Here is a 57,671-nt window from a genome sequence, read left to right on the forward strand (position 1 = left end):
CCTTGAGCGCCTCATCCAGCCGCATCGTCGCCTCGCTCACCGTCGAGGCCGAGAAAGAGTGGCCGCACAGTTCCTCCGTCACCGCCTTCACCTTGCGGGTCGAGACGCCCTGCACGTACATCTCGACCAGCGCCGACACCAATGCCTTCTCCGAACGCCGGTAGCGCTCAAACAACTCCGTCGAGAACCGGCCAGCCCGATCCTGCGGAACGCGAAGCTCCAGCACCCCGACCCGCGTCACCAGCTTGCGCTCGTAATAGCCGGACCGGTAACTCGTCCGCTCCGCCGTCCGCTCGCCTTTCTCGGCCCCGATCGCCTCCGTCATCTCGGCTTCAAGAACCTCCTGCACGACACTCTGCAATGCCTGGCGAAAGCCGTCCTCATCCGACAACAGCAACGCTTTCAACTCGCCTCTGCTCAGTCTAACGTCTCGATTGGTCATGGCACTTCCCCTTCCACGGGAATCGGTGATCGCAACGTCACCACCGTGCCATGGCCGCTCGCCCCTCAGAGCAAGAGCCGTTCTCTCTCCAAAACTTTTTGCAGAACCTTCAGCACACTATCTGTTTAGCCTCCAAGGTGAGATGTTTTGGCAGCCTCACTTGCGACCGCGTCGGTCGCTATCCTCCTCCTCACAGGATCTGAACAGCTCGCCAGTTCCGAGGCCGCCGCCCACCCATCGGCTCCGAACCGCTTCGGAGCGAATGAATCACGCTCAGCGCTCGCCGATGGAACTCGATGAGGTTTTGCCGAGAGTTCTTAACGGCAGCTGGCGATCAAGCGAAAGCCAACAATCACACAGCCGATCGCCAGAGCGAGCTGAGCGGTCGAGATTGTCATCGCGCCATCAGTGATCGGCCGCCAGACGCCCCGGCCATGGCGCCGGCCGGTTTGGTGGTTTCGAGCTCGAGCGTCAAATGCAAGTGCTCATGACGGCCGTTCAGTTGCGGGTTGCCCGGGTTGATGCGCTCGATCTCGATACCGAGCCTCAGCCACCAGACCGACAACCTGGATGGGTTGAAGGGGGCATCGGGGCTGGCGAAAGGCACACCGTTGTCGGTCGTTGGGCAGGTCGAACTCCTTGAAAACTCTCTCGAACGGCCTCCTTGGTGGTGTGGAGCGCCTCACAGGCCAATAGATAGCGGCTGGCGAAATCGCTGATTGTCAGCGGGTAGCAGTAACGCCGATCGCCGAGCATGAACTCGGCCTTATAATCGGCGCACCACAGGTCGTTGGGCTGGCAGCCATGCGAGAGCGCGGTTCCCTCCGCCTGTTGCGACGGCGCTGTGGCGTTTGACCAGGCCGTGGCGGTCGAGCACCGCATGCACCGTTGAGATTGCCGGGGTGTGGACGTCTGGATAGAGCCGAGCCAGCCGCTCCCTGATCTTCGGCGCGCCCCAGCTCGGCTTGTCCATTCGGCCTTCAGGAATACTTTCACATGGCGCGTCTCGATGCATGACCGGCAACACGGGGCTCGCCAGCCCCTCGAAAAGGCCATTGCGACAAGGGCCCGGCCTCGAGGCCGACCCGTTCAATGTTCAAGGCAGGATCCTTCAGGACGGCGAGGAGATCGTCGGGGTGGCTGACGACCTTCACCTCGCGGGCAGATCCTGCCGGATTTATCAACGATGCAAACGGCGGTTTCTTTCACCGCGACATCGAGACCGATAAAGTGCTTCATGCAGCGCTTCCTTTCCTGATGCTTGTGGCTGTTTGGACAGACCACGTTTTATCGTCAGATCGAAGCGCAGCACCTTCCTGGATCACCGTGGAAGAAGGGGGCCCAAGCCGAATACCCCATCTAATAGGGACAGTTCTCCAGGTTTTGGATTGCGGCCAGAGGACCCTGGCGCAATCGCGTGAGGCCGGCTTCGTATTCATCCGGCAAGAGATAGTCGAGCGCGGAATGCAGGCGCTGCCTGTTGTAGGCCCGCTCGATGAATTCGCCGATGCTCTTCTTGGCATCGATGATGTCGCGATAGTCCCGGCCATCAACCTCTTCGTCCTTTAGCGTTCGCATGAAGCGCTCAGCCTTGGCATTGTCATAAGGATTGCCAATCCGGCTCATGCTCGGCTGGATGCGATGTGCTGCAAGTCGTGCAGCATATTCAGCGCAGGCATACTGGGCGCATTCAAAGGGTGGTCGCAACACCCTGGATTTGGAGGTTGCGATGAGCATTCGAAAGGGCGGTCGTTTCGCCTCACGCCAGGTTTTCCCCACGATACGGTCGTGCGTCTCGATTCAATCCGCAACGCAGACGGCAAGGATCGCCCACCGACGATCCGAGCTGATGTCACGCAGACCGTCGGTGAAGTAGCGTTCACCTTGCCGACGTAGGCGGGAAATGCGGTGCGCCGGAATACTGCCGAGGACCTGCGGATTGATTCTGAGACCGCGTAGAAACTCCAACTGGTCGAGCAGTTTGCTGACGCGGAATTGGGGCCGACCTCGAACTGGCGAAGCCAGGTGAAGCGACTGATACTTTGTCCAATCGTCCGCACGCATCAGCATCAAGCTTTTCCGCAATACATATCTCAATCCGCCGCTCGGCGACGACGAGGGCGTCAGCGCAAAATCGCTCGATTGTCGAGGCCGCTGGCAGGATAGTCAGCGTCTCCTGCATTGTGCAACAAAACGCTGGGCAAGATCCTCGTTCGACCGGGCATCTTCAGCCCGTTCGAAAAGCCAGTCCCGCAGATCACGCGCGCCGCGGCCCGTGAACGTCTTATACCGTAGATCTTGCGCAGCGCCTCCCATATGATGCTGACGGGCGACGGGCGGCATAAGTGAGAAGCGCATCGGCAGGAATGCCGAGCTGAGCCCAGTTAAAAGACAGGACTCCTTTCGGGATCATCTCGCCCGGTGCGAGCGGGCGCCCTGGATAACGCTGTGCACACAGCTGCAGAGCAACCCCAGCCGGTTCTCTGGCCGGGCGCTTTCTGATGTTTCCAGATCATCGTCGGCCAAAGTGTAGTGCCTGAGTAGCGACAGCTCATCGGTGGCAGGTCAGCTCGCACTTCGCGTGGCTTAATCCCTCATTCGACGCCCTTTTTTGACGCATTTCGGCCAAATTCTCAGATTTTTTGTGTCTCCGCCACGTTTGCGCAATGTTACACCACTTATGCCTGCATTCGGACATCCCCAAGCTGCTGTCTTGAATGAAGGAATTATGATGTTGATGGCATTATCGAGGGCTCCGTGGATGAGATTTTCGGGCTTCCGCGTTCTTACTGAAGCGCTCAAAGGTCATTCCGGATGGAAGCCTTTATGGCGCAATCCCGATCCACAGCCGTTCTATGACTACGTCATTGTTGGCGGCGGCGGGCACGGCCTCGCGACGGCTTATTACTTAGCCAAGACCTTCGGGCAATCCCGTATCGCCGTTCTGGAGAAGGGTTGGCTGGGATCCGGCAATGTTGGCCGAAACACGGCAGTCATCCGTTCGAACTACCTGCTTCCCGGCAACGGGCCCTTCTACGAGTTTTCACTGAAACTCTGGGAGGGATTGGAGCAGGAACTGAATTTTAACTCGATGGTCTCCCAGCGGGGCATCATCTACCTCCTTCACTCGGATTGGCAGCGAGATGCATATCGGCGCCGCGCCAATTCGATGATGTTGGCCGGCGCGGACGCCCGCCTGTTGAGCAGGGAGGATCTGAGGGCGATGGTTCCTTTCTTAAACTACGACAACGCGCGCTTTCCGATCCGTGGTGCTTTGATGCAGCCACGCGCGGGGACGGCACGTCATGACGCTGTCGCATGGGGCTACGCGCGTGGCGCCGATCTGCACGGTGTGGACCTTATCCAGAATTGCGAGGTGACCGGTTTCCGCATCGTAGATGGCAAGATCCGTGGTGTGGAGACTTCGCGCGGCTACATCGGTGCCAATAAAGTCGGCGTGGCAGTGGCGGGTTCCTCGAGCCGCGTCATGGCGATGGCGGGGATGCGCCTTCCAATCGAGAGCCATGTTCTGCAGGCATTCGTCACGGAAGGTTTGAAGCCCGTTCTCCCCGGTATAATCATGTTCGGCGCGGGGCACTTCTATATAAGCCAATCTGATAAAGGCGGCCTTGTATTTTGTGGCGAAATCGACGGCTACAACTCCTATGCGCAGCGGGGGAACTTGCCGATGGTGGAGGATGTCTGCGAAGGCGCCATGGCCGTGATGCCGATGATCGGGCGGGTGCGACTCCTGCGGCAATGGGGCGGCGTTATGGACATGTCGATGGACGGCTCACCGATCATCGACCGCACGAGCATCGAAGGCCTTTATTTCAACGGGGGCTGGTGCGTTGGGGGCTTCAAGGCGACGCCCGCCAGCGGCCACGCCTTCGCCCATCTTCTTGCGACCGATACTCCTCATGCGACCGCGCGCGCTTACCGACTCGATCGATTCGCAAGAGGATACTTAATAGATGAAAGCGGCGCTGGTGCGCAGCCAAATCTACAGTGAGGTCAACATGCTCATTCCCCATCCACTTCTGGGTTTACGCGATGCAAGAGAATTTACCTATCTCGGTGACGCCCGGCTTATCGACCGTCCAGACCCATCTGCACCCGACGCCGAGCCTGCATTTTGCGACTATGTATATTTGCGCGACAATCCGGCGGGCGCGCACCGCGAATTGTGGTTCCACGAGCACGGCGACCGCTCCTGGTTGGTAGTCACGCGCAATACGGTCACCCACGAGGTTCTCAGCGCGGAGTTGGCGCGCGACCTCGCTCTTGCGCGGAAGAGGAGCGGAAGATGACGCGGCTCTCGGGCGGACTGATTGACCGTTCACAAGCGCTGAACTTCAAGTTTGACGATAAACGCTACCAGGGCCATCCCGGCGACACGCTCGCCTCGGCGCTACTGGCCAACGGCGTTCGCCTGGTGGGGCGCAGCTTCAAATATCATCGTCCCCGCGGGGTGCTGTCCGCCGGTTCGGAAGAGCCAAATGCGTTGGTCGAGCTACGCACCGGCGCGCGGCAGGAGCCGAACACGCGCGCGACAACGGTCGAGCTGTTCGAGGGACTGGAGGCCCGAAGCCAGAATCGCTGGCCCTCGCTTGACTTCGACGCAATGGCTATCAATGACCTGTTGTCGCCGCTTTTCACAGCCGGGTTCTACTACAAGACCTTTATGTGGCCGAAAAGCTTCTGGGAAAGAGTCTACGAGCCCGCCATCCGTAGGGCCGCGGGACTCGGCAGCATCTCAATGCAGGCCGATCCCGATGCCTATGACAGGGGCTTCCTGCATTGCGACTTGCTGGTCATCGGCGGGGGTCCGGCCGGACTTGCGGCGGCGCTGACGGCCGCACGCTCGGGCGCCCGTGTGATCCTGGCGGAGGAGGATTTCCGCCTGGGCGGACGGCTCTTGTGCGAGACGGAAACACTGGGCGAAGTCCCGGTCGCCGACTGGATCTCAGCGCTGGAGTCAGAATTCAAGAGCCTGCCGCGTCTTCGGGTGATGAGCCGCACTACGGTTTTCGGCGTCTATGACCACGGCATGTATGGTGCGGTGGAAAGGGTTTCGGATCATCTCGCGGAGCCTGGTGGCCGAGTCCGCCAGACACTTTGGCGCATCACGGCGAAACGCGCTGTATTGGCTGCAGGCGCGATAGAGCGACCCATCGCCTTTGCGGACAATGATCGTCCTGGCATCATGTTGGCCGGCGCAATGCGGGCATACGCGAATCGCTGGGCAGCGTGCCCCTCCGAAAAGGTCGCTGTCTTCACGAACACCGAGGACGGTCACCGTACCGCCCGCGATCTCTCGGCCAAGGGTGTCCAGATCGCCGCGGTAATCGACGTGCGCCCCGAGGCGAAGGCTCGTGGTGACTACCGTTTGATCGCGGGGGCCATGGTGACTGGATCGCGCGGCCGACTTGGCTTGACGTCGATTGAGGTTCAGGCAAACGGCAGGTCCGAATGGATCCATTGCGGCGCCCTTGGGGTCGCTGGCGGCTGGAACCCGAACGTGCATCTGGCTTCGCACCATCGGGGTAAGCCGACCTGGAATGAGCAGCTGCTGGCGTTCCTGCCTGGCGAGAACGGGCCTTCTGGCTTGCTTGTGGCGGGCGCTGCTGCGGGGCGCTTTTCGACCGCGGCAGCGCTGCGTTCGGGTGCGGAAACGGCGAAATGTGCATTGGAGGACATCGGGATAACAGCAAGATCGCCTAGTTTGCCGTGCCCGGAGGAGGAGGCATATACCATTGCGCCCGTGTTTCACGTGCCGGGCACGAAACGCTCATGGGTCGATTTCCAGAACGACGTGACGGTAAAGGACATCAAGCTCGCGCATGTTGAGAACATGCGGCCGGTAGAGCATCTGAAACGCTACACTACCTTGGGCATGGCGACGGATCAGGGCAAGACCGCCAATATGATCGGGCTCGCCGTGATGGCGGAGCTCACTGGGAAAACAATCCCGGAAACCGGGACTACGGTCTTTCGCCCGCCCTATACTCCCGTGGCACTGGCGGTCCTGGGGGGTGGCGAAATAGGGCCGCACTTCCGCCCACCCCGTTTGACGCCGACCCACCACTGGGCCGAAGCCCATGGTGCGGTATTTGATGAGTCCAGCCCATGGCGGCGAGCCGATTATTTTCGCCGTGAGGGGGAAACGCAATGGCGCATGAGCGTAGATCGCGAAGTCAGAGCCGTGCGTAGCTCAGTGGGCCTATGTGACGTCTCGACGCTCGGAAAGATCGACGTGCAGGGCAGCGATGCGGGGAAGTTTCTTGACCGTCTATACAGCAACATAATGTCCACGCTGAAGGTCGGCCGCGTTCGCTATGGGCTGATGCTGCGCGAGGACGGCTTTGCCTATGACGATGGTACGTGCGCGCGGCTAGCCGAGGACCACTATGTGGTCACTACAACGACGGCCAATGCGGTGCTGGTCTACCGCAATATGGATTTCGCCCGGCAATGCCTCTGGCCCGACTTCGACGTACAGCTCGTCTCCACGACCGAGGCCTGGGCGCAGATCGCTGTTGCGGGGCCGAGTTCGCGTGCGCTGCTCGCCCGAATCGTCGACGGGTTCGACCTGTCGAACGAGGCGTTTCCGTTTATGGCCTGTGCGGAGCTAACGGTTTGCGGCGGTCGGCAGGCGCGGCTCTTCCGCGTCTCCTTCGTGGGAGAACTTGGCTACGAGATCGCGGTTCCCACCCGCTACGGGCACGCGCTGATGAAACAGCTGATGGAGATGGGTGTTGATCTAGGAGTGACGCCTTTCGGAGTAGAAGCGCTATCTGTCCTAGGAATGGAAAAAGGCCACGTCGGTGGAGCCCAGCTTAACGGCCAAACCACCGCCGAAATGCTCGGGCTCGCCAAAATGGTGTCGCAGACGAAAGACTCAATTGGCGCGATCATGTCTCGGCGCGAGGGGCTGGCGGGGGATACGCGCCGGCTGGTGGGTCTCCAGCCTGTCGAGCCTGGGGCCAAGATCGTTGTTGGGTCACATCTCTTCGCCGAGGGGGCAGCATTTGACCTCGATAGCGATCAGGGCTGGATCACATCGGCCTGCTATTCGCCCCATGTCGGGTCCATGATCGGGCTCGCTTTCCTCGAGAACGGCTATGGACGGCTGGGCGAGGTGATCGTGGCTTCGAACCCGGTCGAAGGAGAAAGCGCACGCCTGCGTGTCGTATCGGCGCATTTCGTCGATGCTGAAGGAGTACGTCTGCGTGGCTAACCTGAGACCGCTCAAGGCGCTCGGCGCCGAAAAGCCTCGTTCCGCATCGTTTGCAGCATTGGAGATTCGTGAGAACGTGGATCTGGCGCTTGCCTCTCTAGCACTGCGCAGGGAAACCGTTGAGCCCAAGCCGTTCGGTTTGAATTTGCCGGGGCCGGGAGGCTGGGTAGCAGGTCAAAAGGTGGCAGTTTTCTGGACCGGACCGGATCAGTGGATGATTGAGGCCGAAGGCCGCGCCGAGGAGGACTTTGCCGCGGATCTGAAAGAGGCCGCCCGCGGTTGCTCGGTGACCGAGCAGACTGGCGGGTGGGTGGCTGTCGAGATTATGTCCGTGGCCGGCACGGATCCTATCGAGGCATTGCTGGCGAAGCTGATCAACATCGATCTTTCGGGCTTTGGTCCGGGCCGCGCGACACGTACAGTCCTTGAGCATATGACCTGTTTCGTCATCCGCCGCAGTGAAGCCCATGTCGCCGTGCTCGGCGCGCGGTCGTTTGCCGCTTCGCTCTGGCACGCGCTGGAAATAGCAGCGAAGAGGTTGGAGGAGAAGGCATGATCGAGCCGATCCGGATCGGGAAAACCAGCTGTTCCCTCGGTCCTTCCAAGCACGCACGTGAGAATTGGACCCGATCCGCAGATCACCATACCGGCCAGCTGCTTCGACAAGTGCCGCTCCATGGACCCGTCCCATCCGCCTGCAGAGCGCATCGACCACCGGCAGCAGAGCACCCTGCTTCGGCTTTGCTACCGGCTTCGCGCAGGTGTAGCCCGGCGGCAGCTCAAACTGGCACGTCTTCAGAACCGTCTCGCGTCAGTCCGGACACACGCGCGCCCTCTCGTTGACTGTGGCCTTAGACAAAAACGGAACCGGAAGGTGGCATAGACTTCCACGCGCACCGCCGTCACGCCAGCGCTCCATTGGCTCAGTCCGTCACCGCCGCGCACAACCTGAGTGTCGCCTCTAAACCGACGTTTGAAGCGGGGCCAGGCAGACGACCACGTTGGGCCGGCGAGCGGGATCTGGCGGATTGTGTTGATTTAGTCGGCGTTGATCGGCTTGCGGTGTCGTGATTCCATCCACCTGTTGCTTCCGGAGGGAATGGGACGATGATGGAATCGCAGGTGGCACCGGCGCAGTTGTTCTACGATTTCTGTCTCGATGATCATGTCCCTGATGACCACCTCCTTCGAAGGATCGACCAGTTCCTCGATCTGGAGAGCGTCCGCTCGGAGCTGAAGCCGTTCTACAGCACCATCGGCCGTCCCTCGATCGCTCCCGAGTTGATGATGCGGATGCTGCTCGTTGGATACTGCATGGGCATTCGATCCGAGCGACGGCTCTGCGAGGAGGTTCACCTCAACCTTGCTTATCGATGGTTTTGCCGTTTGGGATTGGACGGCAAGGTTCTTGACCATTCCACCTTCTCGCGCAGCCGCCATGGCCGGTTCCGGCAGAGCGACATCCTGCGACACCTCTTCGAGACAGTCGTGGAACGCTGCCTGAGCGAAGGCCTGGTGGGCGGCGAAGGGTTTGCGGTGGACGCCAGCCTCATCGCTGCCGATGCCAACAAACAACGCTCCGTTCCGGGCCACGAGTGGCGCGCCGCCGATTTTGGTGCCGGGGCTGGTCGAGCGGTGCGAGAGTATCTCGCAACCCTGGATGACGCCGCTTTCGGGGCGGCCAGTGAGGTTACGCCGAAGTTCATTTCACCCTCCGATCCGGCGGCGCAGTGGACCGGAGCGCACAAGGCTCATGCGTTCTTCGCTTACGCCACCAATTATCTGATCGACACCGACCATGGCGTCATCCTGGACGTCGAAGCCACGCGCGCGATCCGGCAGGCTGAAGTGGGAGCGGCGCGCACCATGATTGACAGGACCGAGGACCGCTTCGCCCTGAAGCCAGAGTACCTGGCCGCCGACAGCGCCTACGGATCGGCAGCGAACCTCGCCTGGTTGGTCAAGGAACGGGAGATCGCGCCGCATATCCCGGTGTTCGATAAGTCCAACCAGACGGATGGCACCTTCTCGCGCGCCGACTTCATGTTCGATCCGGACGCGAACGACTACACCTGCCCGGGGGGCAAACGGCTGGTGCAGTTCCGGCGCAGCTACAAGACGCCGCGCACAGGCATCGCCAGTGCGGGCACGCGGCTTTACCGCGCCAGCCAGCACGACTGCAAAGTCTGCGAGCTGAAGCCGCAGTGCTGTCCGAATATGACCTTTCGTAACATCCCCCGAGATCTGAACGAGGATGCCCGCGATGTCGCCAGAGCAATTGCCGAGACGCCGGAATATGAGCGGTCCCGCCATCGGCGGAAGAAGGTCGAGATGCTGTTCGCGCATCTCAAACGCATTTTGCGGCTTGGGCGTCTGCGACTGCGCGGTCCCTCAGGCGCGCGCGACGAGTTCCTCCTCGCCGCTACCGCCCAGAATCTCAGAAGATTGGCAAGGCTCCGGCCACCGGCCGGGCTGATGATCGCTACCATGGCCTAAAGGAGAGATAGCCGCCGCTAAACCAAACACTAGACCCGAAAACTGCGGCAAATCTGGCCGGATTGATCCGACCAAGAGCCATCCTTGCGTCCCGGCAACGACTAAATCAACAATATCGGCGCGCGAAGCGGGCGGGCAGGGCCGCGATGTCCGGGAGTCGGCGATTGCCGACACAAGCGGACTGTTCCTCGGCCAGTTCACTCTCGCAGCCACGCTCGTATTCAATGGCGAGAAGCTCGACCATGATGCGGCAGGCCTGGCGCTCGGCGCCAGGTACAAATGCGCCGCTCCAGCGTGTGCCGCACGCCCTCCCCAGTTCGGGATGGCGGCGCATCATCTCCTCGAAAATGGCCACGGGCCGGATACCGGGGGCTCTCAGCAGAAGTGGCACGACTTCAGCTCGAAAAGGCTAGCAAGCGGATCGGGGCGCCGGCGGCCGCACGGCTCCTTCTCCTGCGAGGGCAGTCTTGGATCCTCGTCGATCCGATAGGCCGTTGCCGAGCTGACCTACGCCCTCGCCGCGGCGACAGACTTCAGATGGATCTTTCTGAGCTTCGTGTATAGCCTTCTGTGGTTGCCGCCCGTATGCAAGAGGCTTCTGGCCCTTTTCGACGTGTGATCGAGTGCGGTCTTCTGTCAGGCCTTCATGTGCGGCATTTCCAGGAGCCGCTGGCCGGTATGGTGATCTGCAGATCAGGTCCAAATCTCAACAACGAGCTCATTGGCTCTTTGGCTCTTTGGCTCTAGAGCGGGATGAAGAGAGGCTGAATGGAAGGGGATTGATCGGGATAGGGGGACGCCTCGCGACGTCGTCATTGGGAAAGTGACCGCGCGTTCGCACGGCCCGCCGCAGCTTTGAGTTCAGCGCCTCGATGGCGTTCGTAACCGGTATGAGATTCTTGGTGCCGATGTCCGGCTACGCTTTTCCTGATGCGCGGCGTATGGTGCGACCATCCGGGACAAAGGCACCGGGAGCACGAAGGTGCGGCAGGCCGATGCACACGATGAGCTGCGAGCTCGTGTTAGTAGCTGGCGACCTCTGCGACTCGCCCGGTTGCGCCGTGAGCGCGAATCCGTAGTTGTCATGTCGCCCGCCGCTCCCCTCTGACTGATCGAGAGGAGACAGAGGAATGCGACGTGTAATCGGAATTGACACCCATTGCACCTTTGGCGAGGTGGTGATTTGGGAAGACAGTCGGCTGCGGCATGTGGGCCGGGTCGACATGACGCGAACGGCGCTGGAAGGCTTCGGCAGAACTCTTCTGGCCACCGATGATGTGGTCATCGAGGCCACTGGCAACTGCATGGCGGTGTCGCGGGTGCTGGCGCTATTCGTGAAGCGGGTGGTGATCGCCAATCCGCTGCAGGTCAAAGCGATCGCGCACGCTCACGTGAAGACCGACAAGATCGACGCCGGCACGCTGGCCAGCTTGTACGCAGCCGGCTACCTGCCGGGGATCTGGACTGTCAAACGGCTTCCAAAACTGACCCTCCACAGTGGAGTCCAATTTTGACCCCCCTTATGTAATGCGCGGCGGTCAGTGTTCGCCCGGGCGGAGCTGGTCAGGGTTGCGCAGCCCGGGCGAGCGCGGATCGCGCTTGGCAGGTGATCAGGCGCGGTTCGTGAAGCGCCAGGATTCGTTTCCGGTCTCGATGATCTCGCAATGATGGGTGAGACGGTCGAGCAGCGCTGTCGTCATCTTGGCATCGCCGAAGACGGCGGGCCATTCGCGGAACGCCAGGTTGGTGGTGACGATGATCGAGGTCCGTTCATAGAGCCTGCTGATCAGGTGGAAGAGCAATTGCCCGCCGGCTTGCGCGAACGGAAGATAGCCGAGTTCATCGAGCACGACGAAGTCGAGCCGGGTGAGGTAATCGGCGATACGGCCCTGCTTGCCGCCGCAGTGCTCGGTCTCGAGCCGGTTGACGAGATCGACGACGTTGAAGAAGCGACCATGTGACCGTTGCGGATCAGGGCGCGGGCAATGGCGATTGCCAGATGCGACTTGCCGGTTCCGGTGCCGCCGATGAGCACGGCGTTGCGCTGGTCGGCGACGAAGGTGCCGTTGGCAAGGTCCCGGACCAGCACCTCATTGACCGGCGTGCCGTCGAAGTCGAACTCATCGATGTCCTTGGCGATCGGCAGTTTGGCGACGGTGAGCTGGTATTTGATGGAGCGGGCTTGCTTCTCGTGATCTCGGCCGACAGCAGATCGCCGACGATCCTCGGCGGCTCGTGCTGGCGCTTGATGTCTGTCGCCATAACCTCGTCATAGGCGCCCCGCATCCGTAGAGCTTCAGCGTCCCCATTAGTTCCAGAACCTGCGTACGTTCCATCAGCTTGCCGTCCTGAGGCTGTCGTAGCGGGCGCAGTCGGCCTGCGGCTCGTGTTGCAGGCGAAGAGCGTCCGGAGTGAGAACGGTGACGGCCGGCGCCGGATCGCGCCGCCGCACCAGAACAAGATCGCTGACATGTTGTCTGACAGCCGGGCCATGCTTGAGCTGTGGCCACTGCCACCACCCGCCATCAGGTATTTACCCAAGCTGGATGTCGTCGATCAGCAGATCGTCATTGTGGCTTGCCTCAAATTGGCAACTCGGGATACGGTGAGCGGTCGCCGCGCGAGGTCTGGGAGACGCTGTACGAGGCAAGCGCGAACATCCCGGGCGCACATCGAGAGCGATCTTGAAGCCGTAGGATTCAATGTCGGGAAAACCATAGTGACGATATCGGCTGCCGCCATCGACCCAGGCGTGGAGATTGGTGCCCTCGAACCTCGCATCACCGGGCCCCGGTGCGAAGAAGAGAGATCCTGGCGGGTGGCAACGTCCAGTCGCCGACTACATAAGTTCGGCAGCCAAGGAGCACGGCAAAGATGAAACGATCTGCCGGCAGCGTTTCGCCGGGATTGCCAGTGATCTCATGAAGGCGTGCCCACGGATCGCGGGACGTCCAGCGTACGAAAGCTGCCCCGCGCCTCCACGAACTCTCCCACGAGTGTCTGAACGCTGCGGCGCGCCATGAGGGCGCCCATCTTCTCGATCGGGATACTCTAGGTTCGCTGGACCGCGATGCTCTTGTTGACCCAGGGCCGCGAGCTTGGTGGGGAATGGCGGGGCTGCATGCCGGCGCAGCGCATCGCGCTACGCCGGCTTCGCAAGACGTCAATGATTTACCAGCAGGTCGCGCGACATATTGCTGAAGGACTTCGCACCATTATCGGTCACACGGATGGTCTCACTGAAGATATAACCGTCCGTCTTTTCAAACACACCAATGATGAGATGAAAGGTCATGTTCGCCTGTAACACCGTCTCATCTCCCTCCTGAATGCTCGGACCGCCGTCCGTCCAGTCGACGCCTATCGAATACCCAATTCTGGATTCTTTCCGCACACCCCGAGGTCCGAATTCGCGCCGGAAGGCTCGCTCCACATCGTTGCTCGTCACTCCGGCCCGTATGGCGTCGAAGGCAGCGACGAAACCATCAACGCAAGCCTGGTGCACATGCCGCGACCTGGCGGACGGTTCTCCCAAAAATACCGTTCGCGCAAGTGCGCACGCGTATCGGCGACGGAAGGCGCCGATCTCGAAATTGGTCTGACAGCCCATCTTGTAGCGCTCGTCCGTCCACGTGAGATGCACGGCGTTCGCTGGCGAGCCCACGTTCATCGAGATGGGACTGCGGGAAGTCCACCCCCCGAATTCAGGCATGCCGGTATGTAGAGCATGGTTGACGGCAGCGCCCACGTCGCATTCTCGGGCTCCGACAGCGATTGCGAGCCTGCCGACTTCCATAGCCCTATCCACGATTTTTCCCGCCTGCTCCATGTAGGTGAGCTCAGCAGGCGATTTTATCGCTTTCAGCCCGGAAACAATCCCGTCGGCATCGAGGAAATCGGTCATGCCCAAACCCTTGCTCAAGGCGGCATGGCCCTTCACACCAAGCATCTTTCCTGACAATTCGACCCCAACACGGCTCGACTTGCTGTGCTTGAGCACAATGTCGGCGATAGGCTGCCATGCTGTGAGCTGGCGCGAAGCGACGTACTTCTCCGGATAACTGAGGATGCGTGATTGCGGCAGGTACGAACTGGCCTCTGCACACACAACGTCCATCTCGCGCAATATAAGCCAGGGGTCCTCCTCCTCCTGGCACACAAGAGTGAGTTGTGGCACGTAGTCTGAAAAGCCCTCGTAGCCTGTGAGGTAGTTCATATTGCCTTCATTCAAGACAAGCAGTGCGTCAATGCCACGCTCAGCCATCTGCTGGCGCAGCCGGGCAGTGCGTGCGCGATACTCTTCTTTAGGGAATGCAGGCATGGACCACTATCCTATATTTATCGGTTAGGATTGCACGAGGCAACCCATTCGGCTTTGCCTCCCTCGAAACGTAACATTGTGCCAACGGGGAAAATTTCGAAAAGCCTGCGAATCTGGCCGAAATCTTTCAAAAGACGGCGTCTAACGAGGGATTACACCACGCAGAGTCTAAAAGCCTATAGGACCGGGCCGTTGATATTATTTGTACGCGACGACCACGAGGCTCGAGCTATCGGATGTAAACGTTCCACCTTCCTGCCCATAAGCCTCAACAGTCTCGAACCCGGCGCTTCGCAACATGCGAACAAATTCAGAAAACCCATACTGTCTGAAAGAAATGTGCGTTCGTCTAACGCATCCATCGCGGACGATAATCCTTTCGACGATCCGACGATCGCTTAGCACATCGTTGCTCATTATATCGATTCTCAGATCGTCGTTACGCTGCACCACGTAGATAGGCGACGAGTGGCGCAGGAAAGCGAAGCGATTGGCGTGATCGATTAAAAGACGCCCGCCCTTTCGAAGTGAAGAAGCGGCTTCACGAAGAACTCTCTCATTGTCCGCGTCGTCGAAATAGCCAAACGTCGTGAAACACAGAAAAGCCGCGTCAAATCGATCTCGCCAGGGAAGTGAGCGCATGTCGCCCAGAACATACTCAACATTTACTCCGCGTTTAGCCGCATCCGCTTCGGCTTTTTTTAACAAGATCGGCGAGATATCGAGTCCGGCTACCCGAGCTCCTTTTTCAGCCAACCGGTTAGTAATCCGCCCATAACCGCATCCAAGTTCAAGAACTGAGTCGCCTTGCCTAAGATGAAGAAGATCACAAACTACTCCTGCTTGTCGGTCACTTGTCTCCGATGGATTGATCACATCACCAAAATGGAAGTAATCTTCGCTGAAGTATGCTTCGAGCTCAGGTAAGGAAACTGTACTACTCATCTCGTCATTCATGTTCTATCTCTCGACTTTCATGCCGCTCTATTTTGCATAGTGAGGAGAATATTTAAAGAAAACATTTGTAAATTTTTTCATATTGTCGTTAAATGTTTCCGCAACAGTCATTGACGGACGTTACTATGTTCGAGATTGTATACTGCGCCATCATTTGGCCTCTCAAGGCATCATTCGCCGTAGCAGCCGATGCAGGGATGGCCGGTCTGGATCGGGAAGGAGAGCCCGCCGTCCCTTGCAGCCGACCTTGTTGAGGCAATAGCCCTTGCTCGCGCCTTCGTCATCGAAGGACACGACGAATTGGCCGGCGTCGAAATGCGGGCGCCGATAGCATTTGTCGTGGAAGCGCTGGCTGTTATAATATTCCGACGCCGCGCTGTAGAATGGGCCCACCGCCCTGAGCTTCACCGCCGATGCGTATGGCTGCATCATGGTTTTCGATCCGCAAGGATCAACCGCATACAAGCTTGGGCGCGTCTACGGCGAATGATGGCGAGCTCCCCTCGGTTTGCAAGTTGTAGACCCCTACGAACAGCACCTGCCGGCTCAATGTAACGCTGCCGCCGTGCTCGTGACCATCAAGGGCAAGTCGCTTCGCGATGGGCCAGAGGGGCCCACCCTTGACCGTCAGTGCGCGGCGCCCAATGAACCCTGGAGCCAAAGCAGGAACAAATGGGCGCCACGGCTGAACAAGGAGACGGAACGACTGAAGGATTACCTTGACAACACCAACCTGATTCGAAGGAAACACCGATGACCAACGACATGATGAACCTGCTCACGCTCGTAGAGAAGACCCCTGACGCTGATATCCTGCGCGAGATGATCGGCTTTGCCGGCGAACGGCTGATGGAGATGGAGGTGGGCGCTGCAGCCGGCGCCGGCTATGGCGAGAAGAACCCGCTGCGCACGGTCCAGCGCAACGGCTATCGCGACCGAGAGCAGGAAGAAACCGGGGTTACAAGGCGGCCCGGCGACGTTGCAACAGATCCTTCAACTAAATTTACAGAGGCTTTGCGACCGCAGATAGCCTTCCAGTGATAGCTTCACCACAAAGCCTGAGGCAGGCAAGGCTGAAAAGCTGATGCCTGTTACGTTCGCGTTGCCGCATAGTGTGCGCAACGGAGGTCGGTGCGAATGACAAGAAGAGCGCTCATACTGCTTGAAGGCCATAGGAGTATTGGTCTGCTATACGTGAAAGCGGCCCAGCGTCTCGGGCTTCATCCAATTACCCTGTCGGCTGATCCAACTCAGTACGACTATCTTGCGGCGGAAGCCACTGAGGCAATCCGGGTCGACACCGACAATCTTGATGTGCTGATCCACGAATGTTCCCAGCTGCGTGCGACCTATGACATTGCTGGCATTACTGGCTTTTCGGGCGCCGACGAGTCGATCTATGCGACAGGCGGCAAGCTCTGCCGGCATTTCGATCTACCGGGACCAAACCCCGCATCGATTGAACGATGCTGCGACAAATTCACTCAACGTCAGCTCCTCGCGGAGGCCGGCGTTCCGATACCTGCTTATCGCTTAGCGGCGAATGCGAAGGAGATAGAAAGCGCTGCCGCGGAGGTTGGGCTACCGGTGATTGTTAAGCCAGCCGTAGGCAGCGGCAGCAGCGGAGTCCGATTGTGCCGGAACACCGACGAGTTGGCCGAGCATACGACTTATCTGTTGGGCGGGCAGCACATATGGCGGTCTTCGCCGAGGATACTGGTCGAAGAATTCGCACAAGGCCCCTTTTTTAGCGCTCATATAATGGGAAATGAGGTGGTTGGGATTGACACCGCCGACTTCGACAGCGCACCGTATTTTGTCTTCCGTCGTTTTACCTGCCCGGCCCCGCTAACTGATGATGAGCGTGAGCGCATCGCCGATATTTCGCGGAGCTGTTTGCCAGCTCTCGGTCTTGGCTGGGGGCCTACGAACGTTGATCTCCGATGGACGAAGCTTGGTCCAGTCGTCATCGAAGTCAATCCGCGTGTTGCGGGTGGGACCAGTCCCCGGCTGGTTCAGGCGGCCTGCGGTGTCGATCTCATTGCCGAGCACATCAAGCTTGTCGTCGGCAACGAATGGGACTTGCGCAGAAGTCATTCGCACATTGCGGCCGCGCAGTGCCTAAATGCTGATCGCGATGGCATCCTCGATTGGATCGATGGCCACAGTCGCGCGGCCGCTGTACCAGGTGTCGCCGAGGTCAAATTGTACATTAAACCTAAGACGCCGATCGTCAGGAGGGGCGACTACCGAGACCGCATCGGACATGTAATCGCCGCTTCACCCAACCGTGCCCGGACCGAGGCGATACTTCAGCGTGCCATCGACTTAATTAGTTTGTCGATAACACCATTTCCGACAGTTAGAGAATAGGAACAATCGGCAGCCCTCACCTCCCCGCACCAGCGCAGGTGCCGCCAGGTATGAGGTGATCGTCGCCGAAGATTTGTGCAACTAAGAGCTTGAGAGAGCTGGGTTTGCTGCAAGGAGCTGAATCGGGGCGCATGGGAGGATTCGTATGCTGCGGATCAGGCGGCGAGGATGGCGAATTGCTTGGCGAGGGTCGGATCCCGATCACGGCGCGCTTACCTCGTCCCACATCATGATCAATCTCGAGCGAAGGCACTTGGGAGGGGTCGTTCAGGCGCATTCCGTGAGCGGGCCCTTTGACGTGATTACCGAGATAGCCGCACCATCGATCAGTGTACTCGACCGGATGGTCGACGTGACCGGCGAGGTCGCTGGCGTCGGAAAAACGCAATCGTAAATCGTCCTCTCAACCGGATTCCGGCGCTAAGTTGAGATGGTTTTACCCCGGGGGAAGTCCTCGAACTCTGCGCATCTCAAAAGGGCGGTCGTGCCGGCGTCGTCATATCCTCGCAGGCCCAATTCGCGCTGGACTGTGAGTTCCGCTCATAGAAGGTGTTGTGCCTTTGCAGTCCGTAGGTCACCGCAATCTGCCGTCTTATGCCCTCTTGCGCAGCTTTGAGTGCGCTGCGCGGCACGAAAGCTTTACGCAGGCGGCGGAGGAACTTCATCTCACGCAAAGCGCCGTCAGCAGACAAGTCAAGGAACTTGAGGAGACGATCGGCGTGACAATGTTCCGGCGGGTGGGACGACGCGTCACACTGACCGAGGCTGGCAGGCGGTTTGCGGCTGATCTGGCAGTCGATCTTGAGAACCTGAAGCAATCCGTAGCGCGGGCGATTGCCGCTGGCGAGCGACATTCCACGTTGCGTATTGGCATCCTGCCAACATTTGCCAGTCGGTGGCTGATCCCGAGGTTGGGGACTTTTCTGAACGACCATCCCAGCGTCGAAATCAGGCTGGAGACCCGGATCGTACCGTTTGACCTCACACGAGAGCGCTTCGATCTCGCGATCCATTTCGGACAGGCCAACTGGCCGGACGCACGTTTGAACAAGTTGTTCGATGAGGAAATGCTGCCAGTTGCATCCCCCAAATTCCGCGATACGTACTCGGCGAGCGAGCCTGATCGCCTCGCGGAGGCTCCACTTCTGCATCTCGTTACTCGCGAAAGCGCGTGGATTGACTGGTTCGCCATAAAAGGAAACACTGATAAGCGCCTGATGAGCGGCCCACATTTCGATCAATTTTCTATGATCATCTCGGCTGCCGTGTGTTCAATCGGCGCCGCCCTTATACCCAGATATCTGATCGAAATGGAGCTCGAGTGTGGCGTTTTGATCCCGCTAAGCGACACACCCCTGAAGACGCACAACAGCTATTTTGCAGTCAGCGCGGCAGGCGACGTTAACCCGCAGGTAAACGCTTTTACGCGCTGGCTTATGTCGACCGCGCGGCGCGCCAGCATGACGAATAGCCACGAGTAGATTCGCATTATCAATATTGATCAATGCTTCGCAAACCAAGTGCAGTGGTGGACGCTGCGGAGTGGGGTCGATTACACTGCTCGATCGTTCGTAGCTGGAGGAGCGGTAGCGGGAAAGCATCGTCATCACAGGTCGAGGCGACTGTGAGCGCAATCACGACGCCCACGCCAGGAGCTGTCATGAACAGGCGAGCCATGGCGTTCTGCTTGGCGACGGCACGGACGCGCGTGTCGACAAGCCTGATCCGCTCGATGAAGGAACCGCGCGCCTCGATCATTGCTTCGGCGCAGCGGGCAAAGCCACCGACCTTCTTCCCGAACATGACGCCGAACGTCTTGAGAAGGCCGCGGATCTCGTTCTCGATCTTCCAACGGATACCAACCAACATGTCGCGTGCCGACAGTAGCGCCCCCACGACGTAGGCGCCCTGACTCCTGATGCGGACTTCCGTCCGCACGATTTGCGCCAGGCCAGCCGCATCAATGGCGATGTCCATCTTGTTCGGTATCATGGAAAGGGCGGCGCTTGCGTGGCGCGCGTCGAGGCACACGATCGGCAATCCGCGGTTCGTTAGCTCATTGCCAGCGGGCCGGTTTCCATGCCGATCCTTGCAAGCTCCCAGCCTTCCCGGCCAGCCAGTGGGCGTAGCCTGCGGATCGGTCGGAACCTTTCTTCCGCGATCTTCTTGCCGTTCTCATCGACCACCCAGATAGCGCTCTGTCCCATCGAGACATCGAGGGCTGCATACTTCGTGATGGCAGTTCTCCTTCCTCGCGCTGCGGCGCTGACTGATTGTCGACATTGTCACGCTGGGGAACTGCCGCCCGGAATGCGAGAGGCACCACCCGCGATTACAATAAGCGGTGTGGTGTAGATGCTATGGGGCGAGCGGCGACGGTGTTGCATTTTTCGGCGCTGTTACAACCAACTCTTCAGAAGGAGGAGGCGCCCCATGTCGCAATCTTTTGAGGCGAGCCGGTCCCTTACCGCTCTTGAACAGGATAACACGGTCATCGCCGTCATCAAATGAGCAAGGCGAAATGGCTGATTGCCGCGCTCGTACCGGGCCTCGAGCGCCAGCCGCTCAAGAAGATCGATGCCGACACACCATCACTGTTGAAGCTGCTGCGGCGCCGGCGCGACGAAGCCGGCCAGGCCGGGCACAGGATCAAGCGGATCGCCGTCGCCTATGAGGCGGCCGGCGACGGCTTTTGGCTGGCGCGTTGGCTGTGGGCGCGCGACATCGAGGCCTATGCCATCCACCCCGCCAGCGTTGCGGTGTCGCGTGAGCATCGGCGCCCCAAGACCGATCGTCTCGACACCGAGCTTTTGATGCGTGCCTTTCTGGGTTGGCTGCGCGGCGAGAAGCGCCATTGCAGTATGGCGGCAATCCCGACCATCGAAGAGGAGGACGCGCGATGGCCGAGCCGCGAGCGGGAGAGCCTGGTCCGCGAGCAGACGCGGCTCATCAATCGCATCAAGGCGATTCTTGCCCGCTTCGGCATTCGCAGCTTCCGCTTAAGCCTGCGTAATGCGGCGGACAGGCTGGAGAACATCCGCACGGCAGAGGGGACGGCGCTGCCGCACAACACCCGCGCCGAGTTGCACCGCTTGCTTGAGCGGCTCGACCTCGTGCGTGCGCAAATCCGCACCATCGAGGGCGACCGCCTGCGTAGGCTCGCCGCGGCTCAGGCTGCACCCGAAGGCCCGCATGCGATGGTGCGCCTCATCGCACGGGTCATCGGCGTCGGTGTTGAGAGAGCGGACATGCTGGTCCACGAGATCCTGTCGCGCGGATTGCGCGATCGCCGCGCGGTGGCGCGCTATGCCGGGCTCACGGGTTCGCCCGACGAGAGCGGCAAACGCCGGCGCGAGAAGGTGCTGGCACGCGCCGGCAGTGCCCGCGTGCGGCATGGCATGATCCAATTGGCCTGGCGCTTTCTCCTCTTCCAGAAGAACAGTGCCCTCGTCCAATCGTTCCAGGGGCGCACGGCCGACGGCCGCAAAGCCACGCGCAAGACGATGATCGTGGCGCTGGCGCGCAACCTGTGGCGCCTCGTCACCACGGGCGAGGCGCCACAGGGCGTCAGCTTGCGTTCGGCGTGATGGGCCCCCTGTGGGAAGAGGAGAGCAACGCATTCCCAATTGGCTGGCCCGCAGCAGGGTCTGCCGATGATGATCCGAAGTGGCGACAACCCGAAGCTACATGGTCGTCAGACCGCGGACGTAGAATGGGCCCGCCGCCCCGGAGCTTCGCCTCGCGAGCCCATGCTGCATCATGGTTCAGATCCGCTGAGATCGACCGAATACAAGTCTGCCGCGCGCCCGCCCGCGCCTGCTTATGGCGAACTCCGCCTCGGAATCCATTGTCAGCACCTCGCAGAGCTCCCTGCCGACCCGAGCAAGCCTGCCGCCGTGGCCGTGACCGTCAAGGACAAGCCGCGGCGCGATCGGGCCTGCGGCCCAGCCTAGGTCACTGCGCGCGGCGGCCAGAGCGAAGGTAGGTCGGGACGAGGAGATGGTCGCCAATCGGCCGTACTAGTCTAGGAGGTGAAGAAATGAAGCAGGTGAGCTGCGCGCTCGTGTTAGTAGCTGGCCGCCTCTGCGACTCGCCCGATTGCGCCGTGAGCGCGAAATCCGTAGTTGTCGTCTCGCCCGCCGCTCCCGTCTTCAAACCTCTGACAGGAGGCGCGAATGCGACGGGTGACTGGGATCGATATCTACCGAACCTTCGAAGAGGTGGTTTTCTGGGAGAAAGGCAGGCTTCGCCTTGCCGGCCGCATGAGCCGGACAACGCGAGAGGGGTTTTGGCACGAGGCTTCTGACGACGGACGAGATAGGGATTGAGGCGACGGGGACTGCATGGCGGTGTCTCGGGTACTGTCGCGTTCTTGAAGCGGGTAGGTGGTGATTGCCAATCTCTCCAGTCAAAGGCGATCACCCATGCTCATGTAAAGACCGATAACGTGGACCCCGGTATGCTCGCCAGCCTGTACGCGGCGGGCTATCTGCCGGAGATATGCACGCCGGATGCCGCACTGAGCGGATGCGCAGGCTGGCAGCGCGCCGCTGTCAAATCGTGCGGCATCGCAGCCGGATCAGAACGAGGTGCATGCGATCCTTCATGCGCGCCCGATCCCGAGTGCCCGAATGCCGACCTGTTTGGCGGCCGCGGGCGGAAGCTGGTCAGCTATTTCGGACTCAATCCGTGTGTGCGACAGTCAGGCCTCGGCGCTGCCCATCATGGCCGCATCAGCAAAGTCGGGCGCGCCCGCGCCATGCTCGTGGAGGCGCCTGGGCAGCCGCGAAAGCGCCTGGTCCGCTACACGCCTTCTTCGTCTGCAGCGCGACGATCAAGGTGAGCTTCCAGATCGCCGCTATATTCGTCCGCGTCAGGACCAAACGTGGTCATCGGCGACCGCCGTCGCCGTGGCGCGAACTGACGGTGCTCTGTGGCATATGCTGACGGAGGAGAAGGCTCTCTGTGGGCGCGGCCCAGTCTGATCGCTCACAAGGTGCGCTCGATGGAGCTACAGGCTATAAGGCAACAAATCCCGGTCCCAGCCATGTCTACCATGTGAAACATTTGCGCGATTTGGAGATGCAAATCGCAAGGCGGGCGCAGAAGGGTATGAGCATTTTATTGAGGTTAGCGCCCGGGCACGCCAAAAGAAAGGGCGCGCTCGCGAGCGGCTTCGTCACCGCCGAGCTACACCATCAGATGAGAGACCACCTGTATTTGCACTTAATGCAGTCTTCGGTGACGGTATTGGTCACAATCGACTCCCCGTTTTGTTCGAAAACGCCGAACGTCCCTGACCGCGGCTACTCCGCCGCCTGGAGAAATGCGGGCTTAATCCCGTACATCGAGTAGAGACCGGCCTCATCGAAGATCACACGGTCGTCATAGCCGCTGAACCAGATTGCGTCCGGGTTTCTACCAACGATGGTCACCTTGCATCGGTCCCGCGCATCCGCGGCCGAACGCAGCAGCTTGAAGATCACGACGCCCCTTTCACCGCCAGGGACGCCCGGTACGGGCCCGTTTGTGACGGCGGCGACTTCAGTTTTGCCCTTGTAATGGGTGATTGAAAGCCGCGCATGCGCCTCTACGCCGGAGAGGCCCTTCTGCGACTCGTTCAGGACCTGCCATGTCCGTTCAATCGGGACATTGAACGCCTTGTGGCCGATAATGTCGCGGCCGCAGAAGAAGTAGTGGTTTTCGATACCGTTGCGGAGCATCTCGCGCTGCATGATGCGCAACGAGTCCGCGTCGTCGTTTATGTCGCGAATAATCGGCGACTGATTGTGAATGGTGATCCAGTCGCGCCGGGCGAGTTCGTTTACCGCAGCCCGCGTTTCAGCGATCCATTCGAGCCCACCGTCAGGATTGTCGATATAGCCGCCATCCGGCGTCTTGCGCAGAAATTCGTCGGGATGGTTGAAGTGCACTATCATCCGTAGGCTGATTTCCGGATAAGCTTGGTGGAATGCGTCGAGCATCGCAAAGAAGGTCTGGTCGAAGCGTTGCGGATGAAATGCCAGTTCCTTGGTCCCAATGCGGACATTCTCGACGCCGGCTTCCGCAAGCCCGGCCAGCCAAGCAGCGATGTTCTTGTTTCCCAGAACCATGGGATCGCCGCCCGACATCAGGACCTCGCGTAGCTTTTCGCGGCCGGTCTCGGGATGTCGGCCGCCATTGGCGGCTACCACCATGTTGTGCCCGCGAATGTATTCGACAATCTCTCCCAACTGCGCCAGGCCCTTTGGAGCTACCGTGCCGTTCTCGCGGGTGATCTGCTTGCGGCCGATCAGTTCCTCGCGATAGCAGAAGCGACAATGCGCGGAGCAGGTGGATGCCACGTAGAGTAGACCAAGCTCATACTTATGGATCAGCCCCTCGCGCGGGCTGTAGGTCATTTGCTTGCCCGGATCTTCTGCACCGTCGAGATTGTATGTCTCTCTGGGGCTGGCTTTCACCAGCGTCTGCATGGGCCGGCTGTATTGCGCCTGCTCGTAGTAGTGGCGCGTGATCTTGATCGGCATCCTGGCTTCCAGATCTCTCGGGGTGCCTTTCAACTCGAGGATCTGATCAAGTTCTTCTCGTGAATAGAAGGCGCGCATATCTTGGGGCACATCCTCTCTGGCGAACTTGGTTATGCCGGTGATGATCTGCCGGTCGTATTTGCCGTTGACGACTTTTCCCAGAAACGCCTGCTCACGCTGTGAGGGCAAGTATTTTTCTAGGGTACTCATGGCGCACACCTCCAGGCTGAAATATCCAACCGGCACAGACTGCAGCAGAGGCCGATCCGCGTGAACGCATTGACTTTCTCTGTCTATTTTTGGGATGCACCGCACCGAGTTACAAGCGCATATTCGTCACCAGTTTATGACTCGTATTCATGACGACAGTATTCTTCGAACTGGTGTTGAAGGCCGTAGCTTTCCGCCTGCCTCAACAATGCGGCGCTCACCGGTTCTCAAATAGCCACATCTGTTGCGGGAGCTGAGTCGCAAATGATTGCTTATCTGGAGCCGAAGCGCATGGTCGGCCGCGTGACTGCCTCGCAGCTCGCCTCTGCATCGGCTTGCCGCGCTTCACGTAGGATTTGGGGTAGGCCGGCGGTATCAGGCGAACCTCATGGCTAAGCTCGGTCGGTCAGTGCCCGCGCCCAGAAATACGACGATGCGCAGGCTTCCATTCCGACTCGCAAGTTGAGAATATCCGCCCGTGCCAGCTGCCGGCGTACGACGATGATCCGAGTCACGCTACGGAACTGCACCCAATGTTCCAGCCGGCTATGATCCGTGCCCGGCGCCACTCATCGCATCAAATGCGTCGACTTCGACCCCCCGTGTGCACACCTCCCAATCGGGCCGCTCTTTGAAGAGGCGGTATCGCAAGCGGTGCATCCGCGGCAAAGGTCGTCGCTGCAACGCAGCCCCGGCGATCGATGATCGGATCGTCAAGCCACAGCAGATGCCGAACTCAGCCGCTTCATCGAACAGCCTCTGCTGAACATGTGATACTCCGACATCATCGAGATGCGGTCCCCATCGAAACGGTATCCGCCATACTGCGCACGTAGGATGACGGGATCGAGTCGCAGATAGCGGTTCTGCAGATAGTGCCCTCCAGCGAGCTGAATAGTTGGAAATCAGCCTGGGTTTGCCGGCCGGGATCTCTATTCCGCGAAAAAGACCTCGGCCGCGGATGTCGCCAACATGCTGATGATTTCGAAACGCTCATGGAGTCGCTGGTTGAGCAGTTCCCCATCCATATAACGTACCAAGGAGGCGATGTTCGTGGATAACGTCCTGCACTGCGAGACCGGCCGATGCTGCCATTGGATATCCCAAGTAAGCAAGTAAGTGTGACCATGCTGGAAAAATCCTGTTCCAGAAGCAAACGCGTCATAGATGTGGCGTCCGAGCATCACGGCGTCGATCGGCTGATAACCTCCCTCAGTCCCTTCGCGATTGCCATGATATCCGGGACACTGCCTTCCTGTTCGAATGCGTGTAGCGTTCCAGTGCGACCAATGCCGCACATGACCTCATCCAAGATCAAGAGAACGCGGTGGCGATCACAGTCTTCGCGTATCTTCTTGAAATATCCGGCACCGCGCCCGCTGTCGCCCCAACGACAGTTTCCGCGAGGAATGCTATCACTTCGTCTGGTCCGAGCTCAAGAATTTGCCTCAAGTTTGCTGGCACGCGCTGACCATACTAATGCTCGCTTTCGGCAGGTAAGCGACCGCGATACGCATAGCATGGCGCAACGTGACGGGTTTCGATCAGGAACGGTCGGAACTAGGCCCGGCGTGATTCATTGCCACCAGCGGCAAGAGCTCCCAGAGTATTGCCATGGTAACTTTGATGGCGCGCGATGATATGCCGGCGACGAGCTTCCCCCTTCTCGACGAAATACTGGCGCGCCATCTTCAGCGCGGTCTCCATCGCTTCCGCCCCCCGCTGACGAGATAGACGTAATCGATTCCATCCGGCGAGTCGGCGACCAGGCGATCCGCAATCTGCTCGGCGACTTCCGTGGTGAATAATGCCCTATGAGCGTAGGCAAGCTTGTCGAGTTGAGCGTGCAGCACGCGCGCACCTCCGGATGACCGTGTCCAATACATGACACAGCGGCTCTCCGGAGCCGTCGATGTATGCCTTGCCGTCGGCGTCAAATAGCTCGATACCCCGCCCGCCGACAGCCACGGGCAGGTTTGCGTGAATGGTCCGGTGCAGAATCCTGCTCATGATTAGTCTCTTATCCGGGTCGTGGATTGCGCGTAGTCGAGCACGGTCGCTTCAAACGGCCAGAACCGTCTCGACCAGGTCCACCCAATAGCCAATGCCGTAAGGCAAGGCTTCGTCGTTGAAATCAAACGCCGGGTTATGACACGCAGCGGTCGGTCCATTCCCAAGAAAAATGAAAGCGCCCGGCCGCGCCTCAAGCATATAGGCGAAGTCCTCCGCCCCCATGCTCGGTCCCATCTTATCATCCACTGATGCAGACCCAACGAGGTTGCGTGCCGCCTTGATCGCCAGATTGGTCCCCTCGGTGTGGTTGAAGGTAATCGGGACGGATCGACGGTACTTGAACTCGATATCCGCGCCGAATCCACGCGCAACGCCTTGCGCGCATGCCGAAATCTCACGTTCGGCGAAGTCTCGTAGGCCGGATGCGAGAGTCCGGACGGTTCCGGCCATCTCAACATTATCGGGAATGACGTTGTAGGCCTGTGCGGCCCTCAACTTGGTGACGGAGATCACCAGCGCCTCTTTGGGGTCGGTCTTGCGCGAGACTAGGGTTTGCAGGCCAAGTATGATTTGGGCTGCAATGACAACGGGATCAATGGTTCGATACGGGTGGGCCGCATGGCCGCCCCTGCCCTTCACGACGATATCGAAGTCGTCCTGCGAGCCCATGATCGGGCCATCGCAAATGGCGAATTTTCCGATCTCCATGCCTGGCTGGTTATGCATGCCGAAGACCTGGGAGATATCGAAACGATCCATGATCCCTTCTTGGACCATCCTTAGGCCGCCGGATGGTAATTCTACTTCTTCTGCCGGCTGAAAGATCAAAGCGACGGAGCCCTTGAAATTGCGCGTACTTGCGAGGTGTTTCGCAGCGCCCAGCAACATCGCTGTGTGACCGTCGTGGCCGCACGCATGCATTTTGCCCGGTACTTTCGATGACCAGGGTTTGTTTGACGCCTCCACGATTGGCAGGGCGTCCATGTCTGCCCTCAATCCGATCGTCGGCCCTTCTCCGCCTTCACCCTGAATCAGTGCGACGATACCGGTCTCAGCTATCCCCGTTTCGATGTGATTGATGCCGAAGGAAGCCAGTTTCTCGGCCACGAAGCTAGCTGTGTTGTGTACCTGATAGTCAAGCTCGGGATTTTCATGGAGATAGCGGCGCCACTCGGTTGCCTCGCACTGCAGATCTCGGAAAGCTTCAACGCTTCTCATCTTGCATCAGCCTTTTTTTTTGCATAGTTCTGCCGAGCCGTTTCGGTTTTTTCCTGCCGCGTCACGTATTCTTGGCGCGAAAGATACAAGGGGATCGATTGAATCGCTTGTTGAGCGCGGGATGAGGATCCAACGTCAATTCGTCAACTTATCACGATCGTCACTTTATCCAATCGAGGATCAGGATCCGTCATCCAATGCTCCTTCGTAGGATGATGCATGTGGGAGAGCGATTTGCGCCAAACTGCGACGGCTGCTGAAATGTGGATCACATAAAGCGGTGCGGTTTGAAATGTGGTAGCAGTCGGGTTCCGAGACGCCCTTGGCACCTACCGAAGGAAGCCAGATCGAGCGCAGATCCCGTCTCAGCCAAAGATGTCGAAGCTTTTCTGACCCTCATGCGCGGGCGCGTGCAAATCCGCTTTGGTGCTCGACATTGGCTGCGTTATTCCGCGCAAAACCCGCCAAATCAAGCCGGCCTTGTTTCAACATGACGGCTCGCCGCATTGTTCGCAGCAACGGGCTTGCACTCAGGCCTTAGGCTGGCTGCGGGACTAACCCGGATTTCTCAAACAGTTGAGGTGCATCGGGGTTCCGAATCAGAGAAAGTTGTTTTGCGACAACAGCTTAGCTCTGAGGAAAGGAACGCCCGATGCAACCAGACTGTATAACGGACATGTCGGTTTTGCACCCGTCGACGGGCACAAAGTTGTGGCTGCCTTCGACGGTGGCGCGATGACGTCGGAAGCCGGCGCGCTGTTGCTGGGCGCGGTCGATGGGGCCATCGGCCTGATCGATCGGCTGGCGCGGTGTTTTGCCGATGCGCGCAGCCCGCATTTGATCGAGCATGAGGTGAAGACGCTGGTCGGGCAGCGGGTCTTGGCGATGGCGCTCGGCTACGAGGACCTGATCGATCATGACGTGTTGCGCCACGATCCGGTGATGGCGGTGCTGGCCGGCAAGCTTGCGGCGCGCCGCAAGGACTGCGCGCCGGTGGCCGGCAAATCGACGCTCAACCGGCTGGAACTGAGCACCGCGGCGGCAACTCGCTATCGCAAGATCAGCCACGATGCCGGCGCCATCGAGTGCCTGTTCGTCGATCTGTTCATCGAGGCGAAATGCGCACACGCTGCTATTCTGCTCAAACGAGACCAGCGAACGGCTCAAATCGTTAACCTGGGTCATGGGGCACCTCTGTCGCTTCTATCGAACGACGATGGTGCCATACCGCCGCCGCTCGCCCCATAGCTTCTCCAGATTCAACATGCTGGCTGGGGATGGAGGCCAGCATGGATGGGCAAGCCTTATTCGATGGATCTGCGCGAGCGGGTTGCAGGAGGGCCTGTCGCGGCGGCAGGCGGCGGCGCGTTTTGGGATCGGCATCAGTACGGGCGGTGGGTTCGCCGGCTGCGGGAAATGGGCATGGTGGAGCCCGGCAAGATGGGCGGATGGCCGAAGAAGATTGCCGGCGCGCACCGCGACTGGCTTATCGAGCACTGCGGGAATACAGACTTCACGCTGCGCGGCCTTGTGGCAGAACTGGCCGAGCGTGGATTGAAGGTCGACTACCGCTCGGTGTGGGAATTCGTCCATGCCGAGAAGCTGACGCACAAAAAGACGCTGATCGCCGCCGAGCAGGATCGGCCCAACCTAAGATCATCGCGCTCTAGCACTGCCCGACCCAAGCAGCCCCTGCCGTGTGCGCGCGAACTCCTCAACTGCATCGATGAATCGGTCGAGATCCGATTGCAGGACCGGAAGGCTCAGCGCAATCATTCCACGTCGGGCCATATAAAAACCCGCCTTCAGCATGTCGAGAAAGAACAGTTCCCGCAGACCATCCTCTCGAGTCGTCGGCGTGTAGGCGCAACGTATCAAGGGGGGGCGGTAGTGCGCGGTGGCAACGGAGCCCAACCCAGAAAAGTGCATCGACACGCCGAGCTTCATAAGCCGGTCGTTCAGTGCTGTCCGTAGCCGCTCACCCCGTACATACAGCTCCTCCGCGACTTCCTTTGTGAAGATTTCCCCAAGCGCGACACGTCCTGCGGCCATGGACAGGACGTTGTTGTTGAAGGTACCTGCGTGCGGCAGACGCCCGTCGAAGAGGGACAACACGTCGGCCCGGCCGCCGAACGCCCCAAAGCTCATTCCGCCGGCCATATACTTGCCGAGCGTCGTCAGATCGGGAGTAATGCCCAAGCGCTTTTGGAGCCCACCGTCAGACATTCGTGATGTCACAACCTCATCGAAGATAAGCAATGCGCCCACCTCTCGCGTAGCCTCCCGTAACATTTGCAGAAAACTGCTCTCCGCAGGGATACAGCCACCGCTACCCAACATAGGTTCGACGATCACCGCCGCGAGCCGATCCTGGTTATGCGCGATCACCGCGGCTGCAGAGTCCGTGTCGTTGTAGTTGGCCGAGAGGAATGGGAACGGAACGGTGACGGGGGACGGCCCCTCAGGAGTGAACAACAGCACACCGCCATGGTAGCCGCCTCGAAAAGCAAGGATCATGTCGCGACCGGTATGGACGCGGGCCGCCGTTAGCGCCATCAGATTGGCTTCCGTGCCGCTGTTGGTGAAGCGTATGAGTTCCATTGACGGAAACCGCGCACAAATGAGTCTTGCCAGCTCGTATTCGGCCCTGCCCACTGCTGCGAAGTTTAAACCCCGCATCATAGCTTGGTGAACAGCGGTGTGGATCCGAGTCTCCGAGTGGCCAAATAGGCCCGCGGTATATTCACCGCAAAGATTCACAAACTCATGGCCATCGATGTCCCAAAGCGTGCTGCCCTCGCCCTTGTCCATCGCAATCGGAAAAGGCTGATAGTATAGCACGGAGCGGGTGTTCCCACCGGGCATCACGGTGCGGGCTTGCCTATGGAGTTCGGCGCTTCTAGGATGCCTAGCGATGAAGCGGTTCCTCGCGTCCAGGAGGCTCGATTCAAGTGTGCTGTTCGATTCTGGGGCTGCCGACATCTCAATCTCTACTCTACGCGTCGCCATCGACACACTCAGGGGAAGGCGACGTGGCCGCGCGGCTCACTGTCTCGCACCAGAGAAGTCTAAGATTGACAGGTGCCAAGATGTCTTCAATCTGGCCCACTTTATGAGTCTCCCGTTTCATCCCAGCGCGCTCCGTGATGATTCTGCTTGCAGTCAAGCTGTTAGATTTTTCTGAAGCCGCCATTAGAGCAGGCGTTTGAAGTCGGCGCGCAATTGTATCGGCGGCTGAGTCGTTCCACCAATACACGGACGCTCTTATTGCTTAGCGGTCATCACGCAGACTGACCCAAGACGCGTTCAATTAAGGACAAATAATAACAACGAATACCGCATTGTTGAGCGGAACAGATCCTGCTCCCCTGTCTCGCGGTAGCTGGTGAGGTCTCGACGTCGCTGCTCCTCGATTGTACTAACCCGCTGACGTTGGAGAAGCAGGATGGAGGAGCGGTCCTGAGGAAAGGCGGTCGCTATGTGAACTGCCTGCGATTTCCACCAGACAGTCGCCGGCTACGCAGAGCTTACGAATTTAACTGGAGTGAACGAGAGCTGACAGCAAACGTTACTTTGAGCCTGACGACTGCCGTCGAGAATATGATGTCATCTCGTGTACGATCTATATCAGCGACTGTCTCAACTCGGATTCCGTTCGGAGTAAGGGCGGCAAATACATTCGCTCAATTTCCGCCATGCTTGTCTTGCCCGCCGCGAGCCCGACATTGAGGGCGGCCAAGGTCCTGCCGTTGGCGGCCTTCAACGGCACTGCGAGCGAGCACAGCCCGATTTCAACTTCTTGATTGATGGACGCAAAGCCGCGCTCGCTCACTTTCGCGATCTCCACCATCAATGCATCAATGTTTGTCACCGTGTATTCTGTCCGGGCGACCAACTGCGATGCCTGAAGCAGTCGAAGAGCCGTTCCCTCCCCCGCCGCCGCGAGGAGCACGCGTCCCAGGGAAGTACAGTAGGCGGGCAGGCGCGATCCCGGCATCAAAGTTATCGACATCACGCGGCGTTGGGCTGCGCGGGCTATGTACACGATTTCGGTTTCGTCGAGGATGGATACCGATGTGCTCTGTCCGATCTCTTCTGAAAGTAGGTCGAGGAACGGCTGAACGATCCGCGGCAGCGGCATCGCTGCGAAGCAGCCGGTGCCCAGCCTGAGCACTCTCGGGGTCACGGTGAAAAACTTGCCGTCATAGGCGCAGTAGCCAAGTTCTGCGAGCGTCAGAAGACAGCGCCGTGTGGTTGCTCGGTCTAGACCGGCGATCTCGGATGCTTGCGAAATGCTGAGCCTTGGAGTTTCCGCCGTAAAAGCCTCGACAACCTTTAAGCCCTTCGCCAGGCTTCCCATCATGTCCCGTTCCTTCACGGCCATCCCCTAGATCTCCCTTTGTGCGATAACCGAACAACGGCAACATATCGCACATTTGAGTTGCCGTCTACGCCGGTGAGTAGTATCTCGAAACCGCACAGACAGTGCGGAATGGAGGCCCTAATGAACAAAACGATCGAGAGCCTGTCGGATGCAGTCGCCGGGATTGGTGACGGGGCAACCGTCATGACCGGCGGTTTCGGCGGCTCAGGCGCGCCGATCGAACTCATCCACGCCCTAATCGAAAAGGGGCCAAAGAACCTCACCGTCATTAACAACAATGCCGGCAACGGCCGTATCGGCATCGCCGCGATGATCGACGCGGGAATGGTCAAAAAAATGATCTGCTCGTTCCCGAAGTCGTCCGATCCGCGTGCGTTCACCGACAAGTATCTCGCCGGCGAGATCGAACTGGAGCTCGTGCCGCAGGGGACGCTCGCCGAGCGCATTCGCGCCGGCGGCGCCGGTATCCCGGCCTTCTATACGCCGACGGCCTACGGCACCGATCTTGCCCAAGGCAAGGTGATTGCGGAGTTCGACGGCCACCCCTACGTGCAGGAGCGCTGGCTAAAGGCCGACTTCGCCATCGTCAAGGCGCATGTCGCCGACACTTACGGCAACCTGACCTACAATAAGGCCGCCCGCAACTTTAACCCGCTGATGTGCATGGCCGCCGCCGAGACGATCGTGCAGGCCTCCAAGATCGTGCAGGTCGGCGAAATCGATCCGGAGCACGTCGTCACGCCCGGCATCTTCGTCAACCGCGTCGTTCATGTCGCGAACCCGCAACAGGAAGAAGAGCTCATCCGAGCCGGAGTGGCCTACGTATGACCGTCAACGTCCGAGAAGACATCAAGCTTTCCAACGCGCAGATCGCCTGGCGGGCGGCCCAAGACATCGCCGACGGCGCCTACGTGAACCTCGGTATCGGCTTTCCGGAGATGGTCGCTCGCTATCAGCCGCCCGGCCGGCAGGCGATCTTCCATACGGAAAACGGCATTCTGAATTTTGGCGAAGCACCCGCTGCTGACGAGGAGGACTGGGATCTCATCAATGCGGGAAAGAAGGCCGTAACCCTCAAGCCAGGCGCATGCTTCTTCCACCATGCAGACAGCTTCGCAATGATTCGCGGCGGCCACCTCGACGTGGCGATCCTCGGTGCATTGCAGGTTGCGGAGAACGGCGATCTTGCCAACTGGCGTGTCGGCACCAAAGGCGTCCCGGCCGTTGGCGGCGCCATGGACCTCGTGCACGGTGCCAAGCAAGTGTCAGTTATCACCGAGCACGTCGCCAAGACCGGCGAGCCGAAACTGGTGGAAAAATGCACCTTCCCGCTGACCGGCGTCGCCTGCATCACCCGCGTCTACACGAGCCATGCGGTGATTGACGTCAAAGACGGCCATTTCGTGCTGCGCGAAAAACTCCTCGACATGACGCTCGAGGAACTGCAGGCCATGACGGGCGCCAAGCTTCACATCGCAGGTCCGGTCACCGATCTCATGGTGCCGGCACTCTGAGGAGACAATATGACTGAAGCATTTATCTGCGACTATATCCGCACGCCGATTGGCCGCTTTGGGGGCTCGCTCTCCTCAGTGCGCGCCGACGACCTTGGCGCAATCCCGCTAAAGGTTCTAATGGATCGGAACCCTGCGGTCGATTGGGAAGCGCTTGGTGACGTGATCTACGGATGCGCCAACCAGGCCGGAGAGGACAACCGAAACGTCGCCCGCATGTCGCTGCTTCTGGCCGGTCTGCCTGTCTCGGTAACTGGCACCACCATGAACCGTCTTTGCGGTTCCGGTATGGACGCGGTCATCACGGCCGCGCGCGCCGTAAAGTCTGGGGAAGCCGAGCTGATGCTCGCCGGCGGGGTGGAAAGCATGAGCCGCGCGCCCTTTGTGATGCCCAAAGCCGAAGCCGCTTTCTCGCGCAACGCGGAGATCTACGACACGACGATTGGCTGGCGCTTCATAAACCCTCTGATGAAGAAGCAGTATGGCGTCGACTCCATGCCGGAGACAGGCGACAATGTCGCCATCGATTTCAAGGTCTCTCGCGACGACCAGGACGCCTTTGCCGTCCGGTCGCAGGCAAAAGCTGCTGCAGCACAGGAAAACGGTCGTCTGGCCAAGGAGATCGCCGCGGTTAGCGTGCCGCAGCGGAAGGGTGATGCGGTCATCGTATCCACAGACGAGCATCCGCGCGCAACCTGCCTAGACGCGCTCTCCAAGCTGAAGCCGGTCAACAACATGGACGGCGCCACCGTAACGGCCGGCAACGCCTCCGGCGTTAATGACGGAGCTGCGGCTCTTATTATCGCTTCCGAGGCTGCTGCCAAGAAATACGGCCTGACGCCGATCGCCCGCGTGATGGGAGGCTCTGCCGCAGGCGTTCCTCCCCGTCTTATGGGTTTCGGGCCGGCTCCAGCTTCCAGGAAACTGATGTCCCGTCTCGGCCTCACTGCTGACCAGTTCGACGTGATCGAGCTCAATGAAGCTTTTGCGTCCCAAGGGATCGCCACGCTTCGCGACCTCGGGATTGCCGACGACGACGCCCGCGTGAACCCGAACGGCGGAGCGATCGCGCTTGGACATCCGCTCGGTATGTCGGGCGCCCGCATCTCGGGTACGGCAGCACTCGAACTTTCGCTCCGCAAGGGCAGGTACGCACTGTCTACGATGTGCATCGGCGTGGGCCAGGGGATAGCGGTCGCGCTTGAACGCGTTTAACCCAGGACCGAGATGCATGCGACCGACGCTAGCCATCGAAGGCAAACGACAGCCTCGGAAAACGCAGAAACAACCGGGACGAAAACCCCGGCCATTACGTCAGCGGATGCCTCCGACGAGGTTTGAGCTCCGTTGACTTGTGAGCCTTCTCCAGCCGCACCTTGACAGTTCAAACCGCAGCGTTAGGCGCGGGTGCCCACCGGTCAGTTTGCAGAGGTCCGTGATGTTGTAGATGGGCAACCCGGTCGGGCATTTGTGACAACAGGCAGCCCGTGCACTCGAAGAGTATCAACGCAATCTGGGATGCTCGACGCGGAGTCGCGCGATGCAGCCGCCAACCTCCTGTTCGATCTGATCAACGTCAGTCCGCACGAGTGGGCGGGCCAGAGCGTGGCGTACGTATACCCCATCTTCAATCCCTCCGATGACTACACGCTTCCGGTCGCCGGGGTTTTGTATGCCCAACAGGTCTTCACTGCAATGTTGTGAGTCAGAGGTTATCATGGCGAGCTTTTTTGCAGGAGCTAACTGACACAGCAGAGTCGGAAGGAGAAGCAGCCTTGAGGTTACCGCCGGCACATTGATGCTGCAGAGATCGCTGCCTGGTGACGAACCATAAAGCCGCAGTCTGCAGTGATCACCTCGGCACCTCGATCGACCAGGCGCTGGGCCTCAGTGCTGCAAGATTTGGCTGAGGAAAAGCTTTGTTCTGTCGTGCTGGGGATTGGTGAAGAAGTCTTTGGGAGCGGCTTCTTCGACGATCCGACCCACATCCATGAAGATCACCCGGTCGGCGACGGCACGGGCAAAGCCCATTTCGTGGGTGACGCAGACCATGGTCATCCCGTCGCGGGCAAGACTTGTCATGGTTTCGAGTACTTCCGACACCATTTCCGGATCGAGTGCCGAAGTCGGCTCGTCAAACAGCATCACGGCAGGTTCCATGCAGAGCGAGCGAGCAATGGCAACGCGTTGCTGTTGCCCGCCGGAGAGTTGCACTGGGTATTTGTTCGCCTGTTCGGGAATGCGCACACGCTCGAGGACTTTCAAGGCCGTCTTCCTTGCCTCGGCTTCTGGCACGCCCTTGATCCACATCGGGCCAGCCATACAGTTCATCAGCACGGTCATGTGGGGGAAGAGATTGAAATGCTGGAACACCATGCCAACGTTTTTGCGCACCTCGGTGATGTTGCGCATCTTGTTGTGTAAGCGGATCCCATTGACCGTGATCTCACCTTCCTGATGCGCTTCGAGGCGGTTGAAGCAGCGGATCATCGTTGATTTTCCCGAGCCGGAGGGACCGCAGATCACAATGCGTTCGCCTTTGCGGACGGTGAGGTTGATATCCGTCAATGCTCTGAACGTGCCGTACCATTTGGAAACGTTGGTCGCTTCGATAACTTTGTCGGCATTCATCGGCGCCTGCTTTGAGCTGGAAGACTGCTGTGGTGAAGGCAAGCCTACGTGCAGCCAATTGCCAATCGACTGCGAGGTGCTGCCTCCGTTTGGGCCCTTCAGCTGATTTATGTTGCTAACGGTCATCGCACTTTACTCCTTGCGAGGTGACGCTCGAGCCGTGATTGAGCAACCTCGAGGCAGGCCGACATGATCCAGTATATGATCGCAGCCGTTATCAGCATCTCCATGTGATGGAAGGTTGGCTGGCCGATCGTGCGTGCAAGAAAGGTCAGTTCCCATACACCAAGCACCGACACGAGCGAGCTGTCCTTCAACATTGCGATAAAGGTGTTGCCCATCGGAGGAATGATAACCGGAAGGGCCTGCGGCAGGATGATCCTGCGCATAGTCAGGCCAAATCCGAACCCCATGGAACGGGACGCTTCCCACTGGCCGCGGTCGATGCTTTGGATGCCGGCGCGGAAAATCTCCGTCATGTAGGCGCCCACACAAAGCGACAGTGCCAGAATGCCGGAAGGAACGGCGTCAATGACGATGCCCAGTTGTGGCAACCCCAGATAGATCAGGTAGAGCTGCATTAGGAGCGGCAGCCCACGGAAAAACGACGTGTAGAAGCTGGCGATGGCGTAGGCGAAGCCATTGCTGGAAAGTTTTGCAACCGCCGCGACGATGGCGATGAGAGATGCAAACACGAGTGAAATCGCCGAAACGTAGATCGTTGTCACCACCCCTTGGGTGATCAGGTACGGCAAATTCTCCCAGATGAAGGGCATGCTCAGGTTAAACGATTTGAAGAAGGCAAGAAACAGGAGAAGTAGTTCAAGCCATACAACGCCGATTTGCACTCTCAACGGCGCAAAACCGATCAACACGATGTTGAGGCAGAAGATGACTGCAATCATAAAGGCGATCGCGAAGCGCCCATAGAACCCGCTTTGGAGCGGGTCCCCGATGACCGGGCGCATGAGTTCGCCGAAGGTCGTGCCAGTCAGGTTGACCATCAGGAAAACCGCAAGCACGACGACAAAGATTGAGGCAACAAACCAAGGCTTATGGACGAGTAGCTCGGATTCAACTGTATCCTGATAAAGCATAGGAATTCCTCCCGGGAAAGCGGCCCAGGTTAACCTGGGCCGCTGCAGTGCTACTTTTGGACGGTTTGATCCGAGCCGTACCATTTGATCGATAGCTTGGAGAGCGAGCCGTCTTCTCTCATGCTCTTGACCGCCGCCGCAACCTTATCGCTGAATTCCTTGTCACCATGAAGCACGGCGATCACGGCCGGCGCGGATACGAGTGGCCCACCCATAATTTTGAATGGATACCCGGCCTTGATCATTGCTTTCGCTTCCAGCTCCTCAGTAAGAAAGCCGTCAAGACGAACGCCATCGCCCAGGCGAAGATCATCCGCTGCACTGGTGGAGGATTCGTAGCCCTTCACCTCGCTCGGCGTGAACTGGAACTTTACCGGTGGAGCATCATACACCTCGAGCGTGTGCTTAGCATAGGACTCTTCTGAAGATCCCGCAGAAACGCCGATCACCTTGCCATCAAGATCAGAAGGCTTGGTCGCTTTGCTATCCTTGTGAACGACGGCAACCGAGTTGCCGTAGATGTACACGGCTGGAAAGTCGAATAGCTTGGCCCGCGGCACGGTCGGCGTCATCTGACCCATGGCAAGATCCCAACGGCCCTCCCATCTGCCCGAAGTTATGATATCCCACCCCGGCGTCACAAATTTAGCCTCCACGTCCATATACTTCGCGATGCCTTTGGCAACTTCCACGTCGAAACCGTCAAGTTGCCCCTTTTTGTCTATGAACGACGCCAGAGGGAACGCGGAGCTTGTCGCCACTGTCAGCGTCTTCGTGGCGAGGACGCGATCAAGTACTTCGCCAGCATGGACAGAAATAGCGAAAGCGAACGACGCAAATACGATCGATGCAGTCGCTGTGAGCCTTATCAGAAACCTATTCATCCCTGTTCCCCTTTGTTGCGTTTGTTGCCCAGAACCCACAGACATGCTTATTGTCTGCTCATTTGTCAGTAAGGCATAGCGACTGGCATATTGCGCCAAAATGCGTCGCCTGCCGAAATGGGCGCTTCAAAAAACAAGCCTTGTGTGAAATGCTTCGGCATCGGGTCACCGCGTCTTCGGGAGAAGCGAAGATGCAACAACGATGCAATCGTAACTGAGTTCGACGATGAGACGGTGAAGGCCGAAGCCAGTGGAGCCTGCCTCGTAACAAAGGTGCAGCTTCTCATGCTTTGCGGCCAGGCGCTTCACAGAACGCCCCTGACCTCCTCTAACGTCTCTACCGAGATAGCGAACCTCACCACCGCGCTCGGTTTTGTCGCAAACTTGGAAAATGGGTCGTGAACGGCAATTTTGGCCGATCCGACAGGCAGGCAGCGAGGGTATCGAACTGCTCGGCGATCGACGGACTGGGACAGTAGGCATACCTCGCCTGTCCTTTGCGCACCATGTGGATCATCTCGATGCCAAACAGGATGGCAGCGACGCTCGCCTGTGACTTGAAGCCGAGCATGGAGCGGATGCGGCGGCTAGTGTAAGGTGTCGCGCGACCGTGGCTGAGACATGCCCTGCAGCCTGATCTTGTCGTAACACGAATTCATCTGAAAACGTCTATCGGGATTTGATCGGGATGAACCTGCCACTGCGCACATAGAGTTATGGAATTACGCCCAGTTCTTTGCCGACCTTCACAAAGGTCTCGACTGCGCAATCGATATCCGCCAATGAATTCGCTGCCGACATTTGAGTGCGGGTACGTGCTTGGCCTTTCGGCACGACCGGAAAGTAAAATCCGGCATGATAGATCCCACATGACAGCATCTTTTCGGTCATTTGCTGGGCCAGAAACGCGCCCCCCACATCACTGGAATGTTTCGGGTGGTCCGCGCCGGCCAGACTGAAACCGGCACTTCTCATTTTCGACCGAAAACGTTCGGCGTTAGCGTAAAGCTTTTGGCGCAAAACGCTCCCATGCTCGATGACGTCGAATACCTTCAGGGAGGCAGCGGGCATCACCGGCGCCAGCGTGTTCGAGAAGAGATAGGGCCGAGAGCGCTGGCGCACCCAGTCGATCACTTCTGTATTGCCGGAGGTATCCGGAGGCATCGCCGAGCGCCTTGCCGAGCGTGCCGGTGATAATTTCCAACCTACCCTCCACGCCGCAAAATTCGGCAGAGCCCCGCCCATGCTCACCGACGAAGCCGACGGGTGTGACTATCGTCCAACATGACCATCGCACCGTACTTGTCGGCGAGGTCGCATACGCCCTTGAGATTTGCGATGATGCCGTCGATCGAGAACACGCCATCGATCAACGTGAAGCGTGTGCCTTCCGCCTTCTTCAGTTCCTCCTCCAGCGCCGAGTTCGTCTCAATGCAATCGTTTCGGCGGGCAGTTCGACTCAAAAGCATGTGTGGCGGGCGAAGATCATCTGATGAGCGACGAGGGTCTGGGAACCGTCGCGATCATGGAGGCGACGGCCAAGTCGAAGACCTGCGTCTGGCGTTGGCAGGAACGCTTCATGGCGAAAGGTGTAGACGGTCTTTTGCGTGACAAGAGCCGGCCGCCCGGCACTGCGCCGCTTGAGGTTGATGTTATCGACCGGGTGGACTCTGACTCTGGAAACGCCCAGGCGGGAGGCCACGCACTGGACCGTTCGTGCGATGGCAAAGGCGGTTGGGATCGCGGCGTCTTCGGTCGTCAAGATCTGGCACGAGCACGGCCTTGCGCCGCACCGCTGGCGCAGCATCAAACTGTCGAATGACAAGGCTTTGCCGAGAAACTGCACGACGTCGTCGGGCTCTATGTCTCGCCGCCGGCCCATGCCATTGTCCTTTCCGTCGATGAAAAGAGCCAGATCCAGGCGCTCGACCGGACGCAGCTAGGACTTCCTTTGAAGAAGGGCCGCGGCGGCACGATGACCCATGATTACAAGCGCCATGGCACCACGACACTCTTCGCCGCCCTGAATGTTCTCGACGGCTCCGTCATTGGCCGCAACATGCAGCGTCACCGGCATCAGGAGTTCATCCGCTTCCTCACGGAGTCCAGGCTCAGTTGCCCAACGCTACGGCGGTTCACGTCATCCTGGATAACTATGCGAGGCACAAACAGCCGAAGGTCCGGACCTGGCGCGGCACCCACGCTGGACATTCCACTTCGTTCCGACATCGTGTTCCTAGTTGAACGCCGTCGAGGGCTTCTTCGCAAAGCTCACACGGCGACGACTGAAAAATGGTGTCTTTCATTCCGTCGTTGATCTTCAGGCAGCCATCAAGCTTTATCAAAGAGCACAACGAAGAGCCAAAGCCGTTCATTTGGAAAGCAGACCCTGACAACACCATCGCAGCCGTCAGACGTAGGGCACCAAGTGTTGGAATCAATGCACTAGGCCGTGAACTCATAAATGCGGAATAACCGACGTGGGTGCAATTCGGTCTTTGACATGCGATATTCACGCAGAGGTCGTAGCGCGCGGGAGCCGGTCCTTGGCAATGGTTGCAACCTGGGTTTGGCGTTACAATTTGGACGCACTTCTTGACGAGATGCAAAACTTGTCAGGCGAACGGCTTGATGAGGGTGTGGAGAAGGTCTTGCGAGATGACATCGAAGCGTCGGACACCGATCTTTCTCCACCACGTTGGGCGTCCGGCGAATTCGACGGGCCGAATCCGATTATGGCGCGACTAGGGATCGACCAAGGAACAGAGGTGCTTCAAGTTCAACTGGAGCTTCCTGACGAACTCGAAGCACGCGCCGAAACTATCCTCGATATGATGCAGCGATACCGGCTGGTGTGGTCCTAATAGCCGCAGCGGGGTCGTTTTCGACTGAGACTTTCATATTGCGGCGGAATCTGATTCAGGCTCCGCATGAGCCGATATGACCTGACTGACTTCGAATGGCGCGTGATCGAGCCGCTGTTGCCGAACAAGCCTAGAGGCGTGCCACGCGTCGATGACCGCCGTGTGCTCAACGGCATCTTCTGGGTGCTTCGTTCCGGTGCGCCATGGCGCGATCTGCCAGAGCGATACGGCCCACGCACCACCTGCTACAATCGCTTCGTCCGATGGCGAAAAGCAGGTGTGTGGGACCGCCTCATGGACGCCACCACCAAAGCCCATGACGGCAAGGTGCAGATGATCGACACCTCCATCGTTCGCGTCCATCAGCAGGGCGCGACGGAAAAAAGGGGGGTCGAGATCATTGTCTCGGTCGCTCCCGAGGCGGGCTGACAACCAAAATCCATGCTCTTGTCGACGCCCAAGGGAGGCCGATCAAGCTGACGCTCACGGCAGGCCAGACGAGCGACATCGCCTCCGCTGCGGACTTGATCACGGAATTGCCCGAAGGTGCCATGCTGCTCGCCGACAAGGGCTACGATGCCGACGCATTGCGCACTGCCGTCACCGAGCGAAAGGCATGGGCCAACATCCCGCCCAAGGCTAACCGCAAGGACCCGATCTGCTTCAGCCCCTTCCTCTATAAGGCGCGCAACCTCGTTGAGCGCTTCTTCAACAAGGCCAAGCAGTTCCGTCGCATCGCAACCCGATACGACAAGCTGGCAGAAAACTACCTTGCCGCCCTCAAACTCGTCGCAATCCGCATCTGGCTACGCGGTAATGAGTCTACGTCCTAGCTTGTCTGGTGCTAGCGTCCTGCTTCCCGTCCGACTCCAGATCGACGCGATCTGGCCTGCCGGCCGTTGAAGCACCGCCAATGGCAACTTCAATGCCTCAACAGTCTTACGGCACACGGACGCCTGCCGAAAAGGCTGTTCCGCGGACGCGCGTGGCCCATGCCTCCGGTTTGTGCTCCAGTCGCTCGATGGTCCGATTGTGGGGGGCTTTGCTGCGGGAAATAGCCAAAGCGTTCCTGCACCTTGCCAAATCGCCCCTCCGATCTGCTCAAGATTAATGGAACTTTTACAAAAATCAGCTGCGGAATCTGATTAAGTGTAACGACGTCAGACCGTCGTGCTGTTGCAGGAAGAAATAATGAAAGACGTCGTCGTGATCGGATCAGGCAAAATGGGCTCCACGATTGCACGGTTGCTCGCGGACACCGGGGACTATCATGTCACTGTCGTTGACCGCAGCGCCCAACAGCTGGCGGAGATTGAAAGCGGTCCCGCGCGTTCGACGGCCAAACTTGACATCACCGACGACGCAGCCTTGGCTGCGCAGCTGTCCGGCAAGCTTGCGGTCTTGAGCGCGGCACCCTTCCAGCTCACCGTCGCCATCGCCACCGCTGCGGCCAGAGCCGGCATCCATTATCTCGACCTCACCGAAGACGTTGAATCCACGCGGCAGGTGAAACGAATTGCTAAAACCGCCAAAACCGCTTTCATTCCACAATGCGGTCTGGCACCAGGTTTTGTTTCCATCGTAGCAAGCAACCTATCGCGCAAGTTCGACAGCCTCGACAGCGTACGGTTGCGCGTCGGCGCCCTCCCGCAGTTTCCGAGCAATGCCTTGAACTACAACCTCACCTGGAGCACCGACGGGGTCATCAACGAGTACATCCAGCCCTGCGAAGCGATCGTGAACGGCGAGCTGGTCGAAGTTCCCGCTCTGGAGGAACGTGAAGAATTCTCGCTCGACGGCGTCACCTACGAGGCCTTCAACACCTCCGGCGGCCTTGGGACATTCTGCGAAACGCTGAAGGGCAAGGTCAACACACTCAACTACCGGACCATACGCTATCCGGGTCATGCCGCGATCATGAAGGCGCTTTTGCACGACTTGGGGCTACGGCACCGCCGCGATGTGCTGAAGGACATACTCGAACAGGCCCTGCCCACCACGCTGCAGGATGTCGTGATCGTCTTCGTGACCGTCTCTGGACGCAGAGGCGGCCGATTAGTCCAGGAAACCTACGCGAAAAAAATCTACAGCGCCGAGGTAGGCCGGCGCATCACAAGCGCGATTCAGATCACCACCGCATCCAGCATCTGTGCGGTCCTCGACCTCCTTGTCGGCGACAAGATTTCAGCCGAGGGCTTCATCCGGCAGGAAGACATCGGGCTCAACGCATTTCTGGAGAACCGCTTCGGGGTCTGTTATCGGCAGGGAGACGCGGCGAAGCACCATGGCGCCACTGTTGCGGCCTGAGCAGGCCTTTCCAGTGGCAGTCTGGCGGTCCCATATCATCGGCGGTCGTTTCGGCGACCAGCCAATTGGAAAGGCGGATCACAGTCACATGCTCAACCCGGAAAGTCGGCCGTGAACTATCCGCAAGCCGTTGATCTGGCATCCTGATTAGGGCGGGCAGCGGCTTTGGAATTGCAGGATTTGCAGTGCTTGGGCGCTGCTTTCCTGCAATTCGGTTTTGCGGTTCCCTTGGGCTGCCGAGCGTGATTCACTCGTTTTGGCGGGGCGAATCGAGAGGGGATGGCGGTGTCCAGGCCACGCGAGAAGCGCGAGACGGGAGAGCAGGACCTGTTCCGTTCCCGGCTCGATCAGATCATCAACATGAAGCACGAGCTGGTGCGGCCGGCGCAGGCGATCGACTGGCCGGTGCTGGAGGCGCGTTTCGGCGGGGTCTATTCAGACGGCCCTGGCATGCCGCCGCTGCCGACCCGGATGACGATCCTCAAGCACACCTTAAACCTGTCCGACGAGGTGCTGTGCGAGCGCTAGGTGGAGAAGCCCTACTTCCAGTATCTTTGCGGCGAGGCGTTCTTCTGCCATGAGCTGCCGTTCGACCGCTCGTCAACGACGCGCTGGCGCAGCCGCATGAGCGAGGCGCGGATCGTAGCGCTCTTGCAGGAAAGCCTCAGAATTGGGGTCAGGACCGGGGCGATGAAGCCGGCCGACACGCGCCAGGTGATCGTCGACACCACCGTGCAGCCGAAGAACGTCATCTTCCCGACCGACGCCAAGCTCATCCAGCGGGCGCGCGAACGGCTGGTGCGGCTGGCCAGGAAGACCAGGGCTATTGCATTTGCGTCATGAGCTGGAAGAGATAAGCATCGTTCCAGCCTGCGCGCATCATTTTGCCAAGCATGGTGTCCTTTTTGCTGTCGGCCCGGAAAGTATTGAGGCAGAAGCGCCGCAGCAGAGCGAGGTTTTCGGGGCCGTGATCCTTTCTGGTCCGGCAGTGTCCTCGCGGAAGATCACGTCGAGCTGCCAATGCAGGCCATTCTCGACATCCCAGTGACGGCGCACGACGGCAAGCAGGTCGTTGGCCGACATCGGTCGCGAGAGCACATAGAGGCAGCACTCTTCCTGCCGTTTGCCATCGATCACACGCGTGCGCTTGACCTCGCCGATGGCCGCGAGGCCAGCAAAGCCATGCTTGCGGCCAAGCCCGGGCGCACGCACGACACGCGCCGCCCGCCGCTCCAGGCGGCCGTGGCTCACCTCCTCGGTAACGGCCAGTGCCGCCTTGGGCGTTGGGCGGCCGGCCATGAGGCGCTCGGCATCGGCCAGAAGCAGCTTCTGATTGCCCTTCAGGGCCAGCACATAGCTGCCGCCGCGCCGCGTGATCTCCTCGGCCATCTGGGCCGAGCAATGCAGCGCATCGGCCGTCACCACGGCGCCGCGCAGGTCGATCAGGCGCAACAGTTCGATGGCCGCCTTGGTTTCGTTGCCGCTCTGCGCCGGCAAGGCTGCCAGCGTCATGCGCAGCTGCGCGCCCCAGGCCGACACCATCATCCGCGGCGCGAACTGGCGGCCCTTCTCGAAGGCGCCCCGCATGGACTTGCCATCGAGGGCGATCTGCCCGGCACCGCCGGCAGCGCTCGCGACATGGCGCATGAAGCCGGCGAAGGCCTCGGCGAACGCCGTCGGGACAAGCTTGCGAAACAGTGTCGAGAAGGTGTCGTGCGAGGGGATGCCATGCGCCAAAGCGAGCACCTGGCGCAGCATTGCTTCCTTTTCCTGCCCAAAGCGCCAGATGTCGGAGCAATTCTTGGCGCCGCACAACATCGCGGCGAAGGCAATGAACAGTACTCGCAAAAATCGTGGCGAGCGTTCTGGTCGCGTGGATCGAGATGACCGAACACAGTCTGGATCGTTTCCATCGAGAGCTCCCAAATAATGGAACCCTCTTAAGAATCCACAACCCGTCACTTGGCAAGCCATTTCCCATCTACTCAAAATGCGATTCCCCTGCCAGGAAGACGGGTCTCAATTTGCGCCAGACCTATGTGCGGGTCGACCGTCCTTGTCGAATCCGACGACCATGCCGGCGTGCGTCGAGCCCGTGACCGTGCAAACGACGATGTAGTCGAAGGCAAACCCATGCTGTTCCTCCTGGGCGCGCACCTCCTCCGCGAACCCTACATAGCCGAGGCCGCCTTTCGGGTGAACAGATGCACCGGCTGGTATCGCATAGGGTCTGCCGCCCCTCGCCTTGACCTGATAGAGTGCTTTTTCCCAACTGCGGCGGATACCAATGTCAAAGCCCTCGTCGACCAGGCGCACCTCTGGCCCCATGATCCGGCTCAAGAGAATGTTGCCGACGGTCGTAAATGGCATCCTCGTGTGGTACCCAGCTCCCTGAACCAGGAGACATTTCATGCCGATCTTGGCGGCGACCGCGGCGACCATGCGCGTATGGTTGGATTGCACCCCCCGATGGTGACGAGCGTATCAGCGTTTGACGCGATCGCGTCGGGGGGGGATGTATTCGAGCTTGCGGAGCTTGTTTCCGCCAAACGGGAGACCGGAGTTGCAGTCCTCGCGTTTGGCGTAGATTTCCACCTTTCCCCCCAATGCTTGGAGAGGCGGTCGAGCTTCTCGATGGGCATGGGGCATGGGTCCAAATGTGAGCGGATAGCGTTCGAACTTTTGCAGCATTTTCTCTCCGGCAACACGCGACGGAGCTGAATAGCCATGCACCAGTCATTCTAGAGGCGTCTTTGATTGACGTCATCTGCGTTATCCGGCGCCAGACTCCCGTTACTATTTCCAGCGCCTCGTTCGTCATTGAGAGTTGCAACCGCACGCCAGCGTGCTGCGAGAGTACCCCAATGCGTATGGCATTCAAGAACTGCATCTCCTGGATTGACTAGAATGACCGGATTGCGGTGACCAGCGACTCCTCAAGCACAGTATAGGATGGTGCCCCTGGCATCGCGGCGTCACTGCGGCGGACTATGAGGTGAACCTGGAGACCAGACTTCTGGACTTCCTAATATCTGCTCAATGTTTATGGTTGGTCCAAAGTGGCGCTAACTTGAGCAATGACCTTATCATGGCGCCTCAAGGCAGCAGCAGCGATATGGCCCGCATTTGATCGCGCTGGAGCAAATCTGCGGATTCATTCGTCACCTCATCAAGGTTTGGCGGCCCGGATCCAACTTCCTTGGAACTGCCGAAATGCTCAGCCCTTTGGCCAGCTCGGCTAATGCAGCCAGACCGCAAGATCAGAAAGAGCACGCTTGCGAAATACGCCAGCTGAAGGAGCAGCGAACAAGCCAGCGTCGTGACGACTACTGTGCCGATGGAATAAGAAGCGAAGTAGACGGTCAGAGCAGTGCTGCATTGGACCATTCCCAGGACGCGACAAAAAATTCTAAAGGGCAACGCCGTTCTCCTGGTTTTGTCTCCTCAGATCATGCTGCGACCTGGTCGGCCGCAACATGGGTCTGGCAGTTCTTCGGGCAGACGCGGGCGCAGGCTCCGCAGCCAATGCAGCGGCCGGCATGATCGACGACCATGATCATGCGATTGAGCTCGCCGTCGAAATCGTCATCCTCGTCGTCGCAGGCGCCGAGGATTTCACCCGCGTCATCGACGCCGTAAAGATGCATGACCTCGCGCGAGCAGACCTTGAAACAGCGGCCGCAGCCGATGCAGGTCGTGCCGTCTATAGCGGTGAGATATTCCGGCATCCATCCGGAGCCGTCGCGGGTGGTGAATGTGCTCCTCATCGTAACTTCTTCATTGCGGCGAGCTCTCTCTTGGCACCATCCAACTCGGCAAAAACGGCGGACGTTTCCTCGGCAACTTCCTCTATCTCCCTCCATTTTCCCGGGAGATCCTCTGCAAGGTCGCGCAATTTCATCTTGGCAACTGCCGCGCGCAGCTGAAGCTTTCGGACTTTCTTCCCCATCTCATCTAGCTTTGACATAAACCCTTCCTCGAAATCGGTTTCATCAGGCCGGCGCCACGTCGCGATAGGCTTCGATGGCTGCGGTCGCATCGTCGACCAGTTTCGTTCCGGCCTCAGCGAGTTTCCGAAGCGTCTCGAAGCCGAACCGGTGGACGTCTGGACAGAACGACCAACCGCCCGGCCCTGAAAAGCACGGGCCCGAAGGCCTTTCGGGTTTCATCTCCATGATTGGCGATGTCACCGGGCGGAAACGCTCCGCGATCGCAAGCCCGACGGCGGTGTAAAACATATCGAGCCTCCACAGCACGTCCGGATCGGGATAGCCCATGCCAGGCATCGCACGGCGCTTTCTTCTGGTGACGATGAAGTCGGCCAGCAGCGTGGCGTCCGATTTGCCTTCCCATAAGCAGTAGGACTCCTGAGCACGGATCAGCCGCACGAGGCATTTGACGAACGGGGTGGAAAGGGCTGCTTGGTCCTCGGTGACAGCAGGGCTAACTGCGGCGTCAGACATTTCACATTCTCCTCATTGCAGTCCTCTTCCTCGATGGACGATTTCCTTTTTCGGAGACGCCTACTTCGGGCAGACTTGCGCAGCCGACGCCCGGCTCGGGGCGGCCGATTCCACCCAATTGACGTTCCTGTGGCCGACCTTGGACGCGTCCTCCACTGCGAAGTCTTCCACGCGAATTCGCGTCGAACATCACTTCCGCCGCAATGCGGCTGGAGGCGATGAAGATTCGAGCCTCGATCCTGCTGCAAACGATCGACCAAGTGCTGCATGGACCCTCCTTGCTGCGGCCACGCTAGGGAAAAAGCCATTTCGACCAATTACCCTTTTTTATCTTTTCTCCTCGGCCGACCGCGCTTTGGCACCTTCGGGAAATTGTTTTTCGGAGCCGCAAAGAGAGCGCCGCAACAAACCTTCCCACCCCTGTACTTGGCGAGGGCCTGCAGCAAATCCGGCAGATGCTGCTCTTTCAATTCGGCCGGGAAGGCTCCGGACCGTCCAGCGACCTCAGTGCCATTTCACCAACTCGATCGCGATCATTGTTGCCGTTCTCGTGATAGTACCGGGCGACCGCCGGATAGGACCGGAACTTAGGGCTGTCGCCTTGCGGGGGATTCAGCGCCAGGATGTGTTCGGACAGCTCCTTGACCATCGCGAAGCGCTCAGCAGGGGGAAGGCGCGAATGGTCATTGGCCGGATGGAAAAGTTGGTCTAGCGCCGAAACCATCCAGTCCTCGGAGTTTTTGTCGATCGCGTCGCGAACCAATTGGCGCATCACGGGCAAGCCGGTCCACATGTCTTGAATTTTGTGAAGCAACAGATGCGCATGAGCCAGACGGAAATTGATGTCGTCCGGCATCAAGGCGATGCCTTCTTCGATCGCCCAGAGCGCCGTCTTCCAATCTTCTAACTTCACCGCCGCCCAGAATCTGTCATCGATCGGCTTCTTCAACGCTTGTTGGCGCGCCATGGGTTCGCTTGTGGCGATCCGCTCCGTATCGGCGGCTTTCGCTTTGTCGCTGGTGCGCCAGCTGCCGTTGAGCACTTCCGGCAAAACCTCATCGAGTTGGCTTGGATGACCGATAAAGGCGATCTGGCCGTCTCGGTCGACCACGTACGAAGTCGGAATCCGGGCGGAAAAGCTGGGTTTCATCCAAAGCTTGTTCATTTCACCTGTGTGGTCGAACGCGATCCGATAGCTCAGATGCGAGCACTTTTCGGTCAACCACGCGTCCAACTTGGTGCGAGCCTCAACGGCCGTTGGAGCGTCTTCATTAGCGGCGAGGCCGACGACCTCAAGTCCGCTGTCCCTGTATTTTTCCTGGAGCCGCATCAGATCGAGCATCTCCGCCATGCATAGTTCGCACCAAGGTGCCCAAAATTCGACGATATAGACTTTGCCGGGTTGGAAGTTCGCAAGGGGCTCGCCACGCAGCCAGTCCCCCATTTTGATCGAAGGAGCCGGTGACCCCATCTGCAAAACCATGTTGTCTCCAAAGCTGTTGCCAAAAGTTGCGTGACCTTATGCGCAAGCTTGTTCCCCCTTTGAGACGGGGCACGAGGGTTCAAGGAATGGAGAGCATCGCTCGTCTTGCGCATCTGCGTGCAGTCAGCCTTCACTCAGTGTTGCTGAATCTCAATTCGCAAAGGCTGTGCCAACGCGCTCAGCGCGCAGTAAACGCTTGATTATACTTTAAAAAACTTTCGGGGCGCCCAAGATAGCCTGTTGTATTGGACGCGACATGTTTTCTGCCACTGTCGGGTCTTGGACACGCATCACGCGCTTCGCGTCGCCAGAGAAGCGTGGCCACGGACGACTCGACATATATTCGGGCTGAGGGACGAGCAGATGGACATTATGACTGCGTTGGCTACCGCCAGGCTCGTCATCATCGTCCGCCTCAAGCCTTGCTTGAGCTTCTTGCCGTTTCGGTCGCTCAGGTGGTAGCGGAACGCCATTGCGATTGCAGGGGCCGCTCCATCCGAGCATCGCCTCTACCCTACCTCTTCCGCTTTGCGATTGAATTCCTGGCTGGCGACGCAGGAGTTCTTCACGACGAAGCCGGTCCAGCTGCAGCTCGCCAATACCGCTCCTCAGAACGACGGTAATGATCGTGGCGAAGAGGGCCAGGATGAGTGCCGGCGCGTGCCGGCCGGTGAACTCTCCCCGATTCCTGCTTTTGTCGTTCTGTGTCCCTGTTCACAGGCCCTACAGGGACCGCCTGGTGCGAGTGTGAGCGGTGTCGGAATTGACCGGCCAAAGACCACTCGGTCGCCACGCGGGTTGGGCCGGACCGACTGAAAACGCTGAAGATGCGGCCGCCCTCACCCCTAACCCGCCTGCCATTCCAGACCATGGCAACGTGATTTATGCGATCGATTCCCGCCGACCGCGGCAGGAGCCCGACCGTTCCGACTCGAAGTTCAGGGCGTCGGCCACGCCACGGTCGTTGCGTTGTTAAGCTCCCGGCCAGTAATGAGGAGATCGTGATAGCGCGCATACGATGCCGCTACGGATCGGAACTCGGCCTGCCGCGCTGAACGACTCTCTTTGACCTGACGCCGACGTGCGAAGCCGTGATGTTCACTGCATTGAGGACTGCCCATATCTCTGCACGGTGTTGGTCTCCGCGTTATGGATCATCTCGGGCGAGCAGAACCCCGAACGCGAGACGTCCGCGATGTACTCGGCGATGGCGCTTGCAGATTGGCTCCGAGGAGCTTCGCAAACGGGGCGCGTTTGCCGCAATGTTTCTCCGACTTGGATCAGGATAGGTGATCCAGGGGATTAGAGCTTCGAACAGCGTCGGTGCTGCTTTGGAATCCGTCAGCGAGCCAAAAACAACGGCAATGACGGCTTCCCAACTATCCATCTCGTCACGCCGCCGAAGAGTCGCTCACGTAGCCTGCGGTTGCCATAAGCGCCCATGACTATCATGTCGGCAGACGTGTCGATTGCGTGCTGCGCGAGCACCGTGGCTGCCGATTTTCCGGCGCTCGCCAGCAGGTCAACCGACACCCGAGCACCGTGCCGAGTGAGATAGGCAGCGATATCGGCTCCCGGCTCGGTACCGTTTCCGGTGCAGGTCGCCTCCGGATCGACTAGTGCGACACGAACTTCCTCAGCACCGGCTAGCAGATCCAGCGCTTCCCGAACCGAACGGGACGCCTCGACTCGCGAATCCCAGCCGACCAGCACGCGCCGTGGAGACAGAGTCGCCTCAGCGCCCTCCGGCACGACAAGCACCGGCTTTCCGGTGTCGAACAGGCTGCCGTTGATAACAAGGGGACCGACGTTAATGTCGTTGAGAAGTGCGGGGCCGACGATTGTCAGGTCGTTGCAGAGCGCCCGCTGTCGCACCGCGTCACCGATGCTGGCCTGATCGCAGTTGGCAATATCGACATCATAGCACCGCCACGTGGCACTCAGCAGTTTGTGAATTTCCCTGGATGTTTTTTCCAGACTGGCCGTGTCCTGTGAAAATCTCTCGATTTGCCTGCACCGTTTTTCCAGTGCGGCAATGGCGTGTGCGCGATTTCTAGGCCACTCGGGGATGCCATCGCCCAGCGGCGGAGGCGACATAACGAGCCGCGGAGGCGACATAATCAGTACGGAAAGGTACGCGCCGACCTCGGCACACAAGCCGGCAGCTGTTTTGACGTCCTGATCGGAGTGGTCGGCTCCCCTCACACTGAGTACGCTTTTGAAGGCCATCTGACTGCTTCTTTCTAAGTATGTCGTAACTGTAGGCGCGTTTCGAAGCCGCAAGACTTGCCCTCAGTCTGACGGGAGATGGGAAATGGCACTCCACCCGTTCGCTATTTAGTCGTCCGGCTTCTCGAGCGAGTAGCCGGCCGACCTGACGGTACGAATAACGCTGCCGGGCGAGGCTGTCTTCAGCGCCTTTCTGATCCGGCTGATATGGACGTCGACGGTGCGTGCACCGATATGGATATTGTCCGGCCAGGCCGCGTCGATCAGCTCGTCTCGACTGAAGACCTTGCCGGGAGCCTCAAGCAACTGCCGCAGCAGGTTGAACTCGAGAGGTCCGAGGTGGATGTCGTGGCCATTACCGCGAACTCGGTGGGCATCGAGCTTCATTTCAAGGCTGCCGCAGCAGAGCCAGCTGCCGTTTTCGATCCCATTTGAACCCGGCTTCGGCAGCGCCAGCTTCGTCCGTAGACAGTCAAGCAGCGTGGCCGGCGCGATCGGCCGCACAAAGCTCTCGTCAATGCCTGCTTTCAACAAATCGAGGTGCTGGTTCTCGGCGCCCGGCGCGATCAGGGCAATAACGGGCAGGCCGCCGGTCCGTGGCTCGCCCTTGAGCCGGGCGCAGATTGCGGAGCCTGTCGCACTTGCTGGTCCGCAGTCCAGCACGACCGCCTGGAGCTCCCGTTCATCGGCCAATTCGAGAGCGTCCTCCACCCCGCCTGCCGGCTCACTCGTGAAGCCGTCCACCGCCAGAATGTGGCTGAGGAACAGATACAACTCCGCATCTTGCGAACAGATCAGGACCAGTGGCTTCATCAGCGCTACCCCAAGAACCACATCGGCCTCGACAGCCTCGGTTGGGAGGGCTGGCCATCGCATGTCCTCAAGGCCTGACATGATCCCCTTGCTCGAAAATCGATTCCATCAAGCCCGTGCCACCTCGGGATGGGCTTCAATGGCTGCGGTCGCATCGCCGGCCAGTTTCGTCCCGGCCGAGGCGAGTTTCCAGAACGTCTCGAAGCCGAACCGGTGGACGTCGCGCAGGGTCTTCGACAGAACGACCAACCGCCCGGCCGTGAGAAGCACGCGCCCAAAGCCCTCATGGCTCATCTCCATCATCGGCGATGCCATCAGGCCGGAGCGCTCCTCGATCGCAAGCCCGACGGCGGTGTAAAACATCTCGAGCCTCCACAGCACATCCGGATCGGGATCGCCGATGATCGGGATCGCACGGCGCTGTTCCCTGGTTATGATGAAGTCGCCCAGCAGCTCGGCGTCCGATTTGCCTTCCCATGACCCGTGGGAATCATGAGCCCGGACCAGCCGCACGAGGCATTTGACGAACGGGGTGGCAAGGGCCGCCTCGTCCTCGGCAACAGTAGGGCTAGTTGCGGCGTCAGACATTTCGCCCACTCCTCATTTCAGTCCTCGTCCTCGAAGGACGGTTTCTGTACGGCGACACCTGCCTGCGCGAGCACCTTGCGCAGCCAAGGGGGAGGACACGTCCTGAGCATCATCTGCGTGCGCAACAGCACCTCTTGGATGGTTTGGGTCTGCGGCACTTTGATCGGATGAATTTTTGCCGAAACAACCTTGGCTGCCGAAGGTCCGCCGATCGCCAGACAAAACAGGAGATGACATCCCTTCAGCGCCTCCACCTTCGGGGTGATGCGGTCGTCGCCCTCAGTTCGGTGCTTCCCGCTCTCGTCGGAAATGTCATCGAAGGCCACGGCCTCGACGAGATTCCACTCCTCGCGCGTCACGTCGTAGACAGCAAAGCGCCTGGCCGAACCGAAATGGGCGTTGAGGTTCTTCATGTCCTGCGTGGCGATCGCCACGCGCAATGCGCCGGCTTGGCGTTCCGGCTTCGGTGCGTGAACCTCGTCAGTGACGAGCGAGAGGCGACGAACGGAGCTCATCTGGCATTTCTCGCTTACGGAGTGGATCAAGCGCCTCAGGCGTCGGCGCGTGCCGGTTGGCTTCAAAAATGTTGGCAACCTCGAAGATCAGGTCGCGGGTCCCCTGGTAGAGGATTGTGAGCTTGTGCTGGCTGCCGAGCCGGTCGAAGATCGGGAAGCCGACCCGCATGAGCGGAATGCCGAGGCGCTGCGCCGCCTGTCGGCCGTGGGAATGAGTGACGAGAAGATCAGCGCCGGCGCCAAGAGCTTCCAAATCGCCGAGATCGCCGATCTGAACCGACTGCGCCGGTACTTCCTCCAAAATTTTCGACATGTCGGTCGTGGTGACCGCCGCCGCGATTTCGGAGCCCATGCCGATGAAGAAGCTCGCGAATTGGTAGAGTTGGTCTGGTTCAGCAGCGATCGCAATTTTCTTGCCTCCAAAGTGGAAATGTCCGTCGAGCAACGCGTCCTGCAACTGCGCCCGGCGACGGCGCACCCGAGCCGGCGCCGCCGCGCCCGAAACCGTGGACAGCAGCGAGACGAACCGATCGGCGTCCTCCAATCCAGTCAGCGACCGGAACAGCACGTAAGGCACGCCCGTCAACCTCTGCAGCAGCTCGGCCGGGCGGCGCATATGCTCACCGATGACGATGCATTGCTCCGCCGTGCCAAGCTCACGGATATCCTCGACACTGGTGCCGCCATAGGTGGTCGTGACCCAGCGGTCGGGCACCGTACCGTCGAGCGAGCCGGAGACGTCCGGCAGAATCAAGGGCTTCAGTCCAAAGCTTTCAACCATCTCACGCAAATGCTGGATATCAGCCACAGTGAGGTTCCAGCCAGGCAGGATCACGATCTTCTTCGACTGCCGCGCCTGCTCGCCGGGCCGTGTAATCCTTTCGATCATCGCGGTGACAGCCTTGGCCCAGCCCTCTTCGATCGCGCCGTCGAAATCCGGTGTGTTGGCTAGCACCACCTCCGTACCCGCGAGTTCTTCCGTGCGCTTCAGCCTGATATTGGCGATATCTCCTGCGCAGTCTTCGCCCCGGGTTTCCACCAGCGCCGTCGTGCAGACCCCGATCAGCGTTGGCTTTGTGCGGGCCTTGAGGTTGAGGATCGCCTCTTCGAGATGGTCTGCCCCGCCGAGGATCGTCGCCACCTCGTCCATCGCCGTTGTCTGCAGGGGGATGGCTTCCTTGAAATGCCGCACGAAGAGCACGAGCGCGAAGCTGGTGCACCCCTGGCTGCCGTGGAACAACGGCATCGCGCCGTCGACGCCAAGAAAGGCCAAGGCGGCACCCAGCGGCTGCGATGACTTCAGCGGATTGACCGCCGCCGCTTTGGTCTGGGGAAGGATGCGGACCATCGGCTTTCCTCAACACTCGCCGAAATCGTAGGCCGTCGTGCCGGCGAATTCCTGGACAGCATGCAAGGTCGCGGTCTCGCTTTTCGTGCGCGGCAGTTCCTCCCTCACCGCAGGCTGGCAATCCCATGGTGCCGGCTCCCGCACCTGGCGCCAGATCGGGTTATGAATGGCGAGGTCGATCTGGCGTACGAGTTCCACCATGCCGTCATAGCCGGCGTAAGGGTGTTGGCGCTCCTGGTTGATATCGAGCCAGGGTGTCTTGGCCTTCAGCGCGATGAACTGCGTGCGCCCGCCCGACAGCATGATATCCGCCTTGTGTTCTGAGAGCATCGCGTAAAGCTCGCGCGCTGCCATCTGCTCGAATATGTGGTTGTCGTCCTTGAGTATCTGCTTGATGCGCTCCTTGTCTTCGACCGTCGACTTCTTGACCGAGGTGCCGACGATCTCGATGCCGATCTCCATCAGCGCATGAACGACGGACCAGGACTTCACACCGCCGGTGTTGAGCAGCACGCGCTTGCCTTCGAGCCTCGGCCGGTAGGCCGTGAGCTTCTTCCAAGCGATCGCCTCTTCCTTGGCAATCAATAACTCGGTGCGGCCGAGGATCTTCGGATCGGCACCCTTCTTCACGAGCAGCTGAGATATCTGTCGGAGCGCTTCCGAGGTGTCGGTGATGCCGTAGAAGGAGCCCTCGAAAAACGGGATGCCCCAGCGCTGCTCCATCTTGCGGGCGAGATTGATGAGCGCGGTCGAGCACACCATCATAGCCGCCCGGGCGCGGTGGGCGCAGGCAATGTCGAAGTAACGCGCGTCACCCGGGATGCAAGCGCGCACCCGGATGCCGAGCCGATCCAGCAGCGGCTTCACCAGCCAGAATTCGCCTGAGAGGTTGAATTCGCCAAGGATGTTGATGTCGTAAGGGCCGGCATCGTCTGGCTCGGCCGTGCCGATGACATGCTCGAGCAAAGCCTCGCCGGCAAGCTTGTTGCCGAGATTCTTGGAGCCGACGAAGCCCGGCGCATTGACCGGCACCACCGGTAGGCCGAACTTTTCCGCCGCACGCCTGCAGACGGCCTCGATGTCGTCGCCGATCAGCGCCGTCACGCAGGTCGGATAGACGAAGATCGCCGGCGGCCCATACGCTTCCTTGATCTCGCGGATCGCTTTGAAAAGCTTCCGCTCGCCCTGCCCCATCACCACGTCGAGTTCAGTGAGGTCGGTCGTGAAGCTCGTGCGCCACAGCGTTGGCCCGGACGAAGCCGCACCGCGGTTGTCCCAGGAATTACCCTCGCAGGCGAGGGGCGCATGGATCAAATGCGCAACGTCGGTGATCGGCTGCAGCACGATTTTGGCGCCATCAAAGGCACAGCCGCCGGCCGCCGCCCCGGGGGTTAGTGGCTTCGAACAGCCCTTTTTGCGCGCCTTGGCATCCTTGCCGCGGTTCTCCTCGCAGGCAGGCTCGTTAAAGGCATCCTGGATTTTGGCTCTGAGCAAGAACATTGCGTCGGTCTCCAAAGTCCCTCGGGAAGAAGACCGGCCAAAAGCCGGCCGCCACTCTTAGCGGGTGAGGTCATACGAATAGTCGGTCACGCCCGTCTCGCTTGTCTCCCGATCGAGCTTGTCAAAGATCTTGTCGAGGATCGTCGTCAGTACGCGCAACCCGCCTTGGTAGCCCATGAGCGCAAAGCGATGGTGATGGTGGCGGTCGAAGATCGGAAACGCCAGCCGGATCAGCGGCGTGCCGGTGTCGCGCTCCAGATACTTGCCATAGGAGTTGCCGATCAGCAGGTCCACCGGCTCGGTGAAGAGCAGCGAGCGCATCGCCCAGAGGTCCTTGCCCGCCCAGACTTGAGCATCCTTGCCGAAGGGCGAGGATGCAAGCAGTTCCTTCAACTCCGCTTCCCAGGCCGAGGTGCCATTGGTGGCGAGGCAATGGGTCGGCTCGCCGCCCGTCTCCATGATGAAGCGGGCCATGGCGTAGACAAAGTCTGGATCGCCGTAGATGGCGTATTTCTTACCGTGCAGCCAGGATTGGCTGTCCGCCATGGCGTCAACAAGTCGGCCGCGCTCCAGGCGGATTGACTCGGGGATTTGCTTGCCGGAAATCGCGGAGACCTCCATCAGGAAGTCGTCGGTCGCCTGGACTCCGAGCGGGTAACGGAACGAGGCAGTCGCCTGCCCTACCCCCTCGCAATACTCCAGTGTTTTTCGGGTATTGTAATGCTGTAGCGAAAGTGTCGCCTCGGCGTTGAGTGCCTTCCTCACGTCTTCGATCTTCGTGCCGCCGTCGTACATGCGGTATTCGCCGTCCGACGGCGTGTCGAACTGGTCAGAGGCGTCTTGGATGAAGGTATAGGACACGCCTATCAGATCGAGCAGGCGCTTGAGTTCCCGGTTGTTGCCCACGCAAAAGCCGTCGAAACCCGGAATGATGTTGATGGTTCCCTCGGCTTCCGTGCGCTCCTCGCCTTTCCAGAAGTGCTCCAAAATGCCCTTGACCGTTACGTCATAGCCGTCGACATGACTACCGACGAAGGCCGGCGTGTGGGCGAAGGGCACGTCGAAGTCGCGCGGGACCGAGCCTTCGTCCTTGGCGTTCTCGATGAAGCTGTGCAGGTCGTCGCCAATGACCTCGGCCATACAAGTGGTCGAGACGGCGATCATCTTCGGGTCGTAGAGTTGGTACGTGTTGGCGAGCCCGTCAACCATGTTCTTCAGGCCACCGAACACTGCCGCGTCCTCGGTCATCGAGGA

General features: G+C 59.5%; 43 protein-coding genes and 19 pseudogenes (1 of these 62 running past the window's edge). 22 read left to right on the forward strand and 40 right to left on the reverse strand.

The annotated features are described in order from the left end of the window. From NKJ15_RS14300 to NKJ15_RS14320, 5 genes and pseudogenes are all read right to left on the reverse strand, one after another. Positions 1-442: transposase (locus NKJ15_RS14300; protein WP_352815845.1), on the reverse strand; the 442-nt coding region annotated here is incomplete at its 3' end. A gap of 439 nt (positions 443-881) precedes the next feature. Then, positions 882-1,418 (reverse strand): annotated as a pseudogene (locus NKJ15_RS14305) (transposase family protein); the annotation flags it as partial. Continuing rightward, positions 1,415-1,681, reverse strand: a pseudogene (locus NKJ15_RS14310) (IS110 family RNA-guided transposase); the annotation flags it as partial. The pseudogenes NKJ15_RS14305 and NKJ15_RS14310, both read right to left, overlap by 4 nt. 120 nt (positions 1,682-1,801) lie before the next feature. After that, on the reverse strand, positions 1,802-2,221 hold the full coding sequence (locus NKJ15_RS14315; RefSeq protein WP_352815847.1) for an integrase core domain-containing protein: 420 nt from the start codon (positions 2,219-2,221) through the stop codon (positions 1,802-1,804). Between the two features lie 24 nt (positions 2,222-2,245). Beyond that, positions 2,246-3,001, reverse strand: a pseudogene (locus tag NKJ15_RS14320) (DUF4158 domain-containing protein); the annotation flags it as partial. 202 nt (positions 3,002-3,203) lie between these two features. Here NKJ15_RS14320 and NKJ15_RS14325 point away from each other — a divergent pair. The 5 genes from NKJ15_RS14325 to NKJ15_RS14350 all read left to right on the forward strand — a co-directional run bounded on the left by NKJ15_RS14325 (position 3,204) and on the right by NKJ15_RS14350 (position 10,178). Then, positions 3,204-4,454, forward strand: coding sequence for a sarcosine oxidase subunit beta family protein (locus NKJ15_RS14325; RefSeq protein WP_352815849.1), 1,251 nt, complete (start codon positions 3,204-3,206; stop codon positions 4,452-4,454). A gap of 7 nt (positions 4,455-4,461) precedes the next feature. Continuing rightward, positions 4,462-4,752 (forward strand): sarcosine oxidase subunit delta, encoded by a 291-nt coding sequence (locus tag NKJ15_RS14330; RefSeq protein WP_352816006.1) that lies wholly within the window; start codon positions 4,462-4,464, stop codon positions 4,750-4,752. After that, positions 4,749-7,682 (forward strand): sarcosine oxidase subunit alpha family protein, encoded by a 2,934-nt coding sequence (locus NKJ15_RS14335; RefSeq protein WP_352815851.1) that lies wholly within the window; start codon positions 4,749-4,751, stop codon positions 7,680-7,682. The genes NKJ15_RS14330 and NKJ15_RS14335 overlap by 4 nt, the downstream gene beginning before the upstream one ends. Then, complete coding sequence (locus tag NKJ15_RS14340; RefSeq protein WP_352815853.1) at positions 7,654-8,238, forward strand: sarcosine oxidase subunit gamma; 585 nt, start codon at positions 7,654-7,656, stop codon at positions 8,236-8,238. Before NKJ15_RS14335 ends, NKJ15_RS14340 begins: the two co-directional genes overlap by 29 nt. 551 nt (positions 8,239-8,789) lie before the next feature. Further along, positions 8,790-10,178 (forward strand): IS1182 family transposase, encoded by a 1,389-nt coding sequence (locus tag NKJ15_RS14350; RefSeq protein WP_352815854.1) that lies wholly within the window; start codon positions 8,790-8,792, stop codon positions 10,176-10,178. Between the two features lie 106 nt (positions 10,179-10,284). Here NKJ15_RS14350 and NKJ15_RS32965 read toward each other — a convergent pair whose 3' ends face one another. Together NKJ15_RS32965 and NKJ15_RS14360 are read right to left on the reverse strand one after the other, a co-directional pair. After that, the gene (locus NKJ15_RS32965; protein ID WP_502906906.1) at positions 10,285-10,533 is read right to left on the reverse strand and encodes a hypothetical protein; all 249 of its coding nucleotides are present in this window, start codon (positions 10,531-10,533) and stop codon (positions 10,285-10,287) included. 441 nt (positions 10,534-10,974) lie between these two features. Beyond that, a pseudogene (locus tag NKJ15_RS14360) lies at positions 10,975-11,070 on the reverse strand (transposase); the annotation flags it as partial. 238 nt (positions 11,071-11,308) lie between these two features. On the opposite strand from NKJ15_RS14360, the pseudogene NKJ15_RS14365 reads away from it, so the two are divergent. Next, a pseudogene (locus NKJ15_RS14365) lies at positions 11,309-11,644 on the forward strand (IS110 family RNA-guided transposase); the annotation flags it as partial. A 144-nt stretch (positions 11,645-11,788) separates the two neighbouring features. On the opposite strand, the pseudogene istB reads toward NKJ15_RS14365, so the two are convergent. The 4 genes and pseudogenes from istB to NKJ15_RS14385 all read right to left on the reverse strand — a co-directional run. After that, positions 11,789-12,514: pseudogene (gene istB / locus NKJ15_RS14370) on the reverse strand (IS21-like element helper ATPase IstB). 827 nt (positions 12,515-13,341) lie between these two features. Next, the gene (locus NKJ15_RS14375; RefSeq protein WP_352815856.1) at positions 13,342-14,499 is read right to left on the reverse strand and encodes a M24 family metallopeptidase; all 1,158 of its coding nucleotides are present in this window, start codon (positions 14,497-14,499) and stop codon (positions 13,342-13,344) included. 198 nt (positions 14,500-14,697) lie between these two features. Beyond that, entirely contained in the window at positions 14,698-15,456 is a 759-nt protein-coding gene (locus NKJ15_RS14380; protein ID WP_352815857.1) for a class I SAM-dependent methyltransferase, read from the reverse strand. 173 nt (positions 15,457-15,629) lie between these two features. Continuing rightward, positions 15,630-15,816: pseudogene (locus tag NKJ15_RS14385) on the reverse strand (hydrogenase small subunit); the annotation flags it as partial. Between the two features lie 393 nt (positions 15,817-16,209). On the opposite strand from NKJ15_RS14385, the pseudogene NKJ15_RS14390 reads away from it, so the two are divergent. The 3 genes and pseudogenes from NKJ15_RS14390 to NKJ15_RS14405 form a co-directional block, all read left to right on the forward strand. Further along, positions 16,210-16,398 (forward strand): annotated as a pseudogene (locus NKJ15_RS14390) (transposase); the annotation flags it as partial. Between the two features lie 195 nt (positions 16,399-16,593). Continuing rightward, positions 16,594-17,829 carry an ATP-grasp domain-containing protein gene (locus tag NKJ15_RS14395; protein WP_352815858.1) on the forward strand — a complete coding sequence of 412 codons (1,236 nt, stop codon included), beginning with the start codon at positions 16,594-16,596 and terminating at the stop codon, positions 17,827-17,829. A gap of 560 nt (positions 17,830-18,389) precedes the next feature. Continuing rightward, positions 18,390-19,310 carry a LysR substrate-binding domain-containing protein gene (locus tag NKJ15_RS14405; RefSeq protein ID WP_352815860.1) on the forward strand — a complete coding sequence of 307 codons (921 nt, stop codon included), beginning with the start codon at positions 18,390-18,392 and terminating at the stop codon, positions 19,308-19,310. A gap of 10 nt (positions 19,311-19,320) precedes the next feature. Here the strand turns inward: NKJ15_RS14405 and NKJ15_RS14410 are convergent, their stop codons facing one another. After that, positions 19,321-19,806 (reverse strand): hypothetical protein, encoded by a 486-nt coding sequence (locus NKJ15_RS14410; protein ID WP_352815862.1) that lies wholly within the window; start codon positions 19,804-19,806, stop codon positions 19,321-19,323. A 74-nt stretch (positions 19,807-19,880) separates the two neighbouring features. Continuing rightward, the gene (locus tag NKJ15_RS14415) at positions 19,881-20,036 is read right to left on the reverse strand and encodes a hypothetical protein (RefSeq protein ID WP_352815864.1); all 156 of its coding nucleotides are present in this window, start codon (positions 20,034-20,036) and stop codon (positions 19,881-19,883) included. Between the two features lie 226 nt (positions 20,037-20,262). Between NKJ15_RS14415 and NKJ15_RS14420 the strand changes: the two are divergent. After that, a pseudogene (locus NKJ15_RS14420) lies at positions 20,263-21,416 on the forward strand (IS110 family RNA-guided transposase). A gap of 872 nt (positions 21,417-22,288) precedes the next feature. After that, a complete protein-coding gene (locus tag NKJ15_RS14425) occupies positions 22,289-22,672 on the forward strand; it encodes a transposase (RefSeq protein ID WP_352815869.1) in 384 nt (127 codons plus the stop codon). Positions 22,673-23,135: 463 nt separating this feature from the next. Here NKJ15_RS14425 and NKJ15_RS14430 read toward each other — a convergent pair whose 3' ends face one another. The 4 genes and pseudogenes from NKJ15_RS14430 to NKJ15_RS14450 form a co-directional block, all read right to left on the reverse strand. Beyond that, on the reverse strand, positions 23,136-24,566 hold the full coding sequence (locus NKJ15_RS14430; RefSeq protein WP_352815871.1) for a hypothetical protein: 1,431 nt from the start codon (positions 24,564-24,566) through the stop codon (positions 23,136-23,138). Positions 24,567-24,850: 284 nt separating this feature from the next. Then, a pseudogene (locus tag NKJ15_RS14435) lies at positions 24,851-25,069 on the reverse strand (IS110 family transposase); the annotation flags it as partial. Between the two features lie 43 nt (positions 25,070-25,112). After that, positions 25,113-26,576 (reverse strand): annotated as a pseudogene (locus NKJ15_RS14445) (aspartate aminotransferase family protein). 51 nt (positions 26,577-26,627) lie between these two features. After that, positions 26,628-27,797 (reverse strand): M20 aminoacylase family protein, encoded by a 1,170-nt coding sequence (locus NKJ15_RS14450; protein ID WP_352815872.1) that lies wholly within the window; start codon positions 27,795-27,797, stop codon positions 26,628-26,630. Between the two features lie 652 nt (positions 27,798-28,449). Here NKJ15_RS14450 and NKJ15_RS14455 point away from each other — a divergent pair. Together NKJ15_RS14455 and NKJ15_RS14460 are read left to right on the forward strand one after the other, a co-directional pair. Continuing rightward, positions 28,450-28,913 (forward strand): annotated as a pseudogene (locus tag NKJ15_RS14455) (transposase); the annotation flags it as partial. 177 nt (positions 28,914-29,090) lie between these two features. After that, positions 29,091-29,465 (forward strand): annotated as a pseudogene (locus NKJ15_RS14460) (transposase); the annotation flags it as partial. Here NKJ15_RS14460 and NKJ15_RS14465 read toward each other — a convergent pair. Then, entirely contained in the window at positions 29,454-30,638 is a 1,185-nt protein-coding gene (locus NKJ15_RS14465; protein WP_352816012.1) for an aspartate aminotransferase family protein, read from the reverse strand. The pseudogene NKJ15_RS14460 and the gene NKJ15_RS14465 sit on opposite strands and share 12 nt — an antisense overlap. A 781-nt stretch (positions 30,639-31,419) precedes the next feature. Next, the gene (locus NKJ15_RS14470) at positions 31,420-32,181 is read right to left on the reverse strand and encodes an IclR family transcriptional regulator domain-containing protein (protein WP_352815874.1); all 762 of its coding nucleotides are present in this window, start codon (positions 32,179-32,181) and stop codon (positions 31,420-31,422) included. A 120-nt stretch (positions 32,182-32,301) separates the two neighbouring features. Here NKJ15_RS14470 and NKJ15_RS14475 point away from each other — a divergent pair, with 120 nt between their 5' ends. The 4 genes from NKJ15_RS14475 to NKJ15_RS14490 all read left to right on the forward strand — a co-directional run bounded on the left by NKJ15_RS14475 (position 32,302) and on the right by NKJ15_RS14490 (position 35,399). Next, a complete protein-coding gene (locus NKJ15_RS14475) occupies positions 32,302-33,009 on the forward strand; it encodes a 3-oxoacid CoA-transferase subunit A (protein ID WP_352815875.1) in 708 nt (235 codons plus the stop codon). Then, positions 33,006-33,695, forward strand: coding sequence for a 3-oxoacid CoA-transferase subunit B (locus NKJ15_RS14480; protein WP_352815876.1), 690 nt, complete (start codon positions 33,006-33,008; stop codon positions 33,693-33,695). Before NKJ15_RS14475 ends, NKJ15_RS14480 begins: the two co-directional genes overlap by 4 nt. A gap of 9 nt (positions 33,696-33,704) precedes the next feature. Then, the gene (gene pcaF, locus NKJ15_RS14485) at positions 33,705-34,910 is read left to right on the forward strand and encodes a 3-oxoadipyl-CoA thiolase (RefSeq protein WP_352815878.1); all 1,206 of its coding nucleotides are present in this window, start codon (positions 33,705-33,707) and stop codon (positions 34,908-34,910) included. A 303-nt stretch (positions 34,911-35,213) separates the two neighbouring features. Further along, positions 35,214-35,399: a hypothetical protein gene (locus tag NKJ15_RS14490; RefSeq protein WP_352815880.1), complete on the forward strand. Its 186-nt coding sequence runs from the start codon at positions 35,214-35,216 to the stop codon at positions 35,397-35,399. Between the two features lie 183 nt (positions 35,400-35,582). On the opposite strand, the gene NKJ15_RS14495 is transcribed toward NKJ15_RS14490, so the two are convergent. From NKJ15_RS14495 to NKJ15_RS14525, 7 genes and pseudogenes are all read right to left on the reverse strand, one after another. Continuing rightward, positions 35,583-36,326, reverse strand: a complete 744-nt coding sequence (locus NKJ15_RS14495; protein WP_352816014.1) for an amino acid ABC transporter ATP-binding protein — start codon at positions 36,324-36,326, stop codon at positions 35,583-35,585. Between the two features lie 122 nt (positions 36,327-36,448). Next, positions 36,449-37,423 (reverse strand): amino acid ABC transporter permease, encoded by a 975-nt coding sequence (locus tag NKJ15_RS14500; RefSeq protein WP_352815882.1) that lies wholly within the window; start codon positions 37,421-37,423, stop codon positions 36,449-36,451. A gap of 50 nt (positions 37,424-37,473) precedes the next feature. Continuing rightward, the gene (locus NKJ15_RS14505) at positions 37,474-38,307 is read right to left on the reverse strand and encodes a transporter substrate-binding domain-containing protein (protein ID WP_352815884.1); all 834 of its coding nucleotides are present in this window, start codon (positions 38,305-38,307) and stop codon (positions 37,474-37,476) included. A gap of 174 nt (positions 38,308-38,481) precedes the next feature. After that, a pseudogene (locus NKJ15_RS14510) lies at positions 38,482-38,676 on the reverse strand (IS110 family transposase); the annotation flags it as partial. 61 nt (positions 38,677-38,737) lie between these two features. Beyond that, positions 38,738-38,893: pseudogene (locus NKJ15_RS14515) on the reverse strand (IS6 family transposase); the annotation flags it as partial. Between the two features lie 128 nt (positions 38,894-39,021). Further along, positions 39,022-39,552: an aminotransferase class I/II-fold pyridoxal phosphate-dependent enzyme gene (locus NKJ15_RS14520; RefSeq protein WP_352815886.1), complete on the reverse strand. Its 531-nt coding sequence runs from the start codon at positions 39,550-39,552 to the stop codon at positions 39,022-39,024. 2 nt (positions 39,553-39,554) lie between these two features. After that, positions 39,555-39,776: an aminotransferase class I/II-fold pyridoxal phosphate-dependent enzyme gene (locus tag NKJ15_RS14525; RefSeq protein WP_352816016.1), complete on the reverse strand. Its 222-nt coding sequence runs from the start codon at positions 39,774-39,776 to the stop codon at positions 39,555-39,557. Here NKJ15_RS14525 and NKJ15_RS14530 point away from each other — a divergent pair. The 5 genes and pseudogenes from NKJ15_RS14530 to NKJ15_RS14550 all read left to right on the forward strand — a co-directional run. After that, a pseudogene (locus NKJ15_RS14530) lies at positions 39,672-40,756 on the forward strand (IS630 family transposase). The gene NKJ15_RS14525 and the pseudogene NKJ15_RS14530 sit on opposite strands and share 105 nt — an antisense overlap. A 97-nt stretch (positions 40,757-40,853) precedes the next feature. Beyond that, positions 40,854-41,171 (forward strand): hypothetical protein, encoded by a 318-nt coding sequence (locus tag NKJ15_RS14535; RefSeq protein ID WP_352815888.1) that lies wholly within the window; start codon positions 40,854-40,856, stop codon positions 41,169-41,171. 66 nt (positions 41,172-41,237) lie between these two features. Next, positions 41,238-42,004 (forward strand): annotated as a pseudogene (locus NKJ15_RS14540) (IS5 family transposase). 358 nt (positions 42,005-42,362) lie between these two features. Then, a complete protein-coding gene (locus NKJ15_RS14545; protein ID WP_352815890.1) occupies positions 42,363-43,478 on the forward strand; it encodes a saccharopine dehydrogenase family protein in 1,116 nt (371 codons plus the stop codon). A gap of 285 nt (positions 43,479-43,763) precedes the next feature. Further along, positions 43,764-44,294 (forward strand): annotated as a pseudogene (locus tag NKJ15_RS14550) (transposase); the annotation flags it as partial. 63 nt (positions 44,295-44,357) lie between these two features. Here the strand turns inward: NKJ15_RS14550 and NKJ15_RS14555 are convergent. The 14 genes and pseudogenes from NKJ15_RS14555 to nifK form a co-directional block, all read right to left on the reverse strand. Then, positions 44,358-45,452 (reverse strand): ISAs1 family transposase, encoded by a 1,095-nt coding sequence (locus NKJ15_RS14555; protein WP_352816018.1) that lies wholly within the window; start codon positions 45,450-45,452, stop codon positions 44,358-44,360. Positions 45,453-45,497: 45 nt separating this feature from the next. Beyond that, a complete protein-coding gene (locus NKJ15_RS14560; protein ID WP_352815892.1) occupies positions 45,498-45,920 on the reverse strand; it encodes a pyridoxal-phosphate dependent enzyme in 423 nt (140 codons plus the stop codon). 654 nt (positions 45,921-46,574) lie between these two features. After that, the gene (locus NKJ15_RS14565; protein ID WP_352816020.1) at positions 46,575-46,865 is read right to left on the reverse strand and encodes an exopolysaccharide production repressor protein; all 291 of its coding nucleotides are present in this window, start codon (positions 46,863-46,865) and stop codon (positions 46,575-46,577) included. Between the two features lie 62 nt (positions 46,866-46,927). Beyond that, entirely contained in the window at positions 46,928-47,245 is a 318-nt protein-coding gene (fdxB, locus tag NKJ15_RS14570) for a ferredoxin III, nif-specific (protein WP_352548332.1), read from the reverse strand. After that, complete coding sequence (locus NKJ15_RS14575) at positions 47,242-47,445, reverse strand: CCE_0567 family metalloprotein (protein WP_352815894.1); 204 nt, start codon at positions 47,443-47,445, stop codon at positions 47,242-47,244. The genes fdxB and NKJ15_RS14575 overlap by 4 nt, the downstream gene beginning before the upstream one ends. Before the next feature lie 25 nt (positions 47,446-47,470). Further along, positions 47,471-47,941, reverse strand: coding sequence for a DUF269 domain-containing protein (locus NKJ15_RS14580; RefSeq protein ID WP_352815896.1), 471 nt, complete (start codon positions 47,939-47,941; stop codon positions 47,471-47,473). 317 nt (positions 47,942-48,258) lie between these two features. Continuing rightward, positions 48,259-49,424 (reverse strand): annotated as a pseudogene (locus tag NKJ15_RS14585) (TlpA disulfide reductase family protein). Between the two features lie 1,341 nt (positions 49,425-50,765). Beyond that, positions 50,766-51,653 carry a universal stress protein gene (locus NKJ15_RS14590; RefSeq protein WP_352815900.1) on the reverse strand — a complete coding sequence of 296 codons (888 nt, stop codon included), beginning with the start codon at positions 51,651-51,653 and terminating at the stop codon, positions 50,766-50,768. A 108-nt stretch (positions 51,654-51,761) separates the two neighbouring features. Then, positions 51,762-52,547 (reverse strand): response regulator transcription factor, encoded by a 786-nt coding sequence (locus NKJ15_RS14595; RefSeq protein ID WP_352815901.1) that lies wholly within the window; start codon positions 52,545-52,547, stop codon positions 51,762-51,764. Between the two features lie 27 nt (positions 52,548-52,574). Beyond that, positions 52,575-53,054, reverse strand: a complete 480-nt coding sequence (locus tag NKJ15_RS14600) for a NifX-associated nitrogen fixation protein (protein ID WP_352815903.1) — start codon at positions 53,052-53,054, stop codon at positions 52,575-52,577. Between the two features lie 17 nt (positions 53,055-53,071). After that, entirely contained in the window at positions 53,072-53,569 is a 498-nt protein-coding gene (gene nifX, locus NKJ15_RS14605; RefSeq protein WP_352815905.1) for a nitrogen fixation protein NifX, read from the reverse strand. Beyond that, positions 53,535-54,917 (reverse strand): nitrogenase iron-molybdenum cofactor biosynthesis protein NifN, encoded by a 1,383-nt coding sequence (gene nifN / locus NKJ15_RS14610; protein WP_352815907.1) that lies wholly within the window; start codon positions 54,915-54,917, stop codon positions 53,535-53,537. The genes nifX and nifN overlap by 35 nt, the downstream gene beginning before the upstream one ends. A 9-nt stretch (positions 54,918-54,926) precedes the next feature. Further along, positions 54,927-56,417, reverse strand: a complete 1,491-nt coding sequence (gene nifE, locus NKJ15_RS14615; RefSeq protein ID WP_352815909.1) for a nitrogenase iron-molybdenum cofactor biosynthesis protein NifE — start codon at positions 56,415-56,417, stop codon at positions 54,927-54,929. A gap of 57 nt (positions 56,418-56,474) precedes the next feature. Beyond that, positions 56,475-57,671, reverse strand: the 3' portion of a protein-coding gene (nifK, locus tag NKJ15_RS14620) for a nitrogenase molybdenum-iron protein subunit beta (protein WP_352815911.1). Its footprint extends 345 nt past the window's final position; 1,197 of the gene's 1,542 nt are visible here — the last part of the coding sequence; its start codon lies off the right edge, out of view; it ends in the stop codon at positions 56,475-56,477.

The organism is Mesorhizobium sp. M0207, from assembly GCF_040321995.1.
Taxonomy (GTDB): domain Bacteria; phylum Pseudomonadota; class Alphaproteobacteria; order Rhizobiales; family Rhizobiaceae; genus Mesorhizobium.

Coding starts and splice junctions, on each gene's coding strand:
- NKJ15_RS14325 (WP_352815849.1), top strand. CDS start 3,204: ATGAGATTTTCGGGCTTCCGCGTTCTTACTGAAGCGCTCAAAGGTCAT.
- NKJ15_RS14330 (WP_352816006.1), top strand. CDS start 4,462: ATGCTCATTCCCCATCCACTTCTGGGTTTACGCGATGCAAGAGAATTT.
- NKJ15_RS14335 (WP_352815851.1), top strand. CDS start 4,749: ATGACGCGGCTCTCGGGCGGACTGATTGACCGTTCACAAGCGCTGAAC.
- NKJ15_RS14340 (WP_352815853.1), top strand. CDS start 7,654: ATGCTGAAGGAGTACGTCTGCGTGGCTAACCTGAGACCGCTCAAGGCG.
- NKJ15_RS14350 (WP_352815854.1), top strand. CDS start 8,790: ATGATGGAATCGCAGGTGGCACCGGCGCAGTTGTTCTACGATTTCTGT.
- NKJ15_RS14375 (WP_352815856.1), bottom strand. CDS start 14,499: ATGCCTGCATTCCCTAAAGAAGAGTATCGCGCACGCACTGCCCGGCTG.
- NKJ15_RS14380 (WP_352815857.1), bottom strand. CDS start 15,456: ATGAATGACGAGATGAGTAGTACAGTTTCCTTACCTGAGCTCGAAGCA.
- NKJ15_RS14395 (WP_352815858.1), top strand. CDS start 16,594: ATGACAAGAAGAGCGCTCATACTGCTTGAAGGCCATAGGAGTATTGGT.
- NKJ15_RS14410 (WP_352815862.1), bottom strand. CDS start 19,806: ATGGACATCGCCATTGATGCGGCTGGCCTGGCGCAAATCGTGCGGACG.
- NKJ15_RS14415 (WP_352815864.1), bottom strand. CDS start 20,036: ATGGGACAGAGCGCTATCTGGGTGGTCGATGAGAACGGCAAGAAGATC.
- NKJ15_RS14425 (WP_352815869.1), top strand. CDS start 22,289: ATGCTCGCCAGCCTGTACGCGGCGGGCTATCTGCCGGAGATATGCACG.
- NKJ15_RS14430 (WP_352815871.1), bottom strand. CDS start 24,566: ATGAGTACCCTAGAAAAATACTTGCCCTCACAGCGTGAGCAGGCGTTT.
- NKJ15_RS14450 (WP_352815872.1), bottom strand. CDS start 27,797: ATGAGAAGCGTTGAAGCTTTCCGAGATCTGCAGTGCGAGGCAACCGAG.
- NKJ15_RS14470 (WP_352815874.1), bottom strand. CDS start 32,181: ATGGCCGTGAAGGAACGGGACATGATGGGAAGCCTGGCGAAGGGCTTA.
- NKJ15_RS14475 (WP_352815875.1), top strand. CDS start 32,302: ATGAACAAAACGATCGAGAGCCTGTCGGATGCAGTCGCCGGGATTGGT.
- NKJ15_RS14480 (WP_352815876.1), top strand. CDS start 33,006: ATGACCGTCAACGTCCGAGAAGACATCAAGCTTTCCAACGCGCAGATC.
- pcaF (WP_352815878.1), top strand. CDS start 33,705: ATGACTGAAGCATTTATCTGCGACTATATCCGCACGCCGATTGGCCGC.
- NKJ15_RS14490 (WP_352815880.1), top strand. CDS start 35,214: ATGCTCGACGCGGAGTCGCGCGATGCAGCCGCCAACCTCCTGTTCGAT.
- NKJ15_RS14495 (WP_352816014.1), bottom strand. CDS start 36,326: ATGAATGCCGACAAAGTTATCGAAGCGACCAACGTTTCCAAATGGTAC.
- NKJ15_RS14500 (WP_352815882.1), bottom strand. CDS start 37,423: ATGCTTTATCAGGATACAGTTGAATCCGAGCTACTCGTCCATAAGCCT.
- NKJ15_RS14505 (WP_352815884.1), bottom strand. CDS start 38,307: ATGAATAGGTTTCTGATAAGGCTCACAGCGACTGCATCGATCGTATTT.
- NKJ15_RS14520 (WP_352815886.1), bottom strand. CDS start 39,552: ATGGGCGGGGCTCTGCCGAATTTTGCGGCGTGGAGGGTAGGTTGGAAA.
- NKJ15_RS14525 (WP_352816016.1), bottom strand. CDS start 39,776: ATGCTTTTGAGTCGAACTGCCCGCCGAAACGATTGCATTGAGACGAAC.
- NKJ15_RS14545 (WP_352815890.1), top strand. CDS start 42,363: ATGAAAGACGTCGTCGTGATCGGATCAGGCAAAATGGGCTCCACGATT.
- NKJ15_RS14555 (WP_352816018.1), bottom strand. CDS start 45,452: ATGGCTTGCCAAGTGACGGGTTGTGGATTCTTAAGAGGGTTCCATTAT.
- NKJ15_RS14560 (WP_352815892.1), bottom strand. CDS start 45,920: ATGGTCGCCGCGGTCGCCGCCAAGATCGGCATGAAATGTCTCCTGGTT.
- NKJ15_RS14565 (WP_352816020.1), bottom strand. CDS start 46,865: ATGGTCCAATGCAGCACTGCTCTGACCGTCTACTTCGCTTCTTATTCC.
- fdxB (WP_352548332.1), bottom strand. CDS start 47,245: ATGAGGAGCACATTCACCACCCGCGACGGCTCCGGATGGATGCCGGAA.
- NKJ15_RS14575 (WP_352815894.1), bottom strand. CDS start 47,445: ATGTCAAAGCTAGATGAGATGGGGAAGAAAGTCCGAAAGCTTCAGCTG.
- NKJ15_RS14580 (WP_352815896.1), bottom strand. CDS start 47,941: ATGTCTGACGCCGCAGTTAGCCCTGCTGTCACCGAGGACCAAGCAGCC.
- NKJ15_RS14590 (WP_352815900.1), bottom strand. CDS start 51,653: ATGGCCTTCAAAAGCGTACTCAGTGTGAGGGGAGCCGACCACTCCGAT.
- NKJ15_RS14595 (WP_352815901.1), bottom strand. CDS start 52,547: ATGTCAGGCCTTGAGGACATGCGATGGCCAGCCCTCCCAACCGAGGCT.
- NKJ15_RS14600 (WP_352815903.1), bottom strand. CDS start 53,054: ATGTCTGACGCCGCAACTAGCCCTACTGTTGCCGAGGACGAGGCGGCC.
- nifX (WP_352815905.1), bottom strand. CDS start 53,569: ATGAGCTCCGTTCGTCGCCTCTCGCTCGTCACTGACGAGGTTCACGCA.
- nifN (WP_352815907.1), bottom strand. CDS start 54,917: ATGGTCCGCATCCTTCCCCAGACCAAAGCGGCGGCGGTCAATCCGCTG.
- nifE (WP_352815909.1), bottom strand. CDS start 56,417: ATGTTCTTGCTCAGAGCCAAAATCCAGGATGCCTTTAACGAGCCTGCC.